The organism is Devosia sp. Z11_6, assembly GCF_058133665.1.
Genome location: NZ_JBYUNQ010000008.1, coordinates 57672 through 112491 on the forward strand (window position 1 = coordinate 57672; position 54820 = coordinate 112491).

The following is a 54820-nucleotide window of genomic DNA, read 5'->3' on the forward strand; positions in this document are numbered from 1 at the left end:
CAGCGCTCTCGCCAGGCGAGATTGGCATCCGCCCCAGCTTCGCCGATATTGGCGAAAGCCTTGCCCAGTGGCTTTCCCTGCCGCCAGGGCGACACGGCAACAGCTTTCTTTCCCCCAATTTCAGGTGATCCCATGACCGATGTCCTGCCCAGCAACGTCACCGTGGTTGATCACCCGCTGATCCAGCACAAGCTCACGATCATGCGCGACAAGGAAACCTCGACGGCCAGTTTCCGGCGGCTGCTGCGGGAGATTTCGCTGCTGCTCTGCTATGAGGTCACGCGCGATCTCGAGCTTGAAATGGTCTCGATCGAAACCCCGATGCAAAGGATCGATGCGCCCACCATCAAGGGCAAGAAGCTGGTTTTCGCCTCGATCCTGCGCGCCGGCAATGGCCTGCTCGAAGGCATGCTCGACCTGGTCCCAGCTGCTCGCGTCGCCCATATCGGGCTTTATCGCAACCATGAAACGCTCGAGCCCGTCGAATATTACTTCAAGGCACCATCGAACCTGGCCGATCGCCTGGTGATCGTGGTTGATCCCATGCTGGCCACCGCCAATTCGGCGACGGCCGCCATCGACAAGCTCAAGGAGCGCGGCGCCAACAATATCCGCTTTTTGTGCCTGCTCGCGGCGCCCGAGGGCATCAAGCGGTTCACCGCGGCCCATCCCGATGTGCCGGTGTTCACCGCCTCAATCGACAGCCATCTCGACGACAAGGGCTATATCGTGCCCGGCCTCGGCGATGCCGGCGATCGCATGTACGGGACCAAATAAATGGCCAAGCTTGTTCACACCATGATCCGCGTGCTCGACGAGGAGCGCTCGGTGGATTTCTATCGCCGCGCTTTCGGCCTCGAGACTGCCGAGCGGATCGATTTTCCCGATTTCACCCTGGTTTACCTGCGCGGCGATGATGTTGCCTTCGAGCTGGAACTAACCATCAACAAAGGGCGCACCGAGCCGTATCAGCTGGGCGATGGCTATGGTCATCTCGCCGTCGTGGTGGACGATCTCGATGCCGAGCACCAGCGCTTCCAGGCGGAGGGCATTACGGTCGGCAAGCTCGTCGATTTCAAGAACGGCGACACGCTCGTGGCGCGTTTCTTTTTTGCCACCGACCCCGATGGCTACAAGATCGAGGTGATCGAGCGGGGCCGCCGCTTCGGCTGATCGGCGCCCGCGCCTCGCTCGGGGCTGTCAGAGCGCCTTGAGCGGCAGGCCCAGCCCGATCAGTTCGGCCCGAACCGCTTCGGGCGTGGTGAAGTGAATGGCATGCAGGCCGAACTTGCGCGCCGCGACCACATTGGGCTCACTATCATCGATGAACACGCAGCTCTCGGGCGCCAGCCCGTATCGTTCGCAGAACACGCGGTAAATGCGCGGATCGGGCTTCACCAGCCCTTCGAGGCCTGAAACGATCACGCCGTCAAACTTCTCAAGGAACGGCCATTCCCCCAGCCGGGTCATCCACTTCTCCCAGGAGAAGTTGGTGATGGCAAAGGTCGGGATCTCCTGCTCGATCAACTCGTCATGGATGTCGATCGTGCCCTGGATCATCGGCCCAAAGGTTTCGGTCCAGCGGTGATCGAACGCCTGGATCTCGCGCCAATAGCGGGGGAACCGGCTCACGAGCTTGGCGACGCCTTCGGAGTAAAGCGTGCCGGCATCGAATTCCAAGTTCCAGTCGGGCGTGCAGATATTCTGGTGGAACCACAGTGCATCTTCCTCGCTCTCAAAGAGCTTGCGGAACAGATACATGGGGTTCCAGTCCACAAAGACCCCGCCAATGTCGAACACGGGGATGAGGGTATCAGTCATGGCAATTTCCGGCTGTGGACAGATGCCGGCTTGTGGCACGACGGCGGGGGTCGTGCAAGCAAGCTAGCAGCCCTGACACTGGATGCGATCGCCCTGGAACCGGGGCATGAAAAAGCTCTGGCGGTAAAGGGGAATATCCTGCTGGAAGACTAGGTCGAACATGGGCACAAACGGGGCAGATGCCTCGGCAACGATGATATATTTGTTGCGCACGATGTCCTTTATGGCGTTTGGCAACTCGATGCTGGCGTTGACGGTGTGCGGGGTTCCTCCGTTAAAACCGAGGGACCAATCTACCCGCGTCGTTCCGTCGGCCCGGATCTGCACCGAGGTTACTACCTGCTTGAGGTTAGCTGCTGAATATGGGGCGAGTATCCTCGAAGCAGCCTGAAAATAGTCGTTGAGCTGAGTGGTGCTGATCACGTCATCTGAGCGGGCCACGAGGTCGCCAACGGCGCCGGCGGTCGACTGTACCTTGCGATCCATGGTGATGAGCGTACTGGCTTCGATCGAGCCAGCATATAGGACCAGCATGATTGGCAGGATGAGGGCAAATTCCACCACCGCAGCTCCGCGATTGTCCTGACGCCAGCGGATGATCAGTTGCGAGAGATTTTGCCAGGCCTTCATCAGAACGGCTCGTTCTTGAACACTGTCGTGCTACCCAGCAAGCGCTGGCTCTGCGGCAGGTTGGCGAGGCCCAGCCCACCAATGTCCACTAAGATTGGGTATTTGTAATAGACTTGCACCATCACCACATCGGATCGGTTGCCGCCATCGTAGCCGGAGGGGACAGTCCATTCGCAGTCGGTGGTACAGTTGGGGTCAACCGGGGACGTCGTTGTCGCCGATGTGAAATTTGTTACCGTTGACACGCGGATATGCAGCCCGGCGCAATCGGGGAACAGCCCGTACAGCCGGCTGCACACCTCGGTACGAAACCGCGCCGTGTCAAAACCGGCAGTCTTGGCTTGACCGGTGCGGATCAAACGGGACGCATCCTGCACCGCGCTTTCCAGCACCTGGGTGGACAGGAACACCAGCGAGGTCTGCAGAATGGCCGCGATGATTGCAAAAAAGGGTAGGGCCAGGAGGGCGAACTCCACCGCGACGGCGCCCCGGCTGTCGCCGGCAAAGCGACGGCCTGCGCGCAGGCGCCTGGCTCGTGCAATGGGCGCAAAAAGGGTTGGGATCATCGCGGTGCTCGCTTTAGCAACGAGACAATAAGCCTGTACCCCTAAGCCATGGTTAGGATCGAGGGTTCGGGAACGAAGCTTCGCCCGGATGGTTAAGCGGGGCTAAACTGGCTTAGTTGCCGGTACCGGTGCCGACCAGCTGCGAGGAGGCCAGCGTATTGGCGGTATACTCATTCTGGTCGCCCAGCATGATGGTGGGCTGGCAGATCGGCGCGCAGGCAAGGCTCGTGCGCTGCAGGCCCTGATACACCGTCACCACGCCCGAGCTCATCTGCACCACATCGATCAGTGTGTCCGCGATCGGGTTGCCGACATTGTCGAGGATGATCAGGTTGGTCTGGCCATAGCTCTTGCCGGTCAACACCAGCGTCTTGGAATCCTGAATGGTCACATCGGCAATGCCGGGATTACCCACGATCACCGTGGCCGCCGGCGCACTGATGCGCAGCACCCGGGCCATGTTGACGCTGACGCTGATCGGCCCCGTTTCCGCCGCCTGGAGAGCGGGCAGGGGGGCAAGGGCGAACAAGGCAGCGAGGCAGGCGGCGACACGGGAGCGCATGGGCAGGTCCGGACTCGGGTACAATGCCGCTAGAGTTACCGAGATTGGTAAATAAAGGGAGAACGAACCTGTTCTTGCGCCACTCGAGGCCCTGCGTTCTTGCACCTGACCCAACTTACTGCCGGCGGACCTAGGCAATAAAGCAAAATTCAAGCTCTACTTGCAACTTGCATTGCTTGCTTCGAATGCAAGTCTTTCCGTTAGGGTCTTGATCATCATAAGCAAACCCGCGACTTGGGTTCTCTTTCGTTTAACTCAATTTCAACAGCTGCCGAATAGTTTAGGGCCATGTTCGATGCGTGGCCTGTCACTCGATGGCGTCACCCCGATGACGAGAGCAAGGAGCTTGGGAATGAACATTTTCGCACGTTTCGCACAGGACGAGTCCGGCGCGACGGCTATTGAATACGGCCTAATCGCCGCACTGATCGCCGTGGCAATCATTGCTGCAGCTACCACGCTGGGTACCGATTTGGCCGCGCTATTTGGCAGAATCTCGGGACGCCTGACGACTGCTGCTCCAGCAGCGGTGTAATTTCTGCTGCGAAATTGCCAGAGGGGAGGGAGCAAGCTGCCCCTCCCCTTCATCGTGGCTAGGTCTAGTTCTGCAGGTATTCGCCTAGGCACCCGAGTGCCTTGCCGCTTTCCGTTAGCATTCCTTGTTGCAACAGTGTGTGCGCATGTCCGCTGGCCCGTGCTCGTCTAACCGCGCTCAGAGGAGTTAGTATGTTCTGCGATGCTCGTTGTCGGCGGGCCTAGCCCGATTACTGGAGACAGGTTCCTTGTCCACGCTTGCCCTGCTGTTTTTCCCATTTTCCATGGCATTTGCGGCTTCGTCCGACCTGTTGACCATGCGCATTTCCAACAAGCTGGTGCTGCTGCTGGTGGCCGGTTTTGCGTTGACGGCGTTGGCCATTGGCCTGCCTCTTGAACTCGTGGCGATGCATATCGCCTGCGCCCTGGCCGTATTGGTGGTCGGCTTTGCCTTCTTTGCAATGCGCTGGATCGGTGGCGGAGACGCCAAGCTGGCGGCAGCGACCACGCTGTGGCTCGGCGTGGGGTTGACGCTACCTTACCTGGTCTATGCCGCCCTGCTCGGGGGCGCCCTGACCCTTGCGATTCTGTCCCTCCGCCGACTGCCGCTCACGCCATTTCTGGCCCGTTTCGAGTGGCTCGAGCGGCTGCATGACAGCAAGTCAGGGGTGCCCTATGGCGTCGCATTGGCCATGGCGGGGCTCCTGGTTTATTCCAATTCCGCTATATTCGAGCGCCTCGCATCCTGAGTCTTCAGTTGAGCACGTCGCTCAACACTGCTCGTCCTTGCATTATGCAAGTCTTAGCAGCCCGTTAACTCCGATTGCCAAGCTTCCTTTAACCAAACTTTGACCCTTTGGCCTCATTGTTTGGTGGATCAAGGGACCAACCGTGTCCCTCCACCAAGCGGAGTAGGCAATGAGGCCGGCGCGTCTGATTCTGTTGCTGGTAGCGTTGATCGCCGGTGGTCTTGCAGCATTCCTGGTCATGCGGGGCGGCGAACAGCCCGGCCCCCAGGTGGTTACCCAGGCAGCGCCGGCTGAAACCAAAACGCAAATCCTGGTGGCCGCCGCTCCCATCGGTGTCGGCGAGCGCTTGTCCAGCGCGGCCGTGCAATGGCAGGACTGGCCCGAAAGCGCCATCCGGCCCGAATATGTCACCATTTCCGCCATGCCGCAGGCGCCCGAAGAGCTGACCGGCGCCGTCGCGCGGTTCGAGTTCTTCCCGGGTGAACCCATCCGGCAGGAAAAGTTGGTCACCACGGGGCAGGGCTATCTCTCGGCCGTTCTGGCATCCGGCAAGCGCGGCGTGTCGGTGCCGGTCGCACCCGCCACTGCCGCGGGGGGCTTCATTGTGCCCAATGACCATGTCGATGTGCTCCTGACCCGCTCCACCGAAATGGGGCAGGTCTCCGAAGTGGTGCTGCCCAATGTGCGCGTCCTCGCTATCGGCACGCGCCTTGGCGAAGTGGGCGCCACCGGCGCCGGCACGCAGAGCGATCCGGCCCAATCCGGCTCGGGATCGGGCACCCAGGGCCAGGCCTTCGAGAACGCCACCATCGCCACGCTCGAGCTTGATCCTTCCCAGGCCGAAACCCTCGTCAATTCTACCGGTCAGGGCGAGCTGTCGCTGACCTTGCGCTCCATGGCCGATTTCAACGAAGCCGCGACTTCGGTGGGCAGCAGCCAGACCGTGCGCTTGATCCGCTTTGGCCGCGAGCAAAGCGTGATGTCGGGCAACACTCAGGCGCAGCCCAGCGTCGCTGTTCCGGAATCCACTCAGCCCAATGCGGCTCTCCCGGCTGTCGTGCCGGCCTCCGTCAGCCAACCAGAGCCTGCACCCCCCGCGCCCGCCGCGGTCGTGCTCCAGTAAGCGGTGAAAACCATGATCAGCCCCGCCGCCCGTTTTTCCCGCTCTGCCCTTCACCGCTGCCTCTTGCCCACGCTTTGCGCGGCGCTGCTGATCCCTTCGGCCGCAACCGCTCCGGTGCAGGCGCAGGACGCTCAACTCAGCATCTCTGCGGCTGCTTACGGCGCGGTTCGCTCCACCACCGTGGCGCTCAACAAATCGCTGATCGTCGACCTGCCAGCTGGCGTCGCCGAAGTAATCGTCTCCCAGCCCACCGTGGCCGCGGCGATCATGCGCACCCGCACCCGCGCCATCGTCCAGGGCATCGGTGGTGGCGATACCAACATCTTCTTTCTCGATGACCAAGGCCGCACCATCAGCGTGCTCGACATCAAGGTGCTCGAAGAACCCTCCCAAGTCGGCAATGCCTTGGAAGGCGCCTTGGCTCGCGTCATCCCAGGCTCCAATATCCAGGTGGAGTCCGTCACCCTGGGCGCCGCAGGTGACGAGATCAACCGCGTCGTGCTGACCGGCACGGTGCAATCCGCCGAAGACCGGGATCGTGCGCTGGAAGTGGCAATTCAGTTCGCGGGTGATCCCAAAAACGTCGCCAACATCATCGATGTGGCGGGCGCCCAGCAGGTCATGCTGCAGGTCACCGTGTCCGAGATCAACCGCAACACCGCCAAGGAATTAGGGATCAATCTGGCCGGCACGGCGGTGATTGGCGGGGTCAATCTCGGCTTCAACAACACCACTGCTGGCACCAACTTCACCACCAATGGGGCGACAGGCAACTTCCCCATCGCCAATGTGAATATCGATGCCGAAATCCGTGCCCTTGAAACCCGCGGTGCCTTGCGGATTCTGGCTCAGCCAACCTTGACCGCTATATCGGGCCAAACTGCCAATTTCCTCGCCGGTGGCGAACTGCCCTATTACGATCTCGACGATGACGGCCGCCGCATCACCAACTACAAGCCCTACGGCGTCGAGCTTGATTTCACCCCCATTGTTAAGTCCAACGGTCAGATTGGCCTCAAGGTCGAAACCAGCGTGTCCGAGCCGCAGACCGACGGCTCGCTGAGCAAGCGTGGCGCCTCGACTTCCATCGAACTGCCAGCCGGCACGACGCTCGCGATCGGCGGGCTACTGCAGGAGCGGGTCAGCCAGGGCATCAACCAGATGCCCGGTTTGGGAAATATCCCGATCCTCGGTGCGCTGTTCCGCTCGCGTCAGTACCAAAGCCAGGAAACCGAACTCGTGATCCTGGTCACGCCATACCTGGTGCAGCCCACCCATGGGACCATTGCCGTGCCCACCGATTTCAGCGAACCGGCCAGCGATGCCGAGGCGGTATTCCTGGGCAAGATGGAAAAGATGTATGGCGTCGGCGGTCGCGCCGAAATGCGGGGCGGCTTCAGCGGCTCGGTCGGCTTCATGCTCGATTGATGCGGCAGCAGGCGCCAAAGGAGAATAGTGTTATGAGTTTTCTGACCCCCGAGCCCCGCAAGACCGAAGAAGGTGCGGCCGAGATCGCCTCGGGCGCTCGCCTCATTCCGCGCATCACCATCCAGGCCTTTTGCGAAAACAGCCAGACCGCCCAGCTGGTGGAAAGCGCCATCCACGACCGGCGCATGTCCAAGGTGGCCCTCACCACTCACAATGGTGGGCTCGATGGGGCAGTGGAAACCTATAAATCCAACCCTACGCCCAATCTGGTCATCATCGAAACCACCCTCCAGCCCGCCGAGATTTCGCGCGAACTGGAGCGTCTGGCCGAAGTATGCGATGCCTCCACCCGGCTAGTCGTTCTGGGCCATGTCAATGACGTGATGCTTTATCGCGAGCTGATCCGCTCCGGCGTATCGGAATATATCGTCCTGCCCGCCACCTCCCAGACCATTGTCGGCGCCATCACCGAACTCTTTGCGTCCGATGGCGCCGCCCCGATCGGGCGCACTGTGGGCTTTGTGTCGGCCAAGGGTGGCGCTGGCGGATCTACCATCGCCCATAACGTCGCATGGATGGTGTCCCAGACGCTGCGCCAAGATTCCTTGATCGTTGACATGGACCTGGCCTTTGGCACGGCCGGGCTCAACTTCAACCAGGATCCGCCCCATGGGCTCGCCGATGCGCTGCTGGCCAACCAGAAGGTCGACCAGACCATGCTGGATCGCCTGATGAGCAAGGCGGCCAACCACATCAACCTGCTGACCGCGCCGGTCACCCTCGACCAAACCTATGATTTCGAGGAGCGCGAGTTCGAGGGCATCATCGAGATGTGCCAGGCCTCTATGCCGGTGGTGGTACTCGATATTCCCCATAGCTGGAGCGCCTGGGTGCGCCACACGCTCGCAACCATCGACGAGGTGGTGATCGTCGCCGAGCCCGATCTCGCCAACCTGCGCAACGCCAAGAACCTGTCCGACACCATCAAGGCGCTGCGCCCCACCGAAAGTGCCCCGAGCCTTGTGCTTAACAAGGTCGGCCTGCCGCGCCGGCCCGAGATCAGCGCCAGTGAATTCGCCAATTCCATCGAATGCCAGCTACTGGGCCAGGTGCCGTTTGATGCGGCCCTCTTCGGCACGGCTGCCAATAATGGGCAGATGATCGCCGAGGTCTCGGCCAACAACAAGATCAACGAAGTGTTCCGCGCCGTCGGGCTTCACGTCACTGGCCGGCAGGCGCCGGGCGGGGCGGGCAAGTCATCCGGCCTCAAAATGCCTTCATTCCTGAAAAAGCGAGCCTGAGGCGCCTTGGCAAGCGCTGGCTAGAACGGTACAACGAGCATGTTTGGTAAGCGTACATCCTTTGGCGGCAATACTCCCGGCGTCAATGTTGCCCCGCCGGCTCGGCCGCCCGAGCGTGCGCCCGTCCGTGCCGATCCGGTGCGCCGGGCCAGCGACGAGGCTGCCGCAATGCGCCTTCGCGGCGAGGAGGTGGTTGATGTGCGCACCCCCGTCGATGCGCAGCGCGACAAGGAATATTTCGCCACCAAGTCGGCCATCTTCAACGCCCTGATCGATTCCATCGACCTGTCGCAACTGGCCACCATGGACCAGGACGCGGCCCGCGAGGAAATCCGCGACATCGTCGCCGAAATCATCGCGCTCAAATCCATCATCATGTCGATTTCCGAGCAGGAGGACCTGCTCGAGGATATCTGCAACGACGTGCTGGGCTATGGCCCGCTCGAGCCCTTGCTGGCGCGCGACGACATCGCCGACATCATGGTGAACGGCTCCCAGAAATGCTATATCGAGGTGGGCGGCCGGGTGCGGCTCACCAATGTGCGTTTCCGCGACGACGCTCACCTGATGAATGTGTGTCAGCGTATCGTGAGCCAGGTCGGCCGCCGCGTTGATGAAAGCTCCCCCATCTGCGACGCCCGCTTGCCCGATGGCTCGCGCGTCAACGTCATTGCGCCCCCGCTCGCCATTGATGGCGCTGCGCTCACCATCCGCAAGTTCAAGAAGGACAAGCTGACCCTTCAGCAGCTGGTGAAATATGGTTCGATCTCGCCTGAAGGCGCCGAAGTGCTGCGCATCCTGGGCCGCGTGCGCGCCAATGTGCTGATCTCGGGCGGTACCGGCTCGGGCAAGACGACGCTCCTCAATTGCCTCACCGCTTTCATCGAAAAGGACGAGCGGGTCATCACCTGCGAGGACTCCGCCGAACTGCAGCTGCAGCAGCCCCATGTGGTGCGCCTTGAAACCCGTCCGCCCAATCTCGAGGGGGAAGGGGAGATCACCATGCGCGATCTCATCAAGAACTGCCTGCGTATGCGGCCCGAACGCATCATCGTGGGCGAAGTGCGGGGCCCGGAAAGCTTCGATCTGCTCCAGGCCATGAACACCGGCCATGACGGCTCCATGGGCACGCTGCACGCCAACAGCCCTCGGGAAGCGCTGTCGCGTCTTGAATCCATGATCACCATGGGCGGCTATTCGCTGCCCAGCCGCACCATCCGCGAAATGATCGTGTCGTCCATCGACGTGATCGTGCAGGCCGCGCGCCTGCGCGATGGTTCGCGCCGCATCACCCATATTTCCGAAGTGCTGGGGATGGAAGGCGATGTCATCGTCACCCAGGACATCTTCCTTTACGACATCATGGGCGAAGACCAGAACGGCATGCTGCTGGGGCGCCATCGCTCCACCGGCATCACCAAGCCCCAGTTCAGCGAGCGCGCTCGCTATTTCAACGAAGAAGCCAATCTGATCGAGGCGCTGGAAAACGCCAATGTCGAGCAGAACGAGCTGTTGGGGGCATAGCCGGTGAACGCGCTCCTGCTTGCTCTTCTGGCTATGGTCGCGGTCGGCGCCGCAGGCTTTGCCTTGGTGCCTTCGGCCCTAGGCAGTAGCCGCAGGGCCGCCAAGCGCCGCGCTGCATTCAAGGTCGACCGGGGTACGCGCCTTGCGACCGACAGCGCCCGCGTGCGGGACCAGCGCCGCAAAAGCGTGCAGGACGCGCTCAAGAGCCAGACCGATGCCCTCAACGCCAAAAAGCGCGTACACCTGCCGCAGCTACTGTTCCAGGCCGGCATGACCATCAAGCCAGCGACCTTTATCCGCAACAGCATCATCGCCGGGGTGATCATTTTCCTGTTGCTGGTTCTGGTGCAGGTGCCGTTTTATTTCGCCGCGATCTTTGCCGTGGCGGGCGCTTATCTCGGCCCGCGCATGTATGTCAGCCGCAAGCGGCGCAAATACCAGGACAAGTTCCTCGACGAACTGCCCAACGCGGTGGAAGCCATTGTGCGCGGGGTCAAGACCGGCCTGCCGCTCAACGATTCCATCCGCGTCGTCGCCAAGGACGCCAAGGAACCGGTGAAGTCCGAATTCCAGCGCGTGCTCGACCAGCAAAGCTTTGGCATGTCGATGACCGATGCGGTGCAGGTGCTGCTCGAGCGCGTGCCCCTGGCCGAGGTCAACTTCTTTGTGGTGGTGATCAGCGTCCAGCAACAGGCGGGCGGCAATCTGAGCGAAGCGCTGGGGAACCTCGCCCGCGTTTTGCGCAACCGCAAGAAGATGAAGCAAAAGGTCAAGGCGATGTCGTCCGAAGCCAAGGCTTCGGCGGGGATCATCGGCTCGCTCCCCTTCGTCGTGGCCACGCTGGTCAGCGTCGTGTCGCCCGCTTATCTGGCGCCGCTTTTCACCACGCCGCTCGGCAATATGTGGCTGGGCGTCGCCTTTGTGATGCTCTCATTCGGCGTCTTCGTGATGAACCGGATGATCCAGTTCGATTTCTAAACTCCTGGGCAAGGACGTGCTGTTGTGAACATTGTCGAGCTTTTGACCCAGCGCGAATTCCTGATTGCCGTGCTCGCCGCGGTTTCCGCGGCTGCCGTGGTGTTCACCTTTGGCTCGAGCCTGATCGTCAAGACGGAGATGAAGACCCGCATCAAGCGCGTGGCGCTGGAACGCGACAAGATGCGGGCCGAGGAGATGGCGCGGCTGCGCGGCAGCGCTCTGGGAAGCGATGGCCGCTCCTCCATTCGCCGCAATGCCGAAACCAAGACCTATATGAAAAAGGTCGTCGAGCGGTTCGACCTCAAAAAGGCCTTCCAGGACGATGCCACCGTCGACAAGCTCGCCATGGGCGGTTATCGCGGGCAGGGGCACCTGACCACACATTTGTTCATGCGCTTTGCCACGCCGATCGGCATTTTCGTGCTGGTGGGTTTTTACTTCTTTGTCATGGCCCCCTCGCCCGAACGGCCGGTTTATCTCAGCCTGCTTTACAGCATCGGCGCGGGGCTGGCGGGCTCCTACCTGCCCAAGCTGCTGCTGCAGAACGCCATCTCCAAGCGCCAAGCCTCCATCCGCAAGGCCTGGCCCGATTGCCTCGATCTGCTGCTGCTGTGCGTGGAAGCGGGCATGTCGATGGAACATGCCTTCAAGCGCGTGGCCAAGGAAATCGGCCAGCAAAGCGTCGAGCTTGCTGAAGAGCTGACTCTCACTACCGCTGAATTGTCGTTTCTCGAAGATCGCGGCCGCGCCTATGAAAATCTGGGGCGTCGCACCGGGCTCGACAATGTGCGTTCGGTGATGACCGCGCTGATCCAGGCTGATCGCTATGGCACCTCCGTTGGCCAGGCCCTGCGCGTCATGGCCGAGGAAGGCCGCGAATCGCGCATGTCGGAAGCCGAGAAAAAGGCGGCATCGCTGCCCCCCAAGCTCACCGTGCCGCTGATCCTGTTTTTCCTGCCCGTGCTGTTCGTCGTCATCATGGCTCCCGCCATGATCAAGGTTTTTGCCACCCCAATGAACACGGGGATGTAAGCGCAAGCACGGCTTATCGCGCCAGCGCGGGCGCAGCTCGTCGCTCCCGCTCGATCGCAGCTTGTAGCGCCCCGCGAGCGCCAGCCGGGCTCAAGCCTCAGCCCTGATCGACCTGTTCCCAGCGGTTCTGCTGGGTCAGCAGCGAGCGCACATAGGTCATGTTGCTTTCCACCTGCTCGGGCGGCAATTCGGCGGCATAAAGCGCACGCGCTTCGTCGAACCGGCCCTGCAGGCCCACAATCAGCGCCAGGTTCTGCCGCACGCGGGTATTGGCACCGCGCATGGTCACGGCGCGGCGCAGGTGCTGCTCGGCCCGGGGCAGTTCATTGGTCATGGCATAGGACAGGCCCAGATTGGCCTCGATCGGGCCTTCCCCGGGGGCGAGGGCCAGGGCTTGCGTATAAAGCCGGCGCGCCTCCTCATTGCGTCCCAGCTGGTCCAGCGTTGCGCCCTTGACCAGCAGTGCATTCCAGTCCGGCGCATCGGGGCGGATGGCCTTGTCGATCACTGCCAGCGACTGGGTAAAGCGCCCATCGGCCGTCAGCGCCTTGGCATAGGCGATGGTGATTTCCGTATCGGTGGGGTGATGCGTCATCCCCGCTTCCAGCACGGCCACGGCCTGCCCGCTTTGGCCCGCATCGCGCAGCGCGGCGGCATATTGGATGATGAGGTTCTTGTCCTTGGGCTGGCGCTTGTAGCGCTCGGTCAGTTCGCCCAGGCCCTGCTGACTCTGCACTGCGGGCATTCCCGCTCCGTCCGGGCCCGTGAGCGAGCGGTTCGACGCACAACCGGCCAGCAGCAGGGTCGTCATCCCCGCCAACACGGCACAGCGCAGCAATGGGGGTAGGCAGGGCAGGGCAAGCACGGCAAACACCTCGAACCAGGAAAGCCTTCGCTTTAGTAGAACATTAACCCTAACGCGCCGTTAAGTCGGGCTTTGGCGATTGCCGGTGGACCGCGACGCGCGCTAAGAAAGTGCACGATCTCAGGGACCAAGCCATGACCACCACCCAGCCCATTGCCATCATCTGCCTTGCACCCGGCGGGCTCGATGGGGCCGGCCTCAATCCCACCATGCTGGCCTGGGCGCAGGCCAATGCGTTTGATGGCGAGCGCGGCCGCTTGCTGCCGGTCCCAGGCGAAAACGGCGCGCTTGGCGCTTATCTGTTCGGGCTTGGCGAGGCGGGCGATCGTTCCCCCATGGTGCTGGGCCTGGCGGGCGCCAAGCTTGCGCCCGGCGATTACCGCCTGGCCGGAGCCTTCGGCGATCCCACGCTGGCGGCAGTGGCGTTCCGCCTCGGCGCCTATCGCTTCGCCCGCTACAAAAAAGGCAAGCCCGCCCCGCAGCTGGCGCTGCCCGAAGGCGCCGACGGCGCCGAAGTCGAGCGCCTCGTGGAAGCGGCGACCCTGGCGCGTGACTGGATCAACACCCCCGCCAATGATTTCGGCCCCGAAGAATTCGAGCGTCAGATCCGCGCCTTTGCCCAAGAGCGGGGCATGAGTGTTGCCGCCACTGTCGGCGAGGATCTGCTCGCCGCCGGCTTTCCCCTGATCCATGCCGTGGGGCGGGCCGGGCACCAGCCGCCGCGACTGCTCGACCTTTCCTGGGGCGATCCCAGCCATCCCAAGGTGACGCTGGTGGGCAAAGGCGTGACCTTTGATACTGGCGGGCTCGACATCAAGAACGCGGCGGGCATGCTGTTGATGAAAAAGGACATGGGCGGCGCCGCCAATATTTTGGGCCTCACCCATGCCATCGTGTCGGCCAAGCTCGGCCTGCGCCTGCGCGTCCTCATCCCCATTGTGGAAAACGCCATCGCCGGCGCCGCCTTCCGGCCGGGCGACGTGCTCCCATCGCGCAAGGGCCTGACGGTCGAGATCGGCAACACCGATGCCGAGGGCCGGCTGATCCTGGCCGATGCGCTGGCGCTGGCCGATGAGGAAAGCCCCGAACTGCTGCTCGACATGGCAACGCTCACTGGTGCTGCCCGCGTTGCGCTCGGCCCCGAACTGCCCGCGCTGTTTTCCACCGATGATGCGCTGGCGCGCGAGCTTATGACCGCCGGCCTCGCCCTGGACGATCCGCTCTGGCAAATGCCGCTGTGGTCGCCCTACGATGCCATGATGAATAGCAAGATCGCCGACGTGAACAATGCCGGGCAGGGCGGCTTTGCCGGCTCCATCACCGCCGCCTTGTTCATGCGCCGCTTTGTCGCCAATGCCGGCGCCTGGGTGCATCTCGACATCATGGCCTGGGCCCCCGAAGCGCGCGCCGGCCGCCCCTTCGGCGCCACCGACCACGGCATCCGCGCGGTCTACGGTGTGCTCAAGGCGCGGTACCCCCGCGCAGCCTCGTAGAGGCTGTCGCGCCCGCGCAGTCCGCCGCAACCCGCAGGGTTGTCGGCCCGCCGCAACCCGCAAGCTAATCGCTCCCGCGCAACCCGCAGGGTTGTCGCGTTCAGCCCCGCGCAGCCTCGCAGAGGCTGTCGCGCCCGCGCGGTCCGCCGCAACCCGCAAGCTAATCGCCCCGCGCAGCCTCGCAGAGGCTGTCGCGTGCGCTAAGCCCGCCCCCTAATACCCTCGCCCGCGGTCCACCACATTGCGCAGCGGCTTGCCCGCCTCGTGATCGGCAATCACCTGCGAAAAATAGGTAGCGCCGGTCTGTGGGTTGGAAATCGCCGCAATATGGGGCGTGAGGTAGCAGTTGGCTGTGTCCCAGAGCGGACTATCGGCGGGCAGCGGCTCGGTCTCGAACACATCCAGGCTCGCGGCGCCCAGCGTACCGTCGCGTAGTGCCGTGACGATGTCGGCCTCGCGCTGGTGCCCGCCTCGCGCTGCATTGACAATCGCCGGTCCACCATCGAGCTTGCCGCGCCGCAGCTTGCGGAAGGTTTCCATATTGAGGATGCCCGCGGTTTCAGGCGTCAGCGGCAAGAGGTTCACCAGGATATCGGTGCCGGCAAGAAAATCGTCGAACTGCTCGGCGCCCACGAATGCCTCAACCCCGTCCACCGTTTTGGGCGTGCGGCTCCAGGCGCGCACCGCAAAGCCCAGCGGCACCAGGCGCCGCGCCGCATCCTGCCCAAGCACGCCCAGCCCCATGATACCGACGCAGGTTTCGCTGGCAGCGGGCGGGTAAAGCTGGCTCCAGCGCCGCGCCTTCTGGTCGGCCTGGAAGCGGCTATGGAGTCGGTGATGCATGGTCACCTGCGCCACCACATAATCGGTCATGCGCTGCGTCAGATCCTCGTCCACGAACCGGATCAATTGCACATCGGGCAGGCCGGGATGCTTGAGCAGCGCATCAACGCCCGCTCCGATCGAAAGCACCAGTTCCAAATTGTCGAGCCCCTCGAACGCATCGGGCTTGGGCTTCCACACCAGCAGGTAGCGGATGGCGCCCGGATCGAACCGGTCGCCGCGCCGCACCACCGGGTAATCGCCCAGCGCTGCCCGCAGGCGCTCGGCCCAGCCGGCCTCGTCCAGATCGGAAAGGTGCAGCAGCAGCATGAGAAGGTCCTGGGTTTCAGACAAAAAGAAAGCCGCGCTTTGGGGCGCGGCTTGATGAAGGCTTGAACCGCTTACTGTGCGGCTGGGGGCGTGCCCGGATCGTTCGGTAGCGCCGGCGAGGGGGCCTGGGTTGGCGCCATCGGATTGGCTGGCGCCTGGTTCGTTGCGGGGGTGCCGCTGCCCGTCGGGGTGCCCACCACCGGTGATTCGGTCATGGTTTCCTCGGGTGTTTCCACCGCCGCATCGGGCGCCACTGGCACGGTGATGTTTTCGGGCGCGGTGCTGGCCGGATTGCTGGGCGCAACCGGATCTGCCGGCGCAACATCGGCTTCTTCGCCGGCCGGCTCTTCAGCCTGGGGCTCGGCGCCTGCCTCGGTTTCGGTCGCGGGCACATCCGCTGCCGGGAACGGCACCGGATCGGGCGACAGGGTCTGCAGGTAAGCCAGGATATCGGCGCGCTCTTCGGGGCTGCGCACGCCGGCAAACGCCATCTTGGTGCCCGGCGCATAATCGCGCGGGCTGGTCAGGAAGGCGTCGAGATTCTCGTAGCTCCACACATCGCCCGCGGCGTTGTGGGCGATCAGGGCGTCGGAATAAGCAAAGTCTTCCACCGCGCCTTCGGGGCGGCCGACAACGGCATAAAGATGGGGGCCCTGCTTGTTGCCTTCGCCCTCGCCGAAATTGTGGCAGGACTGGCACTTGCGGACGGCGGTTGCGCCACGCGCGGGATCGGCGCTCGCCAGCAGCACGCCCAGGGGCGCTGCGGCTTCGGCCGGCCCTGCATCGGCCACCAGTTCGGTGGCTTCGGGTTCGGGCAGCGCATAGCCGGGGCCACGCCCTTCAATGGGGTGGTAGATGGCTTCAGCCACAAAGCTGGCACCCATGACAAACACCAGGGTGCCGAGTACGGCGCCCATGATCTTGTTAATCTCAAACGAATCCATGTGAAACTCTCTACCAGTCCATCCCCGAACGAACGATAGTCCAAGCGGGTTCAACTTGCGACTGCCTAAAGAAGCTGCCCTCAACCACCCGGTTCGCCGCGCGCGGAAGATAGTCGCAAGCCCATCAAGGCGCAACTGCCCAATCCGGTGGTGCGACATTTCCCCCGCCCGGGCTCATTGCCGGGGCCCTGGCCGAATTGACACCCGCCGGGCTCGGGTTCAAAAGCTGCACCCACAGCCGAGCGGAGTGTATCGATGAGCAGGAAGATTGCGTTTCAGGGCGAAAATGGCGCCTTCAGCCATGCGGCGGCACGCAATGTGTTTCCTCTCGACGAGGTCATGGGTTGCGTGACCTTCGAGGAAACCCTGGCCGCGGTGCAAAGCGGGCGCGCCGATTTCGCAGTCGTGCCGGTGGAAAACTCCCTTTATGGCCGCATCACCGACATCCACCACCTGCTGCCCCAGAGTGGGCTCTTCATCATTGGGGAAACCTATCTGCGGGTGGAAATGAACCTGCTGGGCCTTCCCGGCACGCAGCTAGCCGATATTCGCGCCGTCCAGTCCCTGTCGGTGGCGCTTGGACAGTGCCGCAAGTTCATCGCCGACAACGGCTTTCGCACCATCAATGCGGTCGACACCGCGGGCTCGGCCCGCGAAGTGGCGCAAAAAGGCGACCCGACGCTGGCGGCGATCGCATCGCGTTTTGCCGGCGAGATCTACGGCCTCGACGTTCTGGCCTCCAATATCGAGGACGCCGACCACAACACGACGCGTTTCCTGGTGCTGTCGCGTGAGGAACGCCGCGCCGCTCCGGGCAACACCAAGACCACTTTCGTGTTCCGCGTGCGCAACGTCCCCGCCGCGCTTTACAAGGCGCTTGGCGGCTTTGCCACCAATGGCGTCAACATGACCAAGCTCGAAAGCTACATGGTCGGCGGCGCCTTCACCGCCACCCAGTTCTATGCCGATATCGAGGGCCATCCCAGCGACCGGTCGGTGCAGCTGGCCTTTGAGGAGCTCGGCTTTTTCACTGACCAGTTCCGCATTCTGGGCGTTTATCCCGCCAGCAATCATGAGAGCGCCCCGGCCTGAGGGCCCCGCCTTCCCTTCACACCCCCTATCTTTCGAGAGTTCCCCCATGTCCCATGCCGATCTTGCCCGCATCATCGACACCGCCTTTGACAACCGCGCCGAGATCAATCCCGGCACCACAGGCGAAGTGCGTGACGCCGTTGAAACGGCGCTGAACCTGCTCGATAGCGGCCAGGCCCGCGTTGCCGAAAAGATCGATGGTGAGTGGCAGGTCAATCAGTGGCTCAAGCGCGCCGTGCTCCTGTCCTTCCGTCTCAACGACAACAAGGCCATGACCGGTGGCGCTGAAGGCTCGACCTGGTGGGATAAGGTGCCGACCAAATTCGAAGGCTGGGGCGACAATCAGTGGCGCGATGCCGGCTTCCGCGCCGTGCCCGGCGCCATTGCCCGCAAGTCGGCCTTTATCGCCAAGAACGTCATCCTGATGCCCAGCTTTGTCAATTTAGGTGCCTATGTCGATGAAGGCACCATGGTCGACACCTGGGTCACGGTCGGCTCCTGCGCGCAGATTGGCAAGAACGTCCACCTCTCCGGCGGCGTCGGTATTGGCGGCGTGCTCGAGCCCCTGCAGGCGGCTCCCACCATCATCGAGGACAATTGCTTCATTGGTGCCCGTTCGGAAATCGTTGAAGGCGTTGTCGTTGGCGAAGGCTCGGTGATCTCCATGGGCGTCTTCATCGGCGCCTCCACCAAGATCGTCGATCGCGCCACCGGCGAAATCCATATCGGCAAGGTGCCACCTTATTCCGTAGTGGTTTCGGGCTCGCTCCCGGGCAAGCCCCTGCCCAACGGCCAGCCCGGCCCCAACCTTTACTGCGCCGTGATCGTCAAGACCGTCGACGCCCAAACCCGCTCCAAGACTGGCATCAACGAGCTCCTCCGCGATTAAGTCGCCAGCGCAGGCTCCTCCTTACCCTCCCCCTCGATGGGGGAGGCAGGGTGGGGTGGGGCCACGCTCCCGGAACCATCCCGATATGACCGACCCCGTTGACCTCCTCACCCGCCTGATCGCCTGCCCCTCGGTGACCCCCGATGAGGCCGGCGCGCTCGACCTGCTCGAAACCGAACTGCAAAAGCTGGGCTTCGCAATCCACCGCCTCCGCTTTGAGGGCGACGGCTCCTACCCGGTGGACAATCTCTTCGCGATCCGGGGGCGGGGCGGTCGGCGGCTCCTGTTCGCCGGCCACACCGATGTGGTGCCCCCTGGCGATCCAGCCCTCTGGACCAGTGACCCCTTCACCGCCCGCCCCAGCGAGGACAAGCTTTATGGCCGTGGCGCCGCCGACATGAAGTCGGGCATTGCAGCCTTTGTCGCCGCTGCCGCCGCCATTCCCGCTGACGCCGGCACGATCATGCTCGCCATCACCAATGACGAGGAAGCCGACGCGGTCAACGGCACCGGCAAGCTCATGGCCTGGGCCCATGAACAGGGTCACCGTTTCGACTTCGCCCTGGTGGGTGAGCCGAGTTCCGCCGCCACCCTTGGCGACAGCATCAAGATCGGCCGGCGCGGCTCGTTCTCGGGCGTTGTCACCGTCGAGGGCACCCAGGGCCATGTCGCTTATCCGGACAAGGCCAACAACCCGCTCCCCGTACTGTCCCGCATTGCTCTCGCCCTGAGCGAAACGCGTCTCGACACCCCGACCGAGCATTTTCCGGCCAGCAATCTCGAGCTCACCTCGATCGATGTGGGCAATCCCACCGCCAATCTGATCCCCGCCGCCGGGACGCTGCGCTTCAATATCCGCTTCAACGATGGCTGGACCCCCGACACCCTGGCACAATGGGTGCGCGAGCGCATCGCCGAGGTGGATCCCTCCGGCACCACCGTGCGGTTCGAGGTCATCGGCCGCCCCTCGCTGTCCTTCCTGTCCCCCCTCGGCGAGCATGTTGCATTGCTGTCGGACACCATCGCGGACTGCACCGGGCAGCGCCCGCAATATTCCACCGGCGGCGGCACTTCGGACGCCCGCTTCATTGCCCCCTATGGTCCGGTGGTGGAATGTGGTCTTGTGGGCCCCAGCATGCACAAGATCGACGAGCACATCGCCATCTCCGATCTCACCGGGCTGACCGAGATCTACACGCAATTCATGCGCCGCTTTTTTGCCGGTGCGGTTGCGTGAAGCTCTGGGCGGCGCTCACCCGGGCCTGGCGCGGCTGGATGCTGCTGCTGCGCGGTGACCCCGCCTGGTCGCAGCACTTCACCCTGACCAATGCAGGCCTCGCGGCCGCGCTGTCCATCTTCCTGTTTGTGGCCTTTCTGTCCGTCGCCTTCGCCTCCATGGGCGTTGGCATGCCCAGCATGATGGGCATCGCTTCGGCGCTGGTGGTGCAGGCGCTCTCGATCCTGGCGCTGCTGCTGGCCATCCAGATCACCAAGCGCGTTCTGGCCAGCCCGGCCCCGCTGCGCACTTTGCTGGTCCCCGGCATTTATGCGCTGGTGGCCTATCTTGTTGCCGGGACGGTGGTTTCCCTCATCGGCGGCCCCGCGCTGCTGCTGGTCTGGCTCGCGCTGGGCTATTTGCTTTATCGGCTCGGCCGTGTTGCGGCCGGCTGGAGCCGAGGCGTTTCGGTCGCATTTGCAGTTTTAACGATCGCGCTGCTTGTCGGCATGCCGGTGAGCCTTTACATGCTCCTGAACCCCGCCGCGTCCCCCCTATGATTGCCGAGTAACCATTGGCCCAGCCGACCACGAGTTTTCGCGATGAACTGGCTAGTGCGGCACGCGGCTGCTTTGCGCTCCTGACCGGCAACCGGCAGGCAGCAAGCTTTTTCGATTTCAGCCAGCGCGGCCTGATCGGCTCCTTTATTGCCTTCCTCCTGGCCAACGCGATCTCGGCCTTTGTGCCGCAATTGTTCGGCCTTGGGCTTGAGCCGGGCCTGGCCACCCGTGGCCTGCTGATGAATGGCGTGTTGTTCCTGCTCCAGGCGGCTCTCGCCTATGTGGTGCTGCGCCAGCTCGGGCGCACCGATGGCTTCGTGCCCTTCCTGGTCGCCGATAACTGGACCACGTTCTTCACCGCCTTCCTGTCGCTGCTCCTGCTGCTGGTGGGCGACGGCGGCGGCATTGCCTTTTTCGGCGTGATCATCGTCGTGATCATCATCGACATCAACATTGCCCGCCTGATCGTGACGCTCTCGCCCATGCAGGTGGCGATGTTCATTGTCGCCCAGCTGGTGGGCGCCAGCATCGGGCTGCTGCTATTTTACGGCATGCTGATGCCGGCAGTGCCGCCGCCCGTCTAGTAGTCGACGCCGGTCAGATACAGCCCGGCTGACGGCGCCATCGCCCCGCATTGCCGCCGGTCGCGCGCATCGAGCACCTGGCGCAAGCGTTCCGGCGCCCATTTGCCCTCACCGACGAGCTTGAGCGAACCCACCAGCGAGCGCACCTGGTGATGCAAGAAGCTCCTGGCACTCGCCACCACCACAATATGTTCGCCCTCGCGCCGCACATCGAGCCGGTCCAGCGTGCGCAGCGGCGACTTGGCCTGGCACTCCGCCGCCCGGAACGTCGTGAAATCATGCAGCCCCAGAATGCCCTGCGCCGCTTCGTGCATCGGCTCGGCTTGGAGCGGCATGGGCAGGTGCCACACATGGTTGCGCTCGATCACCGCCGGCGCCCGTCGATTGAGGATGCGGTACTCATAGTGGCGCGCGGTGGCGGAAAACCGCGCTTCAAAGCTCTCATCCACCGCTGCGGCCGATATCACCGCCACCGGATGGGGCCGCAAGTGATAATTGAGCGCCTCGCGCACCCGGAACGGGTCCCAAGGGCGGGAAAGGTCGAAATGCGCCACCTGGCCCAGCGCATGCACCCCCGCATCGGTGCGCCCCGCCGCTTGCGTCACCACCCGCTCGCCCGAAAACCGCTCGATCGCGTCTTCCAGCACGCCCTGCACGGTCAGCCGGATCGGCTGCACCTGCCAGCCCGAAAACGGGGTTCCGTCATATTCAAGAACCAGCTTGAACCGCGCCATGGCTCAACACCGGCCCAAGGTCTGGCCTCCCCGCCCCCTTGAGGGGAGGGGCCGGGGGAGGGGGTCCGTCAGTGACCCACAAGGCCACCCCCCACCCCGGCCCTCCCCCTCAAGGGGGAAGGGAGCACAAATCTCGAACTTCGCGATCAACTGAGCATCCTCGGCAGCGCACCGGCACCGCGCAGGAACGTCGCGGCATCCATCGCCGTCTTGCCTTCGCGCTGCACCTGGACGAGCCGCACGGCGCCAGTCCCGCAGGCAATGGTCAGCTCCGGCAATACCGTGCCGGGCGCCCCTGATCCCTCCGCCAGCGTCGAGCGCAGCGCCTTGACGCGCACCGGCTTGCCACCGAGCTCGATCTCGAACCACGCGCCGGGAAACGGCGAAAGGCCGCGAATATGGTTGTGCACCTCAGCCGCCGGCCGCGACCAGTCGATCCGGGTTTCGCCCTTTTCGATCTTTTTGGCATAGGTGACGCCCGCTTCGGGCTGCGGGGTGAAATCAAGGCTGCCCCGCTCGAGCGCCGCCAGCGCCCGCCCCATCAAATCGGCCCCCACCCGCATCATGGTATCGTGCAATTCGCCCGCCGTGGTGTCGGGTCCGATTGGGATCACTTCGCCCAGCGCTACCGGGCCCGTGTCGAGCCCTTCTTCCATGCGCATCACCATGACGCCGGTCTGCGTGTCTCCGGCCATGATCGCGCGCTGCATTGGCGCGGCGCCCCGCCAGCGCGGCAACAGCGAGCCATGCAGGTTAAGGCACCCCTCACGCGGCGCTTCCAGAATGGGCTTGGGCAGAATGAGCCCATAGGCCACCACCACCGCGAGATCGGCATCATGGAGCGCAAATACGCCCTGCTCGTCGGGGCCCCTGAGTGAGCGCGGCGTCAGCACGGGAATGCCCATCGCTTCCGCCGCCAGATGCACCGGCGACTTGCGCTCGGCCTGCCCGCGCCCGGCTGGCTTTGGGGCGCGCGTATAAACTGCCACCACCTCATGCCCGCTCGAAACGATCTCGGACAGGGTCGGCACGGCAAATTCGGGCGTGCCCATGAAAACAACGCGCATCGGCAAACTCCCGGGCAGCAATCAAAACTTGGGGCAGGCCACAACCAGCCCACCCCTCGACAACATCTCAATCAAGTCAGCGGCCGCGGCAAGCCCCGGCCACGAGCAACACGGCGCTCAGCCCGCGGCGCGCTTGGCGGCCTTGTCGAACTTCTTGATCACCCGGTCGCGCTTGAGGCGGCTGAGATAGTCGATGTAAAGCACGCCATCGAGATGATCGATCTCGTGCTGGATGCAAACGGCCAACTTGCCATCGGCATCCCGAACCACTTCATTGCCATCCAGATCGGTGTACTTCACCGTCACCGCGTCAGGCCGCTCCACTTCATAGTAAAGCTCGGGGATCGACAGGCACCCTTCTTCGGTCACCTGGATCTGGTCGGAAACCTTGGTAATCTCGGGATTGATCATCACCAGCGGATCGGGCGTTTCGCCTTCGCCCGCTAGGTCCATCACCACGATGCGCTTCATCACCCCGATCTGGGGGGCGGCAAGACCAATGCCGGGCGCGTCATACATGGTATCCAGCATGTCCTTGGCCAGCGTCTTGATCTCCTCGTCCACCTCGGGGATGGCGTCGGCGACGGCACGCAGCCGCTGGTCGGGCAACACAAGAATGGGGCGGATAGCCATGTTTATTCGTCCAGGCAAAAGGGAATTGTTCCCGATATGGTATTTTCGGCGCTTCCGGTCAACTGCGCTGGAACCCCGCCAAGGCCGTTCCGTTGCCGCAACAGGGAGGATAACGCCATGCCAACAACCTATCAGGGTGGTTGCCGCTGTGGCGCGGTGCGCTACGAAGTGACGGGCGAACCGCTCAAAGTGGGCCTTTGCCATTGCACCGATTGCCGGCGCGAAACCGGCAGCACCTTTTTGTATTATGCCGACTGGCCGGTCGGGCGATTCTCTGTCACCGGCACTTACGCCACTTTTAAGGGGCGCAGCTTTTGCCCCCAATGCGGCGCGCCGCTCTTCCACCTCGGCGAAACCGGCGCTGAAATCGTGCTGGGCTCTCTCGATCAGGTCCCGGCCGCCTTCGTGCCCACCCGCGAAGGCTGGATCAAGCGCCGCGAACCCTGGCTAATCCCTGTCGCTGGTGCCGGTCAGTTCGAGCAGGACCCACCGCGCTCTGCCTGAGCGCCCCTTACCAACGCGCAACAGGTTTAGTTTGCCAAGTGGTGAACTGATGTCCATAGTTCACCACATGGAGAACTTTGACCCAGCCCTTGACGGAGCCTTTCACGCCCTTGCCGACCCGACCCGGCGGGCGGTGCTCCGCCAGCTGCTGGCTGGCCCCAAGCCGGTCAAGCAACTGGCCGAGCCCTTCGCCATGGGCTTGCCCGCCTTTCTCAAGCATTTGCGGGTGCTTGAGGAGACCGGTTTGATAGCGACGGAAAAAACCGGCCGTATTCGCACCTGCCGCATCGAGCCCGAGCGGCTGCTGCAAGCCGAAAGCTGGCTGGCCGAGCAACGCGCATTCTGGAGCGCCGGGGCGGATCGGCTCGCGGCTTATGTCGAAAACCATCTGGCCGAGGAGCCAAATCCATGACTGTTTGCGACGACGAACTCACCATTACTCGCTTCATCAACGCAGCGCCCGCCAAGGTCTGGACCGCTTGGAGCCGGCCGGAGCATCTCGCGCGCTGGTGGATCCCGGCGCCCATAGAATGCGAGGTGGTCAAGCTCGATCTGCGCCCCGGCGGCGGCTTTGAAACCCGGATGCGCGAAGGGGAGAGACCGTTCCAACCCCATGTGGAAGGCTGCTTTCTCGAGGTTTTGCCCGAGCAGCGCCTGGTCTGGACCACGGCCCTGGCCGAAGGCTGGCGTCCCACCGAGCCATGGCTGGCGCTGACGGCGATCATCACCTTTACGCCCGAAGGGCCGGGCACCCGCTATTCCGCTCGTGTCCTCCACAAAAACGCCGCCGATAGCCACAAGCACGCCGAACTGGGCTTTGATGAAGGTTGGGGCACCACCATTAATCAGTTGGCCGCTTACGCCGGGGAGCTCGACTGAATTGCGCGAACTGGTCGGCAGCGCCCACGCCGCTATTTCAGGGGCCGGATGGCAAAGCTCAGCGCCAGTTGCAGGATCGGCTCACCCTCTTCATTGCGCACCCACATGGTGATGTTCTTTTGCGGGTAGGCCCCGGGAATATGGTCCTTGGCCAGTTCCGCCAGGGCGCTTGAGGCTTCGTCGCGCGCGGCGTGGTCACTAGCCAGGTCAGAGCCGATCTCGTCCCTGAACAAGACGTCACCATCATCGGTATCAAAGAAATATAGTGGCATGGCTCTCTCCTGGCTCCACCCGCAACGCGCCGGGGGGGCGGGAGTAGGCATTCCCTAAACCTGTGTTGTTGCCCTATAAAATCCGGGTCACTCCCCCCGCAACTGGTCGCCAGTTGGCGCCACGCCGCACAAGAACATAGGAGGAACGCCCGAATCGTCCTAAACCAGCAGCATGGACAGCCCGCTTCTTGTTTTCGGCCAATTCGCAGTCACTCCGCTCCAGGCGCTCGCGGCGGGTGGCGGGCTCATCGTCCTGCTGCTGCTGGTGCTCGTGCTGGCGGCGCTGCGCACCGGGCAAGCGCGGGCGGCGGAAACTGCGGCGGTGCTGGCGCGCTCGGAAGCCATGGAGCGCCATCTCGCCGGGCTTATGCAGGTGCAGTCGGAGATGACGGGCCGCATGCAAACCATGTCCGAGATCTTTGGCTCGCGCACCTCCGATCTGGCCCGGCTGGTCAATGAACGGCTCGATTCCACCTCCCAACGCGTCGGCCAGGCCCTGCAGGAAACCCGCACCAAAACCGATGAGGGGCTCTCCAGGCTCCATGAACGGCTGGCGGTGATCGATCGCGCCCAATCTACCATGACCTCGCTCTCGAGCGAGATCGTTTCGCTCCAATCCATTCTGGCCAACAAGCAGACGCGCGGCGCTTTCGGGCAGGGGCGCATGGAAGCGATCATTGCCGATGGGCTGGCGCCCAACAGCTATTCCTTCCAGTCAACGCTTTCCAACAACAACCGCCCCGATTGCCTCGTACTCATGCCCAATGGCGCACCGAGCCTCGTGATCGATGCCAAGTTTCCGCTCGAAAGCTGGCAGCGCCTGGGCATGGCTGACTCACCCGAAACCTTGCGCGCCGCGCAAACCCAGTTTCGCGGTGATATCGGCGTGCATGTGAAGGCAATTGCGGAAAAATACCTGATCCCCGGGGAAACGCAGGACACCGCCTTCATGTTCGTGCCCTCCGAATCCATCTTCGCCGACATTCACGAGCATTTTCCCGATGTGGTGCAAAAGGCCGCCCGCGCCCGCGTCGTCATCGTCTCGCCCGCCCTCCTGATGCTCTCGGTGCAGGTGATCCAGGCCCTCTTGCGCGATGTGCGCATGCGCGAACAGGCCCATTTGATCCAGGGGGAAGTGCGCGAATTGCTGGCCGATCTCGGGCGGCTCGATGAACGGGTCAACAAGCTGCAGACCCATTTCAACCAGGCCAGCCGCGACATCGGCGATATCCTCACCTCCACCGGCAAGATCAACAAGCGCGGCGAGCGCATCGACGCCATGGATTTCGAGGAACAACCCCGCCTGGCCGGCGAGTAGGCCCGTAACCTACTTCGCCGGCGAGTAAGCCCGCGGCTTACTTCGGTTCCAGCTCGCTGGCGCTTTTGAGCACCTCGTCGCCATCCTCCTGCCGGATCAAAAAGGCCGGCTCCTCCTGGCTGGCATTGCGCGTCACCTCGGCGCCCTTGATGGTGCGGGTGACCTTATCGGTGAACCGCTCCACGATCGTGCCTTGTGCCGTGCTGCCGGCCCAGTTCCACGTCACCTTCGTTCCCTTCTGCAGTGCCTTGCTCATCAATCGCTCCTTGCGTTGATCCAGCAACGAGCCGGCCGGCGCCCCGTTGCAGTCCCCCAAGCAGTTGATCGGTGCAGTGAACCCGCGCTCGCTCCGGCGCGTTGTGTGCTTCGAACACTCTCGCTCAAGGAAGCAAGCCATGCCCACAAACCATCCCGGCTCTATCCTGCCGCAGGACACCGCACCGGCCGATGCCGTCGACGAAGTCATTGTCGGCCAACCGATCAGCCAGGATGAGGTGGACGACCTGCTTTATGGCGAGGACCGCCCGGCGGGCGAACGCGTCGATCGCCTGCGCGAACTGGCCGACCAGATCCGCGCCCGCCAGGCCGGCGATCTTGCCACCAATCCCGATACCGATCCGCTGCTCGACGAAATCGATCGCGCCATTGCCGAACTCTCGGGCTCGCTGGCCGATGCCGATGATGAATTCGACTATGGCAATGCCACGGGCGTTCTGGCGCAGGACCCCGAGGACCACCTCGATGCCCTCTCGCCCGACGATGTGGATGGCCGCGCCGCCATCACCGGGGAAGCCGCCGACAGCGCTCCCTTCGATGATGACGAAGACGAGCCCGAGCCGCTCGATGAAACCGAATGGGAAGAAGGCGACGGCTTTGATCCCGACAAGGGCGTCCGCTAAACCAGCGTGCGCGCCTTGAGCGCCTGGCTCAACGTGCCTTCATCGAGATAATCGAGCTCGCCGCCCACGGGCACCCCGTGGGCGAGGCGCGTTACCTTGGTGGTGCCATGCCCCAGCCGGTCGGTGATGTAATGGGCGGTGGTCTGCCCCTCGACCGTCGCATTGATCGCGAGGACGATCTCGCTGAACTCGGGTGCCCGCGCCAGCAGTGCCTCGATCGAAAGATCATCGGGCCCGACGCCATCGAGCGGCGACAACACGCCCCCCAACACATGATATTTCACCGCACCGACCCCGGCGCGCTCTAGGGCCCACAGATCGGCGACGTCTTCGACCACGAGCAGCATGCCGCTTTCGTTGCGGCGCGGATCGGCGCAGATGGCGCAGGGGCTTTGCGTATCGACATTGCCGCACACTTCGCAGGTGCGCACCGCCACCACGGCCCGGTCGAGCGCGGCCGATAGCGGGATCATCAGCTGATCCTTCTTCTTGATCAGCTGCAGCACCGCCCGTCGCGCCGAACGCGGCCCCAGGCCCGGCAAGCGCGCCATCAGCTGGATCAGCTGTTCAATCTCGGGTCCGCCGCTCGCCATCAACATCATTCCTGCCCCGACGCCCGGTGGGCGAAGAGGTGGCGCCACGCGCCGCAACGGGATCGGCGCGGGAATGCCCCGCGCCTTCACATCAGTCCAAAAACCTAGAACGGCAGCTTCATGCCCGGAGGCAGCGGCAGGCCCGACGTGACCTCGGCCATCTTGCGCTGCATTTCGGCTTCCGCCTTGCTCTTGGCGTCGTTGTGGGCGGCCACGATCAGGTCTTCGAGCACTTCCACATCGTCGTCCTTGAACAGGCTCGGATCGATCCGCACGCCGCGCATCTCGCCCTTGCCGTTAAGCGAGACGGTGACCATGCCCGCGCCTGCCTGGCCTTCCACAACGAGGTCGCCGAGCTCGGCCTGCATGGCCTCCATCTTGCTCTTCATCTCGGTGGCGGCCTTCATCATGCCCATGATGTCTTTCATTCCTCGTCCTCTTCTGCTGGCGGGGGGGCCGCATCGGCCTCGGGCGCGACGGCATCGTCACGCAATTTCACATTCACGACCTTCGCACCCGGAAAGGTCTCAAGTATGGCCTGCACCAGCGGGTCCTCGTGGGCCGCCGCATGCGCCGCCTTTTGCCGCTCCTGCTGCTCCTGCCGGAACGTAAGGCCCTCGGGCGGCTTGCTCGATACGGTCACGAGCCAGCGCGAACCGGTCCATTGCTGCAGCCGCGCCGACAACATGGCGATGATGCCGGGATCGGCGCCTTCGGCCAGCGCCACCTCGATCTGCCCTTCGCTGAACGACACTGGCCGCATCTGCGATTCCAGTGCGAGCTTAAGCAACACGTCGCGCTTGGCGCCCGCCAGCGCAATCAGTTCGCGATAGCTCCCCACTTTGGCCATGGCTGGCGGCGGAGGCGGCGCGGGTTGCACCGTTTCCAGTGGTTGGGTCGTCACGAGCACCGGCTGCGCCAGCGCCTGGGGCGCCTCCTCGGGCGAAGGCAGGGAGCGCGATACCGCCGGCTCGGCCTGGAATGGTTGCGGCGCCTCAACGCGCATCGCCTGCCCGCCACCACCACCACCGCTCGGAGGACGCCCATAGGAGCCTCCCGGCGGCAGCGCCGGCGCGGGGGCAGGCTGGTTGGCGAGCTTGGCGATCAACTCGTCGGGCGTCGGCAGATCGGCCGCATAAGCCAGGCGCACCAGCACCATTTCGGCGGCCTGGAGGGCATTGTTGGCCCGCCCCACTTCTTCGTGGCCCTTGAAGAGGATCTGCCAGGCCCGCGACAGCGCCCGCATCGGCAACCGCCCGGCATATTCAGCGCCCCGCACGCGCTCGTCGGGAGTCAGCGACAAATCCTCGCCCGCCGCCGGCACCACTTTGATGCGCGTTACGAGATGGGTGAAATCGGCAAGATCGGCCATCAGCGTTTGCGGATCGGCGCCCAGATCGTAGAGCGCACGCAGCGTTTGCAGCGCATCCCCGATCCGCCCGGCCATCACTTCTTCAAAGAGGTCAATGATCCGCGACCGGTCCCCCAGGCCCAGCATCGCCTTGACCGTCGCGGCCGTCACCGCGCCATCGCCATGGGCGATCGCCTGGTCGAGCAGGCTCAGATTGTCCCGCGCCGAGCCTTCACCTGCCCGCACGATCATCGCCAGGGCCTCGGGCTCGAACCCGATCCCTTCCTGCTCGAGGATCGATTGCACATAGGCCGTCATCACCTCGGGCGTGATCCGCCTGAGGTCGAACCGCATGCAGCGGCTCAGGATGGTCACCGGCACCTTGCGGATCTCGGTGGTCGCGAAAATGAACTTCACATAGGGCGGCGGCTCTTCGAGCGTCTTCAGCAGCCCGTTAAAGGCCGCCGTCGAGAGCATATGCACTTCGTCGATCACATAGACTTTGAACGGCGCCGACACGGGGCCGTATTTGACGGAGTCGATGATCTCGCGGATGTCGTTGATGCCGGTATTGGACGCGGCGTCCATTTCCACCACATCGACATGGCGCCCCTCGATGATGGCGCGGCAATGCTCGCCCTCGACCGAGAGGTCGAGTGTGGGGTGCCGTCCGCTCGCATCCTCATAATTGAAGGCGCGCGCCAGAATGCGCGCTGTCGTGGTCTTGCCCACGCCGCGCACGCCGGTCAGGATAAAGGCGTGGTGGATGCGGTTCTGCTTGAACGCATTGCCCAGCGTCTGCACCATCGCGTCCTGTCCCACGAGGGTCGAGAAGTCGCGCGGGCGATATTTGCGGGCCAGCACCAGATAAGGCGAGGTTTGAGCGTCCGCCATCCTGCCCTCCAATGCATGGTGAAAAAGGAAAAAACCGGGGAGCCGCTGGCTCAGCTCGGGAATAAATAGGAGGCTGGCAACGACCCGTGCAGGTCTCGTTGGGGCTGCTTCCTTCCGGACCTGACCCGGTTGGCGAGGAACACGTCCGCGCCAACCTCCCGAGGCGCTATATGCGAATAAATGGCCGCAAAGGCAAGGGGCAAGACCGGTGCGGCGCGCCCTTGATCCGCGCTCGCCCGCGGCTCAAGGGCGACCAATCTGCCCGCCGCCGCGGCCATCGTCTTCAAGATCGGGTCCAAATACCTATATGATAAGGGCGCAGCCCTTTGCGGGGTGCGACCCTTTACCCCGCGTTCCCCGCCCGCTTAACTCACCACAAAATCCAATTGCCCGTATCGGAGCTTTTCTTGGCCAGACGCCGTCCCACCCCGTTGCGTACCTCCCAGGAGGACATTGACGCTTCCCAGCGCGCTCCCAATACGCCCCAGACCCAGTCATCCGCATTCCGCCTGGCTTTCGCCGATGACGACTTTCTCACCTCCGAGGACATCCGGGGCGTCCGCTTCCAGCTGGAATATCTGAAACCCGAGTTCCGCCTGCGCGAAGCGGGGATCAATTCAACCGTGGTCCTGTTTGGTGGTGCGCGCATTCCCGAGCCCGGCAAGCCGGCCTGGGCCGCCAAGAACCAGACCCAGAAAACCAATCTGGAAGCCGCCTCGCGCTACTATGATGTGGCGCGCGATTTCGCGCGCCTCGCCTCGGAAACCTCGCGCAGCCTTGATTTCAAGGAATTCGTGGTGGTGACCGGGGGCGGCCCGGGCGTCATGGAAGCGGGCAATCGTGGGGCTGCCGATGTCGGCGCGCCGTCCATCGGGCTCAACATCGTTTTGCCCCATGAGCAGGCGCCCAATCTCTTCGTCACGCCGGAATTTTCGTTTAACTTTCATTATTTTGCCACGCGCAAGATCCATTTTCTCCTGCGCGCCAAGGCAGTCGCGGTCTTCCCCGGCGGCTTTGGCACGCTTGATGAATTCTTCGAGGCGCTGACCCTGATCCAGACCGGCCGCATGGCCCGGGTGCCGCTCTTGCTGTTTGGCGCGAGCTTTTGGAGCAAGGTCATCAATTTCGAGGCGCTGGCAGAAGCCGGGACCATCTCGCCCAATGATCTTGAATTGTTCAACGTGGTCGACACCGCCCAGGAGGGCTGGGACGTGGTGCAAAAATTTTATGACCTGCCCGCCCCGGTTGCGGCGCTCTGACCGGAGCGCCGCCCGCCTAGCCCGCCCTCTTGCGGCCTTGCGCCGCTTCGTCTTGCCCGTCCTGCCCTGGAAGGGCGAAATCGCCTCCCGTCACCGGCACCTCAAGGAGTCTTCATGGACCATTATGATATCGTGGTGATCGGCAGCGGCCCCGCCGGCCGCCGTGCCGCCGTGCAGGCAGCAAAGCTCGGCCGCTCGGTGCTGGTGGTGGAAAACCGGCTGCGCCTCGGTGGCGTTTCGGTCCATACCGGCACTATCCCTTCGAAAACCCTGCGCGAAACCGTGCTCAACCTTTCGGGTTGGCGCGAGCGCGGCTTTTATGGTCTCGCCTATCGGGTGAAAAAGGAGATCGAGGGCAAGGATCTCGGCTCGCGCCTGCGCAAGACGCTCGATTACGAGATCGAAGTGCTCGAGCATCAGTTCGCCCGCAATGGCGTGCGCACCTTTGGCGGCATGGCGCGCTTCCTTGATACCAACCGGATCAGCGTCACCGACCCCGATGGCGAAGAGCACATCTTTTCCTTTGATTACGCCGTGATCGCCGTAGGCACCACCCCTTATCGCCCCGCCAATATCCCCTTCAACGACCGCTCCGTAGTGGATAGCGATAGCCTCGTGTTCGAGCCGCGCGTACCCAAGAGCCTGACCGTGGTCGGGGCCGGCGTGATCGGCATCGAATACGCCACCATCTTTTCGGCGCTCGATGTGCCCGTCACCATCATCGAGCCCAAGGACACCATTCTCGATTTCATCGACCGCGAGATCATCGAGGAGTTCACCCACGAACTGCGCCAGCGCGGCGTCACCCTGCGTCTCGGAGCCAAGGTCGATCAGGTCGAACTCGATTCCGTGGGCTGGCCGATCGCGATCCTCGCCGACGGGCGCCGCATTCGCTCCGACATGCTGCTTTATGCTGCCGGCCGCTCTGGCGCGACCGCCAATCTGGGGCTCGAAAACGCCGGCATTACCCCGCAGGATCGCGGCCGCCTGAAGGTGGACCCTGCCACTTTCCAAACCAATGTGCGCAACATCTATGCCGCCGGCGACGTGATCGGCTTTCCCTCGCTCGCTTCCACCTCCATGGAGCAGGGGCGGATTGCCGCCCTTCATGCCTGCGGCGCGGCCATGCACCCCGCTCCCGAGTTCTTCCCCTACGGTATCTATGCCGTGCCCGAAATTTCAACTGTTGGGCTCACCGAGCAGCAGGTGCGCACGCAAGGCATTCCCTATGAAAGCGGCGTGGCGCGCTTCCGCGAAACCTCGCGCGGCCACATCATGGGCCTGCAGTCGGGCATGATGAAGATGATGTTCTCGCTCGAGGACCGCAAATTGCTGGGCGTTCACATCGTGGGGGAGGGCGCGACCGAGCTCATCCATATCGGCCAGGCCGTGCTCAATCTGGGCGGCACGCTCGATTATTTCGTCGAGAATGCCTTCAATTACCCGACCTTGGCCGAAGCCTACAAGATCGCCGCGCTCGACGCCTGGAACCGCATGCCGCGCCAGACCACCCCGCTCGCGGCCGCCTTGCCCTAGACCTCTTCTTCGTGCTCGGACCAGCCGATCACGAAGTCCCGCTCATGGCGCAGCCCGTCCCATTCGCGCAGCACGTCATTGTCGTAGATCAGCGTATAGGGCCCGCGGTAACCGGCATTTTCGGCCGCAACGATGCAGGCGGAGTAATCTGCCTCATCGAGAACCCCAATATCTGTAAAATGCGCCTTGGCATGGCAGAGCTCCGCCCGTCCCGCGATGGATGCCAGCGCCTCGTATTTGTCCGGCCCCGACCAATTACCAAAATCCATCAGCAATCCAACGCGTCCCTCCAGTTGATCGAGCAGCCAATGCACCTGCTGCGGCGTCGACAACAGGTCAAACCAGTTCTCGGTCACGAGCCGCACGTCTGAGCCGGCATTGCGCTGCGCCAGCACCCGCAGCGCCGCCACCGAGCGATCCAGCGCCGCCATGGTCGGCTTCTGCTTGCCGGCAATCACCCGGGCATTGTCTGCGCCCAGTGTATTGGCGACTTCGATCCAGCCGGCAATCCAGTCCCGGTCGCGATCGCCATGCACGGGATCGGTGATGTCGCCGGCATCGATCAACAGGGTCTGCAGCCGCACATCCGAGGCCGCAAGGCTCGCCCGCAGTTCTTCCAGATAAATCGGATCGCGGCTGCGCAGGTGAAACGACACCAACTCGAGCCGATGATAACCATGCCGCTTCAGCGCGGATGGCAGATCGAGCAGGGTTTCGCTGCCCTCGCCATAGGTCAACTCTTCGGGCCCCACGTCATTGCTGGTCAGGTCATGGGGATAGGTGCTGCCCAGCAGCCGGTGCAGCGACCAGCTCGAAACCGCAATTCGCTCTTCGGGGGTCATGCAACAACACTCCTCTTGGGTCCCCGAACACTGGCCCGCGGGGACAACGGGTGCAAGCCGGATCGGGGTGACTGGCTATCGCCCGCTTAACCATGCCGGCCCGGGGGCTGGCGGCTCCGCCCATCCCGCACTAAGCTGATGGGCAGCAAGGGGGTTCCCATGGCCGAGCAGTTTGATGCCATCATCATCGGGGCGGGCCAGTCCGGGCCGTTCCTGGCCGCGCGGCTCGCCGAAGCCGGGCACAAGACGGCCTTGGTCGAGCGCACCCATCTCGGTGGTACCTGCGTCAATGATGGCTGCACCCCGACCAAGACCCTCGTCGCCAGCGCCCGCGCCGCCTGGATGGCCCGCCATGCCGTCGATTATGGTGTCGTGCTCGATGGCCCGGTCCGCGTCGACATGCGGGCGGTCAAGGCGCGCAAGGACAAGGTCGTCAATGCTTCCGTGCAAAGCCTGACCGATTGGCTCGGCAACACCGAGGGGCTCGAACTCATCACCGGCTCCGCCCGCTTCGTCTCCCCCACCGAGGTCGAGGTCAACAACCGCCGCCTCACCGCCCCGCGCCTCTTCATTAACACCGGCGCCCGCCCGAGCATCCCCGATTGGCCGGGGATCGAGGATGTGCCCTATCTCACCAACACCACCATCCTCGAACTCGATACGCTCCCCGAGCATCTGGTGATTGCCGGCGCCAGCTATGTGGCGCTGGAATTTGCCCAGATCTATGCCCGCTTTGGCGCCAAGGTCACGATCATCGCCCGCGGCGACCGCCCCGCCAGCCGCGAAGACCCCGACATCTCCGCCGCCATCAGACAGATCCTCGAGCGCGACGGCGTCCAGTTCCTCCTCGAAACTGAAGTCCAGTCCGTCCGTCCTGACGGTCCCGGCATCGCCCTTTCCCTGCGCGGCCCCGATGGCGAGCACACCCTTTCGGGCAGTCATCTCCTCCTCGCGCTCGGCCGCACCCCCAACAGCGAAGACCTCGACCTCCCCGCCGCCGGCCTCCAAGCCGACAAGCATGGCTATATTCCCGTCGACGATCACCTGCGCACCGATGTACCCGGCATCTGGGCCATGGGCGACATCAATGGCCGCGGCGCCTGGACCCATACCTCCTACAACGAGTTCGAGATCGTCGCCGACAACCTCCTCGACAACGGCGCCCGTTCCATTGCCGGCCGCACCACCGTCTACGGCCTCTTCATCGACCCGCCCCTGGGCCGAATCGGCATTGGCGAAAGCGAAGCCCGTAAGCTCGGACGCCCGGTGCTCAGTGCCACCATGCCCATGAGCAAGGTCGCCCGCGCCCGCGAGCGGGGCGAAACCGAGGGGCTGATGAAGGTCTTCGTCGATGCGCAAACCCAGCGCATCCTCGGCGCCGCGATCCTCGGCATCCGGGGCGACGAGGTGGTGCAATCGCTGCTGCAGCTGATGACCGGCGATCTGCCCTACACCTCGATGACGCAGACGATGCACATCCACCCCACCGTCACCGAACTCTTGCCGACGCTCCTTGCCGGCCTCAAGCCACTGGATTAGGCCAGCTACATCCCCGTCACGAGATACTGCGCCATGAACCACACTTCCTTGGCCAGAAACGGCACCTGGGTCTGCCAGCTGCGATAGCGCGTCGTGGGCGTCGGCGAAGGTCTGGCGATAACGCCCAGCCGGTCCGCGATCATGATTGCGCGGCGCATATGGATGGGGTCCGACACGATCAACACGCTGCCGATCCCATGCGCTTCCAGCACCGCCTTGCCAAAGGCGAGGTTCTCGATCGTCGTGCGCGATTGATCCTCGAGCACAACATCGCCCGCGGGCACGCCGCGCGACACGAGCCAGCGCCGGCTGGCCTCGGCCTCGGTCAAACCATCCTCGGGGCTGAGGCCTCCGGTGACGACAATGCGCCTGACTTGGCCGCGATCATGCAACTCCTGGGCATGGCGCAGCCGCTCCTCGAGCACCGGCGTCGGCCGCTCCCCGATCACCGCTGCCCCCAGCACCAAAGCGGCGTCAGCGGGCTCGGCCGAGCTCGCTTCGCCATAGCGCCAGATATCGAAAGCCATGCCGCCGCACACCAGCACCAGCAAGAAACTTGCGGCGATGATGGCGCGGTAAACGCGCCGTGCTAGGCCCATTCGCCCCCGCGCATCACCGGCTCGCGCGAGCCGTCGGCATGCACGCCATCAATGTCGATCTGGTCCGAGCCGATCATCCAGTCGATATGGATATTGGAGCTGTTGCCGCCCTGGGCATTGATCTGCTCCTGGCTCAAATCCTTGCCACCCACGAAACAATCCGAATAGCACTGGCCCTGCGCGATATGGCAGGAAGCGTTTTCGTCATAAAGCGTGTTGAAGAACAGGATCCCCGACGCCGAAATCGGCGAGGAATGGGGCACCAGCGCCACTTCACCCAAGCGACGAGCGCCCTCATCGGTGTCGAGCACCTTGTTGAAGATATCCTGCCCCTTGGAAGCCTTGAGTTCCACCAGCCGCCCGCCCTCGAACCGGCCCTGCATCTCCTCGATCAGCGCGCCATTATGCGACAGCGGCTTGGTCGCCGCCACATAACCATCCACGCGCATGCGGTGCGGCGTCGTGAACACTTCTTCGGTGGGGATATTGGGATTGCAGGTGATGCCGTTCTTGGCTTCCGAAGCGCCGCCCTTCCAGCGATGCCCATCGGCAAGGCCCACCGTCAAATCGGTGCCCGGCCCGGTATAATGCAGGGCCGAAAACGCCTTGCCGTTGAGCCAGGTCCAGCGGCGCTTGAGATTGGCATTGTGCTCGGCCCAGGCGGCGATCGGGTCGGGCTGGTCGACGCGGCTCGCGGCAAAAATGGCGTCGGCCAGCTTGCCCACCGCCACTTCCTCGCTGTCATTGGGAAACACCAGCTTGGCCCAGGCCGCGCCCGGATAGGACACGATGTTCCAGTTGATGTCGAACCCGGTGATCAGCTGCAGCGCCGGCTTGTAGGCGGCCGAATTGGCCCGATTGGCCCGGCCCACCTTGTCGGGGTCCTGGCCGGCCAGCATCATCGGATTGTCGCCCGAAATCGCCAGCCGCGCCGCGTTGTTCTTGAAGGCATCGGCCATGCCCTGGTAGAGCCAGCCCGCGGCGCGATCAAAGCTCGCCTCATTGCCGTATTTGTAGCGCGCGAGCGTTGCTTCCTCATCGGCATAGATCGTGGTCACGAGCCCGGCGCCTGCCTTATAGGCATGCTCGGTGATCCGGCGCACCAGCGGCACCGCGCTCAAGGGCGCCGTCATCACCAGGTCCTGGCCGGGCTGCAGCTGCAAGCCCACCTTGATGGCAACTTGCGCCAGTTTGTCGAGCTTGACGGGATCGATGGGGCCATTGGTGGTCATGGAATAAAACCGAAGCAGTGAACAACTGCGGGCAAACTACCCGCTCCCACCGCGCCCGGCCAGCCAAAACGCTACTCCGTTTGATCTAGATCAAGAAGCGCATCTCCCGCCGGGGCTAGAACCCTCTCCAGAAACAACGGAGAGCCGGAAATGACCATTCTCATCGTCGCTGCAATTGTTGCCATGTTCGCAGCCTTCATGGCAGCCCTGGCTTATGGCGAATACACCACCGACACGATCTGATTTTCTCGGCTGGGCACTCTGTATCGAGCCCCCGGCACTCCCACCCGACCAGCGGCGCGGCTTCCCTTCCCGGAAGCCGCGCCGTTGTTTTTTTGCCCCTCACCTTGCCACCCCTCACATCGGCGTGAGTTTTGGCTCTTGGCAAAACGCGGCTCTTCCTCTAAGAACCATCCCCTGTTCCGGGCCAGGGAGGCGTTGCATGACAGTATCGATCACCGTTTCCCCATCGGGTCGACGCTAGTTTAGGCGTTGTCCGGGCTGCCCCTCGCGGCGCCGCTTATTCCGCCACAACCTCATGTCTTGCCCCGGGGCCTTTAAGCCCTTCTGGTTGTGCGTTTTTCCCATTGCCATCGAGGACCGGTGCGCCAACGCCGCCGGAAACCCCCAATGTCGTCAAACAAGCTTCCTTTCCGCGCCGATGCCTTTCGCGACGTGCTCGGCTTTACCTTTGCCCATTGGCGGGGCCAGCCCTGGCGCATCGCCACCATCGCGACCCTCGTGCTGCTGGCAACGCTGGCCGAAGCGCTGACCCCCATTTTCGCCGGGCGTCTCGTTGATGCTGTCGCCTCGGGCTCGGGGCAGGACGAGAGCTTCTGGTGGGCGGCGGTGATCGCCTTTTGGACCATGGTCGGGCTCTATCTGAGCTCGGTCGTGCTGCGCCAGCTCGTTTACTTCAACATCATTCCCTTCACCCTGCGCATCATGAGCAATGTGGTGAACACCGCTTTTCATCGGGTGCAGCGCTTCTCGACCGATTGGCACGCCAACAGCTTTGCCGGCTCCACCGTGCGCAAGATCACGCGCGGCAATGGCGCCATCGATCTGCTCAACGATACGCTGCTGGTCGCCCTTTGGCCCTCGCTGCTGATGCTGATCGGCGCCACGGTGATCCTCGGGCTGGCCTGGCCGGTCATGGGCCTTGTCGTCGGCATCGGCTCGATCATCTTTGTCACCGTCACCGTGCTGATGTCGGTCAATTTCGTCGCCCCCGCCGGCGCCCTCGCCAATGCCTGGGATACCCGCATGGGCGGCGCTCTGGCCGATGCCGTCAGCTGCAATTCCGTGGTCAAGGCGTTCGGCGCCGAGGAGCGTGAGGAGCGCCGGCTCGAAAGTGTCGTCGCCAAATGGCGCTCGCGCACCCGCCGGGTCTGGACCCGTGGCACGATCAATGGCGGCGTGCAGGGCGCGATGATGGCGCTGATGCAGGCCGCAGTCCTCGGCACGGCCCTGCTGCTCTGGCGCCAGGGCGCCGCTTCGCCGGGCGACATCACCTTTGTCCTCACCATGTTCTTTGTGCTGCAGGGGCATCTGCGGGACGTTGGCCAGCACATCCGCAACCTGCAGCGCTCGGTCAACGACATGGAAGAACTGGTGCGCCTCAACCATGAGCCGCTCGGTATCGACGACAAGCCGGGCGCCAGACCCATCCGCATCACTGCGGGTGCGATTGAGTTCGACCACATCACCTTCCAGTACGGTTCGCACCAGACCGCGCTCTACCGCGATTTCTCGGTGGAGATCGCGCCGGGCGAACGGGTGGGTCTCGTGGGTCATTCCGGCTCGGGCAAGACCACTTTCGTCAAGCTGATCCAGCGCCTTTATGACGTCAATTCGGGCGCCATTCGCATCGATGGGCAAAACATCGCCGACGTGCAGCAATCCTCGCTGCGCGGCCAGATCGCCATTGTGCAACAGGAGCCGATCCTGTTTCACCGCACCCTGGCCGAAAACATCGCCTATGCCCGCCCCGGTGCCAGCCGCGCCCAGATCGAGCAGGCCGCCCGCCAGGCCAGCGCCCATGATTTCATCATGAATCTGCCCAAGGGCTACGAGACCATGGTGGGCGAGCGGGGCGTCAAGCTCTCGGGCGGCGAGCGCCAGCGCGTTGCCATCGCCCGGGCGTTCCTCGCCGATGCGCGCATCCTCATCCTCGATGAAGCGACCTCGAGCCTCGACAGCGAAAGCGAAGTGCTGATCCAGCAGGCCATGGAACGCCTGATGGTCGGCCGCACCACCCTTGTCATCGCGCACCGCCTCTCAACCGTACGCGCCCTCGATCGCCTCCTCGTCTTCGACAAGGGCCGAATCGTCGAGGAAGGCACCCATGACCAGCTGATCACCCTCAAAGCCGGCATCTACCGCCGCCTCTTCGAGCGCCAGGCCCTCGAACTCACCAAAGGCCGCAAGATCGCCTGAGGAAAGCGCGGCAATCACCCAGCTCCAAGCGGTCGATCACCGCTGATCGGGAGCGTCACCCTCCCCTCGGGAGAGGGACGGGGTGGGGGGAACGAGAGGCCCAAACCTCATCGCCCCACACCCCTTCAAAACTCAAAACTACTCGACTTCGAGCGTTACCTCAAAACCCTTGCGCGACACTTCGCTATAAGGGCAGATCACATGGGCGCGCTGCACCACATCCTCGGCGGTGGCCTTGTCGAGCCCCGGCAGGTGCACTTTGAGCGCCGCCTGGATCCAGAAACCCTCGCCGTCTTCGCGGTCCCGGAAGCTCACTTCCGCCGTCACCGTCGAATCTTCGCTGATCGGGGTCTTGGTCTTGCGCGCCGCACCCTTGATCGCACCCAAAAAGCAGGCCGAATAGCCCACGGCAAACAACTGCTCGGGATTGGTGCCGCGCGCGCCATCGCCACCCATTTCCTTGGGCGTGGTCAGCGTCACATCGAGCACGCCATCATCGGTCACGCCGTGGCCGGAGCGGCCGCCAGTGGAAGTGGCGCGTGCGGTGTACATGATCTTCGTCATTGCTTTGATCCTTTGCTGGGTCGAGCCCCAAGCTTAGTCTGTCCAGTGCTTGCCGTTGCAAGGCTTTTGACGCGCTTGGTTACGTCTCATTGAACGCCTCGATCGCTAATATGGTCGCATCGGCGGCAGGAAGGCCTCAACCGGCCGAAGCTACCTGCACCATTGCTGAGGCCTTGCCTTCCCTCCCCCTTGAGGGGAGGGACCGAGGGAGGGGGTCGTCGTGTCATCACACCGGAGCTTCCCGGAGCTGAGCCCCATTGCACCCGCTCCAGCGAACAATGCCTTCGCCTCGCGCCCGATGGTTGGAACAATGCGGGGGCACTATATCAAGCGGGACAATCAGCCACCCCCGTCTGCGAAAGGCCCGACCATGATCGACGCCAGCGTTCAAACCGATATCCGCTCCCAGCCCCTCCTGCCGCTGACGACGCGGCTGGGTCCCGTCCATCTTGCCGTCACCGACCGCGCCAAGGCCCTTGCCATCTGGCGCGACGTCGTCGGCCTGCGCCTGCTCTCCGAAACCGGCAATGCGCTGGTGCTGGGGGCAGGGGACCAGCCCCTGGTCGTGCTCGAAACCGGCGCCCTGCGCCCGGCCGTTGCGCACACGATCGGGCTCTACCATGTGGCCATCCACGTCCCCAGCCGTGCCGACCTGGCGCAACTGGCCCTGCGCGCGCTCGCCCATAATGTGCGCATCGCGCCTACCGACCATCTGGTGTCCGAAGCCATCTATCTCTGGGACCTCGACGGCAATGGCATTGAGATCACCTTCGAGACGCCCTGGCGCGGCACGCTCGGCCATCCCGACCAGGGTCATTATGCCGTCACCGCCGACGGCCAGCCCCATTCGGGCCGCGACCCCATCGATCTGCGCGCTCTGCTGGCTGATGAACTCGGCCCCAACCCACTGCCGCAGCAGTCGATGCCGGCCGGCACCCGGATCGGCCATATCCATCTGCATGTCTCCGACCTCAACCTCGCCACCACGTTTTACCGCGACGTCATCGGCTTTGCCGGGTTCCTCTTGATCCATTCCTTTGGCATGGGCGATGTCGGGCTCGACTACATGCCCCATACCCTGGCCTACAACATCTGGTCGGGTCCCGATGCCGTGCTGCCGCCGCCCGGCTCGGCCGGCCTGCGCTGGTTCACCATCACCGTGCCCGATGAGGCGACCCTCGCCGCTGTTGAAGGGCGGCTGCAAAATTCGGGCGCTCCAATTGCCCCGATCGAGGGCGGCATCGAAACGCGTGACCCATTCGGCAACCGCGTGCATATTGTGGTTGGCTGAGCCCTGGTGAACAGGCGTTCAGAACCCGTTCATCAAGGTGGCAGAACCATGAAAAACGCCGATGACGTGCTGCAATTCTGGTTCGTCGACCATGGCCCGGACGACTGGTTTGGCGGCAAGCCCGAGTTCGATGCTGCCCTCAGCGAGAGCTTTGCCGACACCCACGCCCGGGTCGGCAAGGCAGAAGCCTGGACCTGGCGGCACAGCCCCGCCGGGCGCCTCGCCGAGATCATCGTGCTCGACCAGTTCTCGCGCCAGCTTCATCGTGGCACCGCCCAGGCTTTCGCCTGGGATTCCATGGCCTTAGCTCTGGCGCAAGAAGCCTTGGCGATCGATGCCGACCACGCCGTGGAAGCCATCCGGCGGCCGTTTTTTTACCTGCCCTTCATGCATTCGGAATCCATCATCATCCAGCATGAAGGGGTTCGCCTCTACCAGGCGCTGGGCGATCCCGAGCAGCTGCAGTTCATGCTCGATCACCTGCACGCCATTGAGCGCTTCGGCCGCTTTCCTTTCCGCAACAAGGCCTTAGGCCGTACCAGCACCCCCGAGGAAGAGCACTACATGGCCGAAGCGGGTGATCGCAGGTTTTAGCGCAACCATGCTCTCCCTCGCTCCGTTGAGCGCAAAAGGAGATCGATAATGGAAGTTCAATCCGGCCCATCCATCTGGCTGATCCTGCTCACCGTCGGCGTCATCGCCCTCGCGCTAGCCGTCGTCTTCGGCATCATGCGCAACCGCAATCGCACCCCCGGGGAAAAAGCCGTCACGGAAGCCGCAACCCGCGCAACCTACCAGGCCGAAGACCGCGACCGCACCTAGCTGAGCAGCGCCGGGTCCACCAAGGCCCCCTTCTGCCCGATCACAATGCCAGCGACCCGGTGCGCCGCCTCTGCCGCCTCCTGCAGGCCCTTGCCGGCCAGCCGGGCGCTGAGATAGGCGCCATTGAACGAATCCCCTGCGCCCGTCGCATCGACGACGCTCCCGGCAGGCGGTGGCGCGACCTTAACCCGCTCGGTAGCAGTCGCCACCAGGGCGGGATTGCCACCATCCTTGACCACCACTTCCCCGACGCCCAGCTCCAAGTAACGCTCGGCGGTTTCCTCGACACTGCGGTCGCCAAACACCGGCGCTTCGTCGCCATGGGTGGGCAGGACGATGTCGCAAAGGCTCGCGGCCGCCGTCAGCATGGACGCCATCACGCGCTGGCTGGTCCACAGCGCCGGGCGTAGATTAGTGTCGAACACGACAGTCGCCCCCGCCTCACGTGCCGCCACTACAGCCCCCAGCAGGCGGCCCCGCGCCCGCGGCTGCAGGATGGCCAGCGTGATACCGGAGAAATACACCATGCTGGCGCCCTCGAGCGCGGCGTGGAGAGCACCTTTGTCCTCGGCCAACAGTCGCGCTGCCGATTGGTCGCGCCAATAGGTGAAGTGCCGGTCCCCCCCTTCCTGATGGATCAGGTACAGTCCAGGGCGGCGGTTCTTGATCGTGCCGATATGCTTGGTGCCGATCCGGTGCTGCTCAAGGAACGCCCGGATATCGGCGGAATAGCGGTCTTCGCCGAGCGCCGTGAAGTAGTCCACCGACCACTCAGGCTCAAGAAGGGCGCGCATATACCAGGCGGTGTTGAGCGTATCGCCGGCATAGCCGAGCCGGTATTGCCGGTCCTCGCCCCCGCTCATCTCGATCATGCATTCTCCGATGCTCACGAAGCGCTTGCTCAAGACTGAACCCTCCTGTTGTGGCTCCGCTTATGAGCGCAAAAGCCGCCCTGCCGCAAGACCGGGTGCGACAGCTTCATCGCTGGAAAGCGGCCAAGTTGATCTTCCATACAAGCGCGAAGCTGCTTATGGTGCGCCCGCTTACAGGAGTTTACTTGCCGATGCCGCGTTTGAACGCTTCCTTGCTCGCCAATCCGCCACAGAGCGTCCGTGTGCCCGATTACGATCGAGGTGCGGTGACACCCGGGATTGTCCATCTCGGCATTGGCGCGTTCCACCGGGCCCACATGGCGGTCTACGTCGACGATCTGCTAGCTCAGGACCCGAGTTGGGGCATTGTGGGCGCGAGCCTGCGCCGCCCCGACACCAAGGATGCACTCGCGCCGCAGGATGGGCTTTATACGATTGCCGTGCGCGACGCGTCGGGCACCAGTACGCGGATTATCGGCTCGATCCTGGCGGTCATGGATGCCAACACCCAGCGCGAGGAATTGCTGGCGCTGATGGCTTCTCCTGCCATTCGCATTGTATCGCTGACGGTGACCGAAAAGGGCTATTGCCACGATCCCGCTACCGGCGAGCTCGACGAAAACCATCCCGATATCACCTCCGATCTGGCCCATCCCACCGAACCCCGGTCGGCGCCGGGCATGCTGGTGGAGGCACTGGCGCGCCGTCGGGCGGCGGAACTTGGCGCATTCACCGTGATGAGCTGCGACAACCTTCCGTCCAACGGCCATACTACGGCGCGCATCGTGACCCGCTTCGCTGCCCTGCGTGACCCCGAACTGGCCCGCTGGATAGAGGACAATGTTCGCTTCCCCAGCACCATGGTCGACCGCATCGTGCCCGCAACGACTGACGCCGATCGCGCCATGATCGAGGCCGCGACCGGCGTTGCCGATGCCTGGCCGATCATGACCGAACCCTTCACTCAGTGGGTGATCGAGGACAGCTTCTCGGCTGGCCGTCCGCAATTCGAGCAGGCGGGCGCCACCATTGCGGCCGATGTCGAGCCCTTCGAGCGCATGAAGCTGCGCATGCTCAACGGCTCCCACTCTACCCTGGCTTATCTGGGCTTTCTGGCGGGCCACCAATATGTCGCGGATGCCGTCGGTGACCCCGCTTTTGCCGCCCTGATCCGCGGTTTGATGACCGAGGAAGTCATGCCCACGCTCCACATGCCGGGCGTGGATCTGGGCGCCTATCGCGACCAGTTGCTCGAGCGGTTCAGCAATCCGGCCCTGCAGCACCGGACCTGGCAGATTGCCATGGATGGCAGCCAGAAACTGCCCCAGCGCCTGCTTGGCACTATCCGCGACCGCTTGGCGGCCGACCAGCCATTCACCCGGCTCGCGCTCGGGGTTGCGGCTTGGATGCGCTATGTCACAGGTGTGGATGAAAGCGGCGAAAGCATCGATGTGCGCGATCCGCTCGCCATGCGAATGATGGCGATCGCGGCTGATGCCGGTGATGATCCCGAAGCGCTGTTCGATGGTCTGGTCGCTGTCAGCGAGGTGTTCGGCACCGACCTGCCGGACAATGCCGCGTTCCGTGCGGCAGTGCTCGCTCATCTCGATAGCCTCTACGAAATCGGCGCTGCCCAGACAGTCGCCGAGGTGGTACGAGGCTGAGCCGCTAGCCTAGCCGCGCACCGCACCTTTGCGCCGCTGGCGCGCTGCCACCAAGCAGCGGGCCAGCCGCTCTGACCAGAACTGCACGCCATCTACTTCGAGGATCTCGTCGTGGCGGATTTCGATCATCGTGGCCTCAAGCCCCCGGCCGTCGCCATGCTGTTCCAGCGTCAGGGTCACACCGCTCAGGGCGGCATAAGGCAGGTTCCAGCCGACATTGAGTTCGGGATCCTCGGCCTTGAGCGCGTCATAAAGCGCCCGGGTGAAGCGCTGGTCACTGCCATGGATCAACCCGATGGGCCAAGGTCGCGCCACCCCGTGGTAAACGGGGGTAAAGGAATGCACGCAAACCAGAACCGCTTCCCGTCCGGCATGGCGTCGCGCTTCCAGCAAGGTGTGGATGGAGGCGTGATAGGGCTGGTGGAAGTGGCTGATCCGGAATTGCCGCTCGGCTTCATCCAAATTCTCATTGGCCAGGATCGGCGTTGCTTCCGACAAGGTCCAGATCAAATCGGGTGCATCGAGCGCGCGATTGCAGTCGATCACCAGCCGCGACACCGTTGATTGCACGAGGGGCGCGTCGAGCGCGTCGGACAAGGCCCGGCTGACGGCAAGTGCCCCCGGATCCCAGGCGATATGGCTCAGCCGTTGGACCTGCGACAAACCAAGATCGCCATAGCGTTCGGGAATGCGGTTGGAAGCGTGGTCGCACACGATCACGAAGGGCGATGTGCCCCGCGCGTTGGTGACCACCACGGCCTTATCGGACGATACCACTACTTTGCCCCCGAACAGGTCCGCTCGCGAGCCGCACTAACCCCAGCCTCGGGCAAGCTGTCAACGCAGCGACCGCCGAATTCCTCTGAACCATCAGTGCTGGTCCACCAGGGCCATGAAGGACTTGGTGTCCATCACGAGCAGGGGATCGATCGGCCCGATCGCATCGACATCCTTGCCGGCGTAGTCAAGCCGATGCAGCACCGTGCGGATGAGGTTGAGCCGTCCCCGGCGCTTGTCATTGGAGCGCACCACCATCCAGGGGGCGTGAGGCACATCGGTATGCTCGAACATGGCGTCTCGCGCCCCGCTATAGGCTTCCCAGCGTCCCAAAGCTTCTATGTCGATCGGCGAAAGCTTCCAGACCTTGAGCGGGTCGTGACGGCGGTCGTGAAAGCGCTTGAGCTGCATTTCCCGGCCGATCGAGAGCCAGAACTTGAACAGATGGATGCCGTCATCGGTGATGCGGCGCTCAAATTCGGGGGCTTCCTGGAGGAAGTGCTCCACTTGCTTGGGCGTGGCATAGCCCATTACCCGTTCGACCCCCGCCCGGTTGTACCAGGAGCGGTCGAACAGCACGGTTTCGCCACCCGCAGGCATCCATTCCACATAACGCTGGAAGTACCACTGCGTCCTTTCCCGATCATTGGGCTTGGGCAGTGCCGCAATCAGATTGTGTCGGGGGTTGAGATTGGAAAGATAAGTCTTGATCGTGCCGCCTTTGCCCGCCGCGTCGCGTCCCTCGAACACCAGCATGACGCGCTCGGCCGTGGTCAGCAGATGAGCCTGCAGCAGCACCAATTGCTTTTGGAGTTCATACATCTCCGCCTCGTAGATCTCGAGGTCGAGCTTGTCGGCATAAGGGTAACCACCCGAGCGCATCGCGTTCTTCTTGATCGCTTCTGGCAGTTTGGGATTGTCGATATCGAAGTCGTCGAATGGATCGCTCAATCTTGTCGCTCCGCTGTCACGTGGACCGTGTTATAGAGATTATTTAGCACGCAAGAGCCGCCAAACTTGGGCGGTCGGTACTCCAAAGCCAATGGACGACGCCAACATTCCTCAAACTGTTCTTTCAGCTGGCACAGTGGCCGCGCCGAAATTACCTGTGCCCGCTATTCTGCTGGTGGTTGTGGCGGGCGTGCTGCTGGCCCTGGTAACCTGGTGCGGGTTGACCTGGTGGGGCGCCTGTTTAGGTTTTGCCGTGCTGGCGGCAACCATTCTCTGTCTCCCCATCGTCGCGCGACCGACGGATGTGATCACGGCCCCAAGCGCCGCACTGGCTGGGCAAGCCGCGGAAGACGAGGCCGCTGTAGCCGCCTTTGCCGATGCGCTGGTTGACCCCTGCCTGGTTCTCGATGCACGCGCGACCTTGGTTCACGCCAATGGCGCTGCGCAGCGCCGCTTTCCAGCGATCTCCGTAGGCAAGCGGTTGACTTTGGCCCTGCGTAACCCCGAACTGGTGCAAGCGGTTGAAGCGGCGCAACGGACCGGCCGTGCTCAAACCATCGAGATTCACGAGACGTTGCCCTCCGAGACCTGGGACAAAGTGGTGATTGCGCCCCTGCTGCGCGCCGGCGAGCACTCCCAGCAACTGATCATGACGGTGCAGAGCCTGACTGAACTTAAGCGCGTCGATGCCATGCGCAGCGACTTCATCGCCAATGCCAGCCATGAATTGCGCACGCCCTTGGCATCGCTGCTGGGCTTCATCGACACCCTGCTTGGCCCGGCAGCCAATGATCCGGCTGCGCGCGAGCGGTTCCTTGGCATCATGCGCGGCCAGGCCGATCGCATGAGCAAGCTTGTCGATGACCTCCTTTCGCTTTCACGCATTGAGATGCACCAGCATGTCAGGCCAACAGGGACCATCGAACTCGCCGGCTTGTTGCGCGAGGTCCGCGACGGGCTGCAAACCCAGGCCGAAGCGGCCGGGCTCGACATCGTCCTCAGCCTGCCCGAAGGACCGGCCCGAACCATTGGCGATCGCGGTCAGCTCTACGAGGTGTTCGAGAACCTCATCGATAATGCGCTGAAATACGGCTCGGGCGGTAAAACGGTGGAGGTCGTCCTGCTGCCCGCCAACAAGCTTGGCTTTGCCCATATGGTCAGCGTTGTGGATCATGGGCCCGGCGTGCCGCCCGAGCATGTGCCGCGCCTGACCGAGCGCTTTTATCGCATCGATGCCGAAACCAGCCGCAAGCGGAAGGGCACCGGGCTTGGCCTAGCGATCGTCAAGCACATCGTCAGCCGCCATCGCGGACAACTCAGCATCCGCAGCGAATTGGGCCAAGGCATGCGGGTAGACGTGCTGCTGCCCTGACACCTGGCATGGTGTGAGGTCAATCCGCCTGAAATTGGGGGAGGGGCAGGTTCTGGCAAAGAGGGATTGAGGCTTTGGCCTCTGGGAGGCTGCGGTTACCAGGCAGCCTCCACCGCGCGCCCAGGCCTTATCACCGGGCGCGGGCGCCGTTGCGCCCGCCGTCGCGACGCTGTTCAGCGGCGCTTCTTGTCGATCTGGTGGTAGGCCCGGCGCGAATGGAACTCGCAATAGGGGCCGCTTTCCTGGGCGTGGCCGCCGCAGAAGTAGAAATCCTTGGCCAGTGGGTCGCCGATTGGCCACTTGCAGGTCTGCTCGCTCAACTGCAGCAGGCTGAGGCGCTTGTCTTCGGGGATGAAGATTTCAGCCGCCGCGGGCGCCACATAAAGCTGGCTTTCCATTTCCGGGCTCACCGCCAGTGCGGTAGCGCCGATGGACTGGGGCCGGCTCGCCATCTGGCGCGGCTTGGAGGAAGCTGCCGCGGCCGTCATCGGGCTCGACGATCCAGTGGAAGGGGAAGACATCCGGCGCGGTGCCGGGCGGGGGGCTGGCCGTGAGCGGGCCGCCGTGTTGGTGGGCTTGGCGCGGGCCGACAGCTTGAGCCGGTGCACCTTACCGATCACCGCATTGCGGGTGACCCCTTCACCCAGTTCGCCAGCGATCTGGCTGGCGCTCAAACCTTCCATCCAAAGCTTCTTCAAGAGCTCCACGCGGTCGTCTGTCCAGCCTTGTGGCTGTGTCTCCGAAACCATTGTCAAAGCAGAATCCTTCATTGTCCCGCCAGAAGCTCCGGCAGTCGTGGTCGTCTACACTTCGTATGTCTAGCGGGTCCGCCACACGAGATATCGTGCTCCCGATAGGTCAGAGAGTACGCTATCGGCGGAATCGGGATCAAGAGTCCCCAGCCACTTTCCCCGGAAAATGAATGGTTAAGAAGGGGTAAAGAAAGCTTGAGTCAAATCAGGCACTTGCCGGCGGCCACATTGACTTTGGCGCGCGAAACGGCTCAATTGCCCGCGCGACGCGCTGCAGATTATGGCGCGTTTTTGATTTTTTCGGGGACGTGGTTGCAGAATTGCTGCGCTCCCGCCAATTGCTCGCCGACCAAGAAGGATTCAAGCACCATGTCTGCGCTCTACGGCACCTATGCCCGCTCCGGTCTCGCCTTTGAGCGAGGCGAAGGCATGCGCCTGTATGACCAGAACGGCGTGGCCTATCTTGATTTCCATTCCGGCATCGCGGTCAATGCGCTGGGCTATGGCGATCCCCATCTGGTGGAAACGCTCAAGTCAGCGGCAGAGAAGGTGTGGCACACCTCCAACGTGTTCACCATTCCCGAGCAGGAGCGGCTGGGTCAACGGCTGGTTGAGGCCACATTCGCGGACTCTGTGTTCTTCACCAATTCGGGCGCCGAGGCCCTCGAATGCGCGATCAAGACCGCGCGGCATTTCTTCTGGGCCAAGGGCGAAACCGATCGCTATGAGATCATCGCCTTTACCGGCTCTTTCCACGGCCGGACCCTGGGCACCATCGCCGCTGGCGGCAATCCCAACTATCTCGAAGGCTTCGGCCCGCCGGTCCCTGGCTTCAAGCACACCGCTCCCGGTGATCTGGCTGCGGTGGAAGCGCTGATCACGCCGCAGACCTGCGCCATTCTCATCGAGACGGTCCAAGGCGAAGGCGGCGTTTCTGCCATGACCCCTGAATTCATGCAGGGCCTACGCCGGCTGTGCGATGAGCACGGCATGCTGCTGGTGCTCGATGAAGTGCAGTGCGGCTATGGCCGCACCGGCCGGTTCTTTGCCTTTGAGTGGAGCAACATTACGCCCGACATCGTGGCCGTAGCCAAGGCAATTGGCGGCGGCTTCCCGCTCGGCGCTTGTCTTGCCAGGGGTGATGTCGCGGCTTCCATGGTGCCTGGCACCCATGGCTCCACCTATGGCGGCAATCCCCTCGCCACGGCGGTGGGCAATGCCGTGCTCGACCGTATCCTTGAGCCCGGCTTCATCGAGCATGTCGACCAGATGGGCCAGCGCCTCGCCTGGCATCTGCAGCAACTGGCGCAACGCTTTCCCGACCAGGTCCTGGAACTGCGCGGCAAGGGCCTCCTCGCCGGCATCAAGATCACCCCCCCGGTGCGCGACTTCGTCGAGCGCCTCCGGAGCGATCACCAGTTGCTAGCCATCGGCGCCGGCGAGAATGTGCTGCGCCTCCTGCCGCCACTGATCGTGACCGAGGCTGACATCGAAGAAGCGGTGGGCAAGATCGCTGCCGCCCTCGAGGCAATTGGGGCAGAAACACGCGTCGGCCTCGCTGCCGACTGACCCGCTGCATCGCAGCCAAGAACAACCGGACCCAGCTAACATGACCGGCGACACTAGACACTTTCTCAATATCGACGACTTCACCTATGGCGAGCTGCGGGGCATGCTCAACGCCGCTGTTTCCCTTAAGGACCGACTCAAGCAGGGCGATCGCCCCCAGCTCCTCAAGGACAAGGTGCTGGCCATGATCTTCGAGCGCCAATCTACCCGCACCCGCGTGTCCTTTGATGTCGGCATGCGCCAGCTCGGGGGCGAAACCCTGATGCTTTCGGGCCAGGAGATGCAGCTGTCGCGCGAAGAAACGCTACAGGACACTGCGCGGGTGATGAGCCGCTATGTCGACGCCATCATGATCCGCATCCTGTCCCATGCCGACCTCGTGGAACTGGCCGAAGGCTCGAGCGTACCCGTGATCAACGGGCTCACGCGCCGCGCTCACCCCTGCCAGATCATGGCCGACCTCATGACCTTTGAAGAGCATCGCGGTCCCATCAAGGGCGCCAAGATCGCTTGGGTGGGTGACAGCAACAATGTGCTTCATTCCTGGGTCAACGCCGCCGAACTGTTTGAGTGCGAGCTGACCATCGCCGTGCCCGACGAGTACTGGCCCGAAAAGGATCTGATGGAAGATATCAAGAAGGCGGGCTCCTGGGTCAAGCTGATCGAAGATCCGCGCGAAGCAGTAGCCGGCGCCGATCTGGTGATCACCGACACCTGGGTGTCGATGGGTGACACCGATGCCGCCGAGCGCCGCCGGGTCTTGAAACCCTACCGTGTGGACACCAATTTAATGGCGCAGGCAAACAAGGACGCCTTGTTCATGCACTGCCTGCCTGCCCATCGCGGCGACGAAGTGACCGACGAAGTGATCGACGGTCCGCAGTCAGTTGTGTGGGACGAGGCTGAAAATCGCCTCCACGCGCAAAAAGCCATTCTATGCTGGGCCTTCGGGGTCGAAACGAACTGAAATCGTGCTGCCGGCCGGGCCGGATCATGCGCAAAGCACTGTTCCGGTTCTCCATGGAGAACTGAGTTGCTGACCCGGAGGGTTGGTGGCGGTGACAACAGTGACCGGTTCGGGTTGACTGTCCTGGGTTTCCAGCCATGCGAAAGTTTAAGCCAATGACGGACACTGCTGCCACTGAGAACCTGATGTCGTCCCTGGGGCTGGACCGGCCCGAAACCGGGGACGACGCCGTGGTGCCATTTACGCTCGACAAGCTCGACACCCGTGGTCGATCCGTGCGCCTGGGGGATGCTCTCGACACTATCCTGTCGCGCCACGCCTATCCGGCCCCGGTCGCCCGCCTCCTGGGTGAAGCGGTGGTGCTGGCAGCACTGATTGGCTCCTCGCTGAAGTTCGAGGGTCGCTTCATCATGCAGACCCAGACCGATGGCCCGGTGAACCTGATCGTTGTCGATTTCGATGCGCCTGACGGCCTGCGCGGTTATGCACGCTTCGATCGCGATGCTCTGACCAAGGCTGCCGAAGAAGGCAAGCTCCAGCCCGGCCAGTTGCTGGGTCACGGTCATCTTGCCATGACCATCGACCAGGGGCCGCATACCGAGCGCTATCAGGGCATTGTTGCACTCGACGGCAACTCGCTCGAGGAAGTGGCGCATACCTACTTCATGCAGTCCGAGCAGATCCCCACCATGGTGCGGCTGGCGGTTGCCGAGTTCACGCGCAAGGGCGATCACCGCCCTCATTGGCGTGCCGGCGGCATGCTGATCCAGCATCTGCCCGAAACCGGCATGTCGGTGATGGCAGACCTGCCGGGCGATGGTAATTGGGACAATCCAGAGACTGCCGATCCTGACTTCGAGGAGCCGGACGGCTGGAACGAAGCCAAGACGCTGCTGACGACCCTTGAAGACGTGGAACTGGCTGATCCTGATCTTTCGCCCGAGCGGCTGCTGTTCCGCCTTTACCATGAAACCGGAGTGCGCGTGTTCTCACCCCTGCCCATGGTCGAGCGCTGCACCTGTTCTGCCGATCGCATCGAGGACATGCTGGCGAACAGCTTCTCGTCTGAGGAGCGTCAGGAAATGGCAGTAGATGGCGAGATCGAAGTTGTCTGCGAGTTCTGCTCGACCGCCTATCGCTTCAATCCGCACCAGTTTGACGCCAAGCACTAAGTATCCCTGAAGTATTTGGCTGTCGCGTCACCCCCCTCAGGGGTGGCGGCATTTTGCTGCGTAAACCTTTTTACGCAGTTGCAGCTTGCGTCGCTTTGTTCCTGTGCCAGTATAAACCCCTAGGGGCGGGGGCGGCGACCGAAATGTCCGATGCTGTGGAGCTGATCAGGCAGGTGCTCGGCAATGCCTGTTTAGATGCGAGCATGGCCCGGGCCATTCTCGAAACGGCGCTGGAGCGAGAGGTTGATCCGCTGCATTATTGCGCCACCGTGCTGGGCGTCAGCGACGCCGCGCTTATGGAGCGTGCCGCCGCCTGGATAGGGCTGGCTTTTTACCCCAAGGTGCCAAGCCATCTTGAAGGTCAGTTGCAACCGTTGCGCCTGGAGGCTCTCCGGGACGTCCGGCTGGTACGCCTCAAGGTGCTGGACCGAGAGGTGGCGTTCTGCGCCCCCGATTTCCTCGGGCTTTTGCGCCTCAAAGCCGCGCTGCGGCAGCATCCCGAACTGGCCCGTTATTTATGTCTCGTCCCTGAGCGTAGCTTGCGCAGTTACCTAGTGCGTGGTGCGGGCAGGGCGCTGATCGACAGCGCGCGGCAGAACCTGACCCGGCGCTGGCCGCGTGCGGCGGCCCAGCTGGAGCTGACCGCCGGTGCGCGCTCTGCCTTCGTGCTGGGTGTCGTGCTGCTGGTGGGACTAGTGCTGATGGCGCCCTATGTCAGTCAGCTCTACTTGTTGCCGTTCGCCATCCTGATGCTGGTGGTTCCCGCCCTGGTGCGCATCGCTGCCCTTGCGGTAACACCCCAGGAGCCGCCCCAATCAAGGGAACGAGGCAATGACGCCGATCTGCCGGTTTATTCCGTGCTGATCCCGCTCCGCGATGAGGCCGCAATGGTGCCGCAACTTGCCGAGGCGATGACTGCGCTCAACTATCCACCTGACAAGCTCGATATCATCTTCGTCGTGGAGGCCAGTTCGACCACAACCGTGGAGGCAGTGCAGGCGCAACTGCACCACCCCCAGTTTTCCCTCGTCGCCGTGCCTGACGCGGCGCCGCGGACCAAGCCAAAGGCGCTCGATTTCGCCCTCCCCCTTTGCCGGGGGGAGTTTGTGGTGATCTTTGACGCCGAGGATACGCCCCATCCCGACCAGCTCTGGCGCGTCGCCCACCGCTTCCGCGATGCACCGCAGCTGCAATGCGTGCAAGCGCGGCTGGTGATCGACAATGGCACCGAGAACTGGCTGACGGCACTGTTTGCCGGCGAGTATGCGGGACTATTTACCGTTGTGTTGCCGGCGCTCTCGCGCTGGGGTCTGCCGATGCCACTGGGTGGCACCTCCAACCACTTTCGAGTTGATACCCTCCGAAGCATGGGCGGCTGGGACGCGTTCAATGTCACGGAGGATGCCGATCTCGGCATGCGGCTGGCGCGACTGCATCACGCGGTGGAAACCATCGATATCGGCACCGTTGAAGAAGCTCCCACACAGTTGGGCACCTGGATGGCTCAGCGCTCGCGTTGGATGAAAGGCTGGATGCAGACCTTCATCGTCCACAATCGCGATCCGAGACTCTTGCTGCGCCATGCCGGCCTTGGCCGAACGCTCGCCTTCGAGCTCATGATCCTGAGCATGATCATCGCGCCCCTCCTGCATGTGGGCCTGCTCGCAACCCTCCTCGCGCGTTGGCTGCTGGGGGTTTCGCCTTGGGCGAGCGGCTGGGATTTTTGGTCCCTGCTTTATCTGGGGATCTTCGCGCTCGGTTATGGCAGTGCGGTCGCGACCACTTGGGCGGGCTTGCGCCGCCTGGAGCGCGACGACCTGCTGCTGGTCCAACTCTTGTTGCCGTTCTACTGGCTCTTGTCGGCCGCCGCGACCTTGCGCGCTCTGCATGAACTCACCAATAGGCCATTCCATTGGAGCAAGACCAGGCACCGGCCGGTGTCCCGTAACCGATTGCGGCTCCCCGCGCCGGCACGAACCGGTTGGCAGTTGTTCGCGGGTCGGTAATGGAGCAATGCGCCTGGCGCATATCTCGGGTTGAAGGGGTGCCAAATACGGCGGTTTAGCTGGGAAAGAGCTGGTAGGGCTGATCCTCGCGCATGGCTGGAATGCCCCTTTGGCTCTGGTACATCGGGCCCCTCGGGACCATCTTGAGGTCATGAAAGCGGCCCGGCGATGTGTCGGGCTTGAACGAGGACCCGATCATGAGCACCCTGCGCAGCAAGAATTTGTTTGCGACCCTTGGCACCATCGCCGACGTCTTTGGCAGCGCTGCTGCCGCAGCGGCGGCAGTCGAGGCAGGACGTCAGCCCAAGGCCCGGCACCTTCGTACGCTCGGCATCGATGAGGCCGCTTTCCGTTCTGTCGGTAAGTTCTAACCCGCAAGGGTCAGGGGCGCGCCTCCCTCCCGCGACC

59 protein-coding genes and 1 other RNA gene (1 of these 60 running past the window's edge) are annotated in these 54820 nt (G+C 63.4%); 36 read left to right on the plus strand and 24 right to left on the minus strand.

All coding sequences use genetic code 11. The features are described 5' to 3' along the window. The 3 genes in view from AC3YMN_RS17685 to AC3YMN_RS17695 are tightly spaced (at most 4 nt apart) and all read left to right on the plus strand, a layout consistent with a single transcriptional unit that may run on beyond the window. Window positions 1–128: the 3' end of a phosphopentomutase gene (locus AC3YMN_RS17685; RefSeq protein ID WP_489891038.1), read on the plus strand. 1105 nt of this gene lie to the left of the window's left edge; only the last 128 of its 1233 coding nucleotides appear in the window; its start codon lies beyond the left edge, outside the window; its stop codon occupies window positions 126–128. 4 nt (window positions 129–132) lie between these two features. Then, window positions 133–777, plus strand: a complete 645-nt coding sequence (gene upp / locus AC3YMN_RS17690; RefSeq protein WP_127751972.1) for a uracil phosphoribosyltransferase — start codon at window positions 133–135, stop codon at window positions 775–777. Continuing rightward, window positions 778–1173 carry a VOC family protein gene (locus AC3YMN_RS17695; protein ID WP_489891039.1) on the plus strand — a complete coding sequence of 132 codons (396 nt, stop codon included), beginning with the start codon at window positions 778–780 and terminating at the stop codon, window positions 1171–1173. It begins immediately after the preceding gene. A 27-nt stretch (window positions 1174–1200) separates the two neighbouring features. Here the strand turns inward: AC3YMN_RS17695 and AC3YMN_RS17700 are convergent, their stop codons facing one another. From AC3YMN_RS17700 to AC3YMN_RS17715, 4 genes are all read right to left on the minus strand, one after another. Next, complete coding sequence (locus AC3YMN_RS17700; protein WP_489891040.1) at window positions 1201–1821, minus strand: HAD family hydrolase; 621 nt, start codon at window positions 1819–1821, stop codon at window positions 1201–1203. Window positions 1822–1884: 63 nt separating this feature from the next. Continuing rightward, window positions 1885–2451, minus strand: coding sequence for a TadE/TadG family type IV pilus assembly protein (locus AC3YMN_RS17705; protein ID WP_489891041.1), 567 nt, complete (start codon window positions 2449–2451; stop codon window positions 1885–1887). Continuing rightward, on the minus strand, window positions 2451–3017 hold the full coding sequence (locus tag AC3YMN_RS17710) for a TadE/TadG family type IV pilus assembly protein (RefSeq protein WP_127751976.1): 567 nt from the start codon (window positions 3015–3017) through the stop codon (window positions 2451–2453). The genes AC3YMN_RS17705 and AC3YMN_RS17710 overlap by 1 nt, the downstream gene beginning before the upstream one ends. A gap of 112 nt (window positions 3018–3129) precedes the next feature. After that, window positions 3130–3579, minus strand: a complete 450-nt coding sequence (locus AC3YMN_RS17715) for a pilus assembly protein N-terminal domain-containing protein (protein ID WP_127751977.1) — start codon at window positions 3577–3579, stop codon at window positions 3130–3132. 352 nt (window positions 3580–3931) lie between these two features. Between AC3YMN_RS17715 and AC3YMN_RS17720 the strand changes: the two genes are divergently transcribed. The 8 genes from AC3YMN_RS17720 (at window position 3932) to AC3YMN_RS17755 (ending at window position 12248) form a co-directional block, all read left to right on the plus strand. Further along, the gene (locus AC3YMN_RS17720) at window positions 3932–4114 is read left to right on the plus strand and encodes a Flp family type IVb pilin (RefSeq protein WP_489891042.1); all 183 of its coding nucleotides are present in this window, start codon (window positions 3932–3934) and stop codon (window positions 4112–4114) included. 247 nt (window positions 4115–4361) lie between these two features. Then, window positions 4362–4862, plus strand: a complete 501-nt coding sequence (locus AC3YMN_RS17725) for an A24 family peptidase (protein WP_489891043.1) — start codon at window positions 4362–4364, stop codon at window positions 4860–4862. A gap of 169 nt (window positions 4863–5031) precedes the next feature. Beyond that, a complete protein-coding gene (gene cpaB / locus AC3YMN_RS17730) occupies window positions 5032–5985 on the plus strand; it encodes a Flp pilus assembly protein CpaB (RefSeq protein ID WP_489891044.1) in 954 nt (317 codons plus the stop codon). A 12-nt stretch (window positions 5986–5997) separates the two neighbouring features. Next, window positions 5998–7413: a type II and III secretion system protein family protein gene (locus AC3YMN_RS17735; RefSeq protein ID WP_489891045.1), complete on the plus strand. Its 1416-nt coding sequence runs from the start codon at window positions 5998–6000 to the stop codon at window positions 7411–7413. Window positions 7414–7445: 32 nt separating this feature from the next. Next, window positions 7446–8714, plus strand: coding sequence for a CpaE/TadZ family protein (locus tag AC3YMN_RS17740; protein ID WP_489891046.1), 1269 nt, complete (start codon window positions 7446–7448; stop codon window positions 8712–8714). 39 nt (window positions 8715–8753) lie between these two features. Then, window positions 8754–10238: a TadA family conjugal transfer-associated ATPase gene (locus AC3YMN_RS17745; RefSeq protein ID WP_489891047.1), complete on the plus strand. Its 1485-nt coding sequence runs from the start codon at window positions 8754–8756 to the stop codon at window positions 10236–10238. Window positions 10239–10241: 3 nt separating this feature from the next. Beyond that, window positions 10242–11216 carry a type II secretion system F family protein gene (locus AC3YMN_RS17750; protein ID WP_127751983.1) on the plus strand — a complete coding sequence of 325 codons (975 nt, stop codon included), beginning with the start codon at window positions 10242–10244 and terminating at the stop codon, window positions 11214–11216. Between the two features lie 24 nt (window positions 11217–11240). Then, window positions 11241–12248 carry a type II secretion system F family protein gene (locus tag AC3YMN_RS17755; RefSeq protein ID WP_489891048.1) on the plus strand — a complete coding sequence of 336 codons (1008 nt, stop codon included), beginning with the start codon at window positions 11241–11243 and terminating at the stop codon, window positions 12246–12248. Between the two features lie 97 nt (window positions 12249–12345). Here the strand turns inward: AC3YMN_RS17755 and AC3YMN_RS17760 are convergent, their stop codons facing one another. Continuing rightward, window positions 12346–12993 carry a tetratricopeptide repeat protein gene (locus AC3YMN_RS17760; protein ID WP_489891049.1) on the minus strand — a complete coding sequence of 216 codons (648 nt, stop codon included), beginning with the start codon at window positions 12991–12993 and terminating at the stop codon, window positions 12346–12348. 254 nt (window positions 12994–13247) lie between these two features. On the opposite strand from AC3YMN_RS17760, the gene AC3YMN_RS17765 reads away from it, so the two are divergent. Further along, window positions 13248–14606, plus strand: a complete 1359-nt coding sequence (locus AC3YMN_RS17765) for a leucyl aminopeptidase family protein (protein WP_489891050.1) — start codon at window positions 13248–13250, stop codon at window positions 14604–14606. Between the two features lie 213 nt (window positions 14607–14819). Here AC3YMN_RS17765 and AC3YMN_RS17770 read toward each other — a convergent pair whose 3' ends face one another. Beyond that, a complete protein-coding gene (locus AC3YMN_RS17770; RefSeq protein ID WP_489891051.1) occupies window positions 14820–15758 on the minus strand; it encodes a 2-hydroxyacid dehydrogenase in 939 nt (312 codons plus the stop codon). A 71-nt stretch (window positions 15759–15829) separates the two neighbouring features. After that, entirely contained in the window at window positions 15830–16702 is an 873-nt protein-coding gene (locus AC3YMN_RS17775; RefSeq protein WP_489891052.1) for a c-type cytochrome, read from the minus strand. A 255-nt stretch (window positions 16703–16957) separates the two neighbouring features. Between AC3YMN_RS17775 and AC3YMN_RS17780 the strand changes: the two genes are divergently transcribed. From AC3YMN_RS17780 to AC3YMN_RS17800, 5 genes are all read left to right on the plus strand, one after another. Continuing rightward, window positions 16958–17794 carry a prephenate dehydratase gene (locus tag AC3YMN_RS17780; RefSeq protein ID WP_489891053.1) on the plus strand — a complete coding sequence of 279 codons (837 nt, stop codon included), beginning with the start codon at window positions 16958–16960 and terminating at the stop codon, window positions 17792–17794. Between the two features lie 46 nt (window positions 17795–17840). Continuing rightward, entirely contained in the window at window positions 17841–18683 is an 843-nt protein-coding gene (gene dapD / locus AC3YMN_RS17785) for a 2,3,4,5-tetrahydropyridine-2,6-dicarboxylate N-succinyltransferase (protein ID WP_172122411.1), read from the plus strand. Window positions 18684–18768: 85 nt separating this feature from the next. Then, a complete protein-coding gene (gene dapE / locus AC3YMN_RS17790) occupies window positions 18769–19920 on the plus strand; it encodes a succinyl-diaminopimelate desuccinylase (protein ID WP_489891054.1) in 1152 nt (383 codons plus the stop codon). Next, the gene (locus AC3YMN_RS17795) at window positions 19917–20459 is read left to right on the plus strand and encodes a hypothetical protein (RefSeq protein ID WP_489891055.1); all 543 of its coding nucleotides are present in this window, start codon (window positions 19917–19919) and stop codon (window positions 20457–20459) included. Before dapE ends, AC3YMN_RS17795 begins: the two co-directional genes overlap by 4 nt. A 14-nt stretch (window positions 20460–20473) precedes the next feature. After that, window positions 20474–21043 carry a hypothetical protein gene (locus AC3YMN_RS17800; RefSeq protein ID WP_127751993.1) on the plus strand — a complete coding sequence of 190 codons (570 nt, stop codon included), beginning with the start codon at window positions 20474–20476 and terminating at the stop codon, window positions 21041–21043. On the opposite strand, the gene truA is transcribed toward AC3YMN_RS17800, so the two are convergent. The 3 genes from truA to def all read right to left on the minus strand — a co-directional run bounded on the left by truA (window position 21040) and on the right by def (window position 23477). After that, window positions 21040–21777, minus strand: a complete 738-nt coding sequence (gene truA, locus AC3YMN_RS17805) for a tRNA pseudouridine(38-40) synthase TruA (RefSeq protein ID WP_489891056.1) — start codon at window positions 21775–21777, stop codon at window positions 21040–21042. The two genes, AC3YMN_RS17800 and truA, sit on opposite strands and share 4 nt — an antisense overlap. A gap of 146 nt (window positions 21778–21923) precedes the next feature. Further along, window positions 21924–22844 (minus strand): methionyl-tRNA formyltransferase, encoded by a 921-nt coding sequence (gene fmt / locus AC3YMN_RS17810; protein ID WP_489891057.1) that lies wholly within the window; start codon window positions 22842–22844, stop codon window positions 21924–21926. Window positions 22845–22961: 117 nt separating this feature from the next. Further along, a complete protein-coding gene (def, locus tag AC3YMN_RS17815; RefSeq protein WP_127751996.1) occupies window positions 22962–23477 on the minus strand; it encodes a peptide deformylase in 516 nt (171 codons plus the stop codon). A gap of 117 nt (window positions 23478–23594) precedes the next feature. Here def and AC3YMN_RS17820 point away from each other — a divergent pair, with 117 nt between their 5' ends. Genes AC3YMN_RS17820 through AC3YMN_RS17830 form a run of 3 tightly spaced genes read left to right on the plus strand, consistent with a single transcriptional unit; the run spans window position 23595 to window position 24860 of the window. Then, on the plus strand, window positions 23595–23981 hold the full coding sequence (locus AC3YMN_RS17820; RefSeq protein WP_489891058.1) for a GFA family protein: 387 nt from the start codon (window positions 23595–23597) through the stop codon (window positions 23979–23981). Between the two features lie 49 nt (window positions 23982–24030). Then, window positions 24031–24393: an ArsR/SmtB family transcription factor gene (locus AC3YMN_RS17825; RefSeq protein ID WP_248307217.1), complete on the plus strand. Its 363-nt coding sequence runs from the start codon at window positions 24031–24033 to the stop codon at window positions 24391–24393. Further along, complete coding sequence (locus AC3YMN_RS17830; RefSeq protein WP_489891059.1) at window positions 24390–24860, plus strand: SRPBCC domain-containing protein; 471 nt, start codon at window positions 24390–24392, stop codon at window positions 24858–24860. The genes AC3YMN_RS17825 and AC3YMN_RS17830 overlap by 4 nt, the downstream gene beginning before the upstream one ends. Before the next feature lie 32 nt (window positions 24861–24892). Here AC3YMN_RS17830 and AC3YMN_RS17835 read toward each other — a convergent pair whose 3' ends face one another. Beyond that, complete coding sequence (locus AC3YMN_RS17835) at window positions 24893–25132, minus strand: DUF6894 family protein (RefSeq protein WP_172122419.1); 240 nt, start codon at window positions 25130–25132, stop codon at window positions 24893–24895. Window positions 25133–25304: 172 nt separating this feature from the next. On the opposite strand from AC3YMN_RS17835, the gene AC3YMN_RS17840 reads away from it, so the two are divergent. Then, on the plus strand, window positions 25305–26450 hold the full coding sequence (locus AC3YMN_RS17840; RefSeq protein WP_489891060.1) for a DNA recombination protein RmuC: 1146 nt from the start codon (window positions 25305–25307) through the stop codon (window positions 26448–26450). A 37-nt stretch (window positions 26451–26487) separates the two neighbouring features. Here the strand turns inward: AC3YMN_RS17840 and AC3YMN_RS17845 are convergent, their stop codons facing one another. Further along, window positions 26488–26706: a hypervirulence associated TUDOR domain-containing protein gene (locus AC3YMN_RS17845; RefSeq protein ID WP_489891061.1), complete on the minus strand. Its 219-nt coding sequence runs from the start codon at window positions 26704–26706 to the stop codon at window positions 26488–26490. A gap of 139 nt (window positions 26707–26845) precedes the next feature. On the opposite strand from AC3YMN_RS17845, the gene AC3YMN_RS17850 reads away from it, so the two are divergent. Beyond that, the gene (locus AC3YMN_RS17850; RefSeq protein WP_172122422.1) at window positions 26846–27349 is read left to right on the plus strand and encodes a hypothetical protein; all 504 of its coding nucleotides are present in this window, start codon (window positions 26846–26848) and stop codon (window positions 27347–27349) included. Here AC3YMN_RS17850 and recR read toward each other — a convergent pair. From recR to ffs, 4 genes are all read right to left on the minus strand, one after another. Then, window positions 27346–27948, minus strand: coding sequence for a recombination mediator RecR (recR, locus tag AC3YMN_RS17855; protein ID WP_489891062.1), 603 nt, complete (start codon window positions 27946–27948; stop codon window positions 27346–27348). The two genes, AC3YMN_RS17850 and recR, sit on opposite strands and share 4 nt — an antisense overlap. 98 nt (window positions 27949–28046) lie before the next feature. Then, window positions 28047–28370, minus strand: a complete 324-nt coding sequence (locus tag AC3YMN_RS17860) for a YbaB/EbfC family nucleoid-associated protein (RefSeq protein ID WP_127752004.1) — start codon at window positions 28368–28370, stop codon at window positions 28047–28049. After that, on the minus strand, window positions 28367–30187 hold the full coding sequence (locus AC3YMN_RS17865) for a DNA polymerase III subunit gamma/tau (RefSeq protein WP_489891063.1): 1821 nt from the start codon (window positions 30185–30187) through the stop codon (window positions 28367–28369). Before AC3YMN_RS17865 ends, AC3YMN_RS17860 begins: the two co-directional genes overlap by 4 nt. Before the next feature lie 64 nt (window positions 30188–30251). Further along, an RNA gene (gene ffs / locus AC3YMN_RS17870) (signal recognition particle sRNA small type) lies at window positions 30252–30347 on the minus strand. Window positions 30348–30594: 247 nt separating this feature from the next. On the opposite strand from ffs, the gene AC3YMN_RS17875 reads away from it, so the two are divergent. Continuing rightward, a complete protein-coding gene (locus tag AC3YMN_RS17875) occupies window positions 30595–31446 on the plus strand; it encodes an LOG family protein (RefSeq protein ID WP_248307218.1) in 852 nt (283 codons plus the stop codon). Between the two features lie 114 nt (window positions 31447–31560). Then, entirely contained in the window at window positions 31561–32982 is a 1422-nt protein-coding gene (gene sthA / locus AC3YMN_RS17880) for a Si-specific NAD(P)(+) transhydrogenase (RefSeq protein ID WP_489891064.1), read from the plus strand. Here sthA and AC3YMN_RS17885 read toward each other — a convergent pair. Further along, window positions 32979–33824, minus strand: a complete 846-nt coding sequence (locus AC3YMN_RS17885) for a sugar phosphate isomerase/epimerase family protein (protein WP_489891065.1) — start codon at window positions 33822–33824, stop codon at window positions 32979–32981. The two genes, sthA and AC3YMN_RS17885, sit on opposite strands and share 4 nt — an antisense overlap. Before the next feature lie 159 nt (window positions 33825–33983). Between AC3YMN_RS17885 and AC3YMN_RS17890 the strand changes: the two genes are divergently transcribed. Next, a complete protein-coding gene (locus AC3YMN_RS17890; protein ID WP_489891066.1) occupies window positions 33984–35363 on the plus strand; it encodes an FAD-containing oxidoreductase in 1380 nt (459 codons plus the stop codon). A gap of 5 nt (window positions 35364–35368) precedes the next feature. On the opposite strand, the gene AC3YMN_RS17895 is transcribed toward AC3YMN_RS17890, so the two are convergent. Together AC3YMN_RS17895 and AC3YMN_RS17900 are read right to left on the minus strand one after the other, a co-directional pair. Further along, complete coding sequence (locus AC3YMN_RS17895; RefSeq protein ID WP_489891067.1) at window positions 35369–35962, minus strand: YdcF family protein; 594 nt, start codon at window positions 35960–35962, stop codon at window positions 35369–35371. After that, a complete protein-coding gene (locus tag AC3YMN_RS17900) occupies window positions 35953–37194 on the minus strand; it encodes an aminopeptidase (RefSeq protein WP_489891068.1) in 1242 nt (413 codons plus the stop codon). The genes AC3YMN_RS17895 and AC3YMN_RS17900 overlap by 10 nt, the downstream gene beginning before the upstream one ends. A gap of 630 nt (window positions 37195–37824) precedes the next feature. Here AC3YMN_RS17900 and AC3YMN_RS17905 point away from each other — a divergent pair. After that, window positions 37825–39633, plus strand: a complete 1809-nt coding sequence (locus AC3YMN_RS17905) for an ABC transporter ATP-binding protein (protein WP_489891069.1) — start codon at window positions 37825–37827, stop codon at window positions 39631–39633. Between the two features lie 138 nt (window positions 39634–39771). On the opposite strand, the gene AC3YMN_RS17910 is transcribed toward AC3YMN_RS17905, so the two are convergent. After that, the gene (locus AC3YMN_RS17910; RefSeq protein WP_489891070.1) at window positions 39772–40197 is read right to left on the minus strand and encodes an organic hydroperoxide resistance protein; all 426 of its coding nucleotides are present in this window, start codon (window positions 40195–40197) and stop codon (window positions 39772–39774) included. Window positions 40198–40567: 370 nt separating this feature from the next. On the opposite strand from AC3YMN_RS17910, the gene AC3YMN_RS17915 reads away from it, so the two are divergent. The 3 genes from AC3YMN_RS17915 to AC3YMN_RS17925 are packed head-to-tail and all read left to right on the plus strand — an operon-like array spanning window position 40568 to window position 42310. Continuing rightward, complete coding sequence (locus AC3YMN_RS17915) at window positions 40568–41488, plus strand: VOC family protein (protein ID WP_489891071.1); 921 nt, start codon at window positions 40568–40570, stop codon at window positions 41486–41488. 48 nt (window positions 41489–41536) lie between these two features. Further along, on the plus strand, window positions 41537–42082 hold the full coding sequence (locus AC3YMN_RS17920; RefSeq protein WP_489891072.1) for a DUF924 family protein: 546 nt from the start codon (window positions 41537–41539) through the stop codon (window positions 42080–42082). Between the two features lie 48 nt (window positions 42083–42130). Beyond that, on the plus strand, window positions 42131–42310 hold the full coding sequence (locus tag AC3YMN_RS17925) for a hypothetical protein (RefSeq protein ID WP_489891073.1): 180 nt from the start codon (window positions 42131–42133) through the stop codon (window positions 42308–42310). Here the strand turns inward: AC3YMN_RS17925 and AC3YMN_RS17930 are convergent. Next, on the minus strand, window positions 42307–43215 hold the full coding sequence (locus tag AC3YMN_RS17930; RefSeq protein ID WP_489891074.1) for a sugar kinase: 909 nt from the start codon (window positions 43213–43215) through the stop codon (window positions 42307–42309). The two genes, AC3YMN_RS17925 and AC3YMN_RS17930, sit on opposite strands and share 4 nt — an antisense overlap. A 158-nt stretch (window positions 43216–43373) precedes the next feature. Between AC3YMN_RS17930 and AC3YMN_RS17935 the strand changes: the two genes are divergently transcribed. Further along, the gene (locus tag AC3YMN_RS17935; protein ID WP_489891075.1) at window positions 43374–44846 is read left to right on the plus strand and encodes a mannitol dehydrogenase family protein; all 1473 of its coding nucleotides are present in this window, start codon (window positions 43374–43376) and stop codon (window positions 44844–44846) included. Window positions 44847–44855: 9 nt separating this feature from the next. Here the strand turns inward: AC3YMN_RS17935 and AC3YMN_RS17940 are convergent, their stop codons facing one another. Further along, window positions 44856–45623 (minus strand): N-formylglutamate amidohydrolase, encoded by a 768-nt coding sequence (locus AC3YMN_RS17940; protein WP_489891076.1) that lies wholly within the window; start codon window positions 45621–45623, stop codon window positions 44856–44858. A 93-nt stretch (window positions 45624–45716) separates the two neighbouring features. Continuing rightward, window positions 45717–46574, minus strand: coding sequence for a polyphosphate kinase 2 (gene ppk2, locus AC3YMN_RS17945; RefSeq protein ID WP_348983126.1), 858 nt, complete (start codon window positions 46572–46574; stop codon window positions 45717–45719). A 157-nt stretch (window positions 46575–46731) separates the two neighbouring features. Between ppk2 and AC3YMN_RS17950 the strand changes: the two genes are divergently transcribed. Further along, a complete protein-coding gene (locus AC3YMN_RS17950) occupies window positions 46732–47946 on the plus strand; it encodes an ATP-binding protein (RefSeq protein ID WP_489891077.1) in 1215 nt (404 codons plus the stop codon). Window positions 47947–48119: 173 nt separating this feature from the next. Here the strand turns inward: AC3YMN_RS17950 and AC3YMN_RS17955 are convergent, their stop codons facing one another. Then, window positions 48120–48695, minus strand: coding sequence for a GcrA family cell cycle regulator (locus tag AC3YMN_RS17955; RefSeq protein WP_282567795.1), 576 nt, complete (start codon window positions 48693–48695; stop codon window positions 48120–48122). 372 nt (window positions 48696–49067) lie between these two features. Here AC3YMN_RS17955 and AC3YMN_RS17960 point away from each other — a divergent pair, with 372 nt between their 5' ends. From AC3YMN_RS17960 to AC3YMN_RS17980, 5 genes are all read left to right on the plus strand, one after another. Continuing rightward, a complete protein-coding gene (locus AC3YMN_RS17960; RefSeq protein ID WP_489891078.1) occupies window positions 49068–50267 on the plus strand; it encodes an aspartate aminotransferase family protein in 1200 nt (399 codons plus the stop codon). A 40-nt stretch (window positions 50268–50307) separates the two neighbouring features. Continuing rightward, window positions 50308–51234, plus strand: coding sequence for an ornithine carbamoyltransferase (argF, locus tag AC3YMN_RS17965; protein WP_489891079.1), 927 nt, complete (start codon window positions 50308–50310; stop codon window positions 51232–51234). Window positions 51235–51419: 185 nt separating this feature from the next. Next, window positions 51420–52406: an Hsp33 family molecular chaperone gene (locus tag AC3YMN_RS17970; protein ID WP_489891117.1), complete on the plus strand. Its 987-nt coding sequence runs from the start codon at window positions 51420–51422 to the stop codon at window positions 52404–52406. A 143-nt stretch (window positions 52407–52549) separates the two neighbouring features. Beyond that, window positions 52550–54412: a glycosyltransferase family 2 protein gene (locus tag AC3YMN_RS17975; RefSeq protein WP_489891080.1), complete on the plus strand. Its 1863-nt coding sequence runs from the start codon at window positions 52550–52552 to the stop codon at window positions 54410–54412. 197 nt (window positions 54413–54609) lie between these two features. Next, entirely contained in the window at window positions 54610–54783 is a 174-nt protein-coding gene (locus AC3YMN_RS17980) for a hypothetical protein (protein ID WP_164854717.1), read from the plus strand. Window positions 54784–54820: the final 37 nt, after the last annotated feature.

Coding starts and splice junctions, on each gene's coding strand:
- upp (WP_127751972.1), top strand. CDS start 133: ATGACCGATGTCCTGCCCAGCAACGTCACCGTGGTTGATCACCCGCTG.
- AC3YMN_RS17695 (WP_489891039.1), top strand. CDS start 778: ATGGCCAAGCTTGTTCACACCATGATCCGCGTGCTCGACGAGGAGCGC.
- AC3YMN_RS17700 (WP_489891040.1), bottom strand. CDS start 1,821: ATGACTGATACCCTCATCCCCGTGTTCGACATTGGCGGGGTCTTTGTG.
- AC3YMN_RS17705 (WP_489891041.1), bottom strand. CDS start 2,451: ATGAAGGCCTGGCAAAATCTCTCGCAACTGATCATCCGCTGGCGTCAG.
- AC3YMN_RS17710 (WP_127751976.1), bottom strand. CDS start 3,017: ATGATCCCAACCCTTTTTGCGCCCATTGCACGAGCCAGGCGCCTGCGC.
- AC3YMN_RS17715 (WP_127751977.1), bottom strand. CDS start 3,579: ATGCGCTCCCGTGTCGCCGCCTGCCTCGCTGCCTTGTTCGCCCTTGCC.
- AC3YMN_RS17720 (WP_489891042.1), top strand. CDS start 3,932: ATGAACATTTTCGCACGTTTCGCACAGGACGAGTCCGGCGCGACGGCT.
- cpaB (WP_489891044.1), top strand. CDS start 5,032: ATGAGGCCGGCGCGTCTGATTCTGTTGCTGGTAGCGTTGATCGCCGGT.
- AC3YMN_RS17735 (WP_489891045.1), top strand. CDS start 5,998: ATGATCAGCCCCGCCGCCCGTTTTTCCCGCTCTGCCCTTCACCGCTGC.
- AC3YMN_RS17740 (WP_489891046.1), top strand. CDS start 7,446: ATGAGTTTTCTGACCCCCGAGCCCCGCAAGACCGAAGAAGGTGCGGCC.
- AC3YMN_RS17745 (WP_489891047.1), top strand. CDS start 8,754: ATGTTTGGTAAGCGTACATCCTTTGGCGGCAATACTCCCGGCGTCAAT.
- AC3YMN_RS17760 (WP_489891049.1), bottom strand. CDS start 12,993: ATGCCCGCAGTGCAGAGTCAGCAGGGCCTGGGCGAACTGACCGAGCGC.
- AC3YMN_RS17765 (WP_489891050.1), top strand. CDS start 13,248: ATGACCACCACCCAGCCCATTGCCATCATCTGCCTTGCACCCGGCGGG.
- AC3YMN_RS17770 (WP_489891051.1), bottom strand. CDS start 15,758: ATGCTGCTGCTGCACCTTTCCGATCTGGACGAGGCCGGCTGGGCCGAG.
- AC3YMN_RS17775 (WP_489891052.1), bottom strand. CDS start 16,702: ATGGATTCGTTTGAGATTAACAAGATCATGGGCGCCGTACTCGGCACC.
- AC3YMN_RS17780 (WP_489891053.1), top strand. CDS start 16,958: ATGAGCAGGAAGATTGCGTTTCAGGGCGAAAATGGCGCCTTCAGCCAT.
- dapD (WP_172122411.1), top strand. CDS start 17,841: ATGTCCCATGCCGATCTTGCCCGCATCATCGACACCGCCTTTGACAAC.
- dapE (WP_489891054.1), top strand. CDS start 18,769: ATGACCGACCCCGTTGACCTCCTCACCCGCCTGATCGCCTGCCCCTCG.
- truA (WP_489891056.1), bottom strand. CDS start 21,777: ATGGCGCGGTTCAAGCTGGTTCTTGAATATGACGGAACCCCGTTTTCG.
- fmt (WP_489891057.1), bottom strand. CDS start 22,844: ATGCGCGTTGTTTTCATGGGCACGCCCGAATTTGCCGTGCCGACCCTG.
- def (WP_127751996.1), bottom strand. CDS start 23,477: ATGGCTATCCGCCCCATTCTTGTGTTGCCCGACCAGCGGCTGCGTGCC.
- AC3YMN_RS17820 (WP_489891058.1), top strand. CDS start 23,595: ATGCCAACAACCTATCAGGGTGGTTGCCGCTGTGGCGCGGTGCGCTAC.
- AC3YMN_RS17825 (WP_248307217.1), top strand. CDS start 24,031: ATGTCCATAGTTCACCACATGGAGAACTTTGACCCAGCCCTTGACGGA.
- AC3YMN_RS17830 (WP_489891059.1), top strand. CDS start 24,390: ATGACTGTTTGCGACGACGAACTCACCATTACTCGCTTCATCAACGCA.
- AC3YMN_RS17835 (WP_172122419.1), bottom strand. CDS start 25,132: ATGCCACTATATTTCTTTGATACCGATGATGGTGACGTCTTGTTCAGG.
- AC3YMN_RS17840 (WP_489891060.1), top strand. CDS start 25,305: ATGGACAGCCCGCTTCTTGTTTTCGGCCAATTCGCAGTCACTCCGCTC.
- AC3YMN_RS17845 (WP_489891061.1), bottom strand. CDS start 26,706: ATGAGCAAGGCACTGCAGAAGGGAACGAAGGTGACGTGGAACTGGGCC.
- AC3YMN_RS17850 (WP_172122422.1), top strand. CDS start 26,846: ATGCCCACAAACCATCCCGGCTCTATCCTGCCGCAGGACACCGCACCG.
- recR (WP_489891062.1), bottom strand. CDS start 27,948: ATGTTGATGGCGAGCGGCGGACCCGAGATTGAACAGCTGATCCAGCTG.
- AC3YMN_RS17860 (WP_127752004.1), bottom strand. CDS start 28,370: ATGAAAGACATCATGGGCATGATGAAGGCCGCCACCGAGATGAAGAGC.
- AC3YMN_RS17865 (WP_489891063.1), bottom strand. CDS start 30,187: ATGGCGGACGCTCAAACCTCGCCTTATCTGGTGCTGGCCCGCAAATAT.
- sthA (WP_489891064.1), top strand. CDS start 31,561: ATGGACCATTATGATATCGTGGTGATCGGCAGCGGCCCCGCCGGCCGC.
- AC3YMN_RS17885 (WP_489891065.1), bottom strand. CDS start 33,824: ATGACCCCCGAAGAGCGAATTGCGGTTTCGAGCTGGTCGCTGCACCGG.
- AC3YMN_RS17890 (WP_489891066.1), top strand. CDS start 33,984: ATGGCCGAGCAGTTTGATGCCATCATCATCGGGGCGGGCCAGTCCGGG.
- AC3YMN_RS17895 (WP_489891067.1), bottom strand. CDS start 35,962: ATGGGCCTAGCACGGCGCGTTTACCGCGCCATCATCGCCGCAAGTTTC.
- AC3YMN_RS17900 (WP_489891068.1), bottom strand. CDS start 37,194: ATGACCACCAATGGCCCCATCGATCCCGTCAAGCTCGACAAACTGGCG.
- AC3YMN_RS17905 (WP_489891069.1), top strand. CDS start 37,825: ATGTCGTCAAACAAGCTTCCTTTCCGCGCCGATGCCTTTCGCGACGTG.
- AC3YMN_RS17910 (WP_489891070.1), bottom strand. CDS start 40,197: ATGACGAAGATCATGTACACCGCACGCGCCACTTCCACTGGCGGCCGC.
- AC3YMN_RS17915 (WP_489891071.1), top strand. CDS start 40,568: ATGATCGACGCCAGCGTTCAAACCGATATCCGCTCCCAGCCCCTCCTG.
- AC3YMN_RS17920 (WP_489891072.1), top strand. CDS start 41,537: ATGAAAAACGCCGATGACGTGCTGCAATTCTGGTTCGTCGACCATGGC.
- AC3YMN_RS17925 (WP_489891073.1), top strand. CDS start 42,131: ATGGAAGTTCAATCCGGCCCATCCATCTGGCTGATCCTGCTCACCGTC.
- AC3YMN_RS17935 (WP_489891075.1), top strand. CDS start 43,374: ATGCCGCGTTTGAACGCTTCCTTGCTCGCCAATCCGCCACAGAGCGTC.
- AC3YMN_RS17955 (WP_282567795.1), bottom strand. CDS start 48,695: ATGGTTTCGGAGACACAGCCACAAGGCTGGACAGACGACCGCGTGGAG.
- AC3YMN_RS17960 (WP_489891078.1), top strand. CDS start 49,068: ATGTCTGCGCTCTACGGCACCTATGCCCGCTCCGGTCTCGCCTTTGAG.
- argF (WP_489891079.1), top strand. CDS start 50,308: ATGACCGGCGACACTAGACACTTTCTCAATATCGACGACTTCACCTAT.
- AC3YMN_RS17970 (WP_489891117.1), top strand. CDS start 51,420: ATGTCGTCCCTGGGGCTGGACCGGCCCGAAACCGGGGACGACGCCGTG.
- AC3YMN_RS17975 (WP_489891080.1), top strand. CDS start 52,550: ATGTCCGATGCTGTGGAGCTGATCAGGCAGGTGCTCGGCAATGCCTGT.
- AC3YMN_RS17980 (WP_164854717.1), top strand. CDS start 54,610: ATGAGCACCCTGCGCAGCAAGAATTTGTTTGCGACCCTTGGCACCATC.